The organism is Crossiella sp. SN42, from assembly GCF_023897065.1.
Classification (GTDB): domain Bacteria; phylum Actinomycetota; class Actinomycetes; order Mycobacteriales; family Pseudonocardiaceae; genus Crossiella.
In genome coordinates, this window is record NZ_JAMHIV010000021.1 from 1 (window position 1) to 55788 (window position 55788).

Genomic DNA, 55788 nt, shown 5'->3' on the forward strand with positions numbered 1-55788 from the left:
CGCCCGCCCTTCCCGCCCGCGCGCGACCGGGGGTCCCCCCAAATTCCATTCTTCCAGCCAGCGAAGACAATTCCGCCGCTCAGCGCCCCAGTGATCGCGAGTTATCCACATCGACCCCGGCTATCCACAGATCGTCCCGAGCGGTCATGTGGCAGTGCCAAACGCGAGCAAAGTGGGAGCTGCCGCACCAGCGGCGACCCCCGTCCACAGTGGACAAGTCACTCGGAGGCAAGCGTGCTACCTGAGACATTCCTGCTGCCCAAGCCATTCCCGCGCTTCTGTCAGGCCGACGACGGAACGGTCTCGGTTGAGTACGCGTTGATCATGACTGTCGCCGCGGTGGTCGCCGGGGCTCTGCTCTTCGTCATGAACCAAGAGTGGGTGCGCGATGCGTTCACCGACTTGGTTCGAGGATCGATGACGGTGGACAAGTGATCCGTCGGCGACTGAACGGCGATCGCGGATCGGTCACCATTGAGTCGGCTATCGCCATCGGGGCCGTCTTTCTGGTGGTTGGGCTTGCGATTGCCGGTTTCCAGGCGGTCCTGACGCAGCTGCGGTGTGTGGACGCGGCGCAGGAGGCGGCACGGCTGATCGCGCGCGGTGAACCGGAGCGCGCCGAGGAAGTGGTGCGGGCGATGGTGCCGAACGAGGTGCAGCTGTCCACGCGGTTCGAGGGCGATGCGGTCCGGGTGGAGGTTGTGGCGCGACCACTCGGCAAGCTGTTGTCGCTCCCGTTGCGGGGCACTGCTTTCGCGTTGCTGGAACAGCCAGCTGAGCAGACCGGTGACGAGATACCGGCGCGACGATTACCCGCCTCCGGTAGTGACCAGGGAGGCGACGCCTCGCCCGCTGGGACGCCCGCCCGGGTGTACCCGGGCATCGCGAACGCAGACGCACATGCGCTCATCTCTTCACGCAGAATCGCTCTCACTCATGCGGGCACCCTCGCGGACTCGCGGCCGCCCGCGCACGCGCACCCATCCGCGAGCCAGCGCGCGCACGCGAGCCTGCTCGCACGCGCCCACCCACTCGAAACAAGCTCCGCCCCAATCCGCCCGACCGCCAAGGCCCACCACACTCCAGCCAACAACCGCACCAGCCAACCAACGACGAACTGCTCCAGCACATCTCCGGACCCCGGCTCATCCGCTGCACCACCGCCACCCCCGACCCCCGGCTGGCCGCAGTGAGTGGTCGACCACACCGCTGGTCGGCCCGCTGCGGCGACCCACACGACCGCTGCGGAGGCCTCCAACCCCGCAGCGATGGCCAGCACATCCGCGGCAGCGACCAACACATCCGCGACGGCGGCGAACGCGCCCACGGTGGCCAACAAACCTGCGGCAGCGACGAACGCGCCAGCGGCGATCAGCACACCCGTGGCGGCGACCAAGGAGTCGCGACCGTACTTGCGGGGGCGTTGGTGGTGATGTTGCTGGCCGCGGCGGTGGTTGTGGTGCATCTCGGGGCGGTGGTGGTCGCTCGGCGGCGGGCGGAGGCGGCGGCTGATCTTGCTGCCCTTGGTGGCGCTGGGCAAGTGGTGGCGGGGCGGGGATGTGCGGCGGCGGGGCGGGTGGCGGGGGAGATGGGGGGTCGGTTGGCGGAGTGTGCGGTGGACGGATGGGTGGTGACGGTGCGGGTGGAGGTGGAGTTGCCTGGAGTTTTGTCGATGTTCGGCGCGACGAGCGCGCGGGCGCGGGCTGGTCCGGCCGAAGTGTGAACGGCGCCGGCTGCGATGAGCGGTCATCGAGCGGCGATGAGCGGGCAATTGGTGCCATTACACGGGTTTGTGGGTCGCGGTCAACGGTGAAGTGCGGGTTCCGTCCTGCTTGTGGTCTGCGTTACTCGCCGTGTCGTACCGACCGGTGGTCGACTTCGCGGTTACGTCCACTGGGGGTGGTGCCGTTTCTTGTAGGTGAAGGCTTTGGTTGCAGTAGGAGGCGACATGGACTGGTCGGATAGTTGGCGCAGCGCATTCCGGATCGAGTTGCGGGCGGAGGCCATCGGTCTCGCGTTCCGCGGCTGGCCGGTGCTGCCCGGCACCTATCCGGCGGGCTCGCAGTGGGCGGGCCGCGATGGTGTGCAGGCCGAGGGACCGGTGCCGGTGCACCGCGACTGGCAGGAGCGGATCGGCACCAAGGCCGACCAGGTTGCCTCGTGGTGGACCGGGCGTCCCTACTCGCTGCTGCTGGCCACGGGTGTCGTGCTGGACGCCATCGAGGTCGACGCGGAGCTGGGTCGCCGGGCGGCCACGGCGCTGCGAGTGGCCGGTGGACCGGTGCCGATCGCGGCCACGCCGACCGGGAAGTGGCTGTTCCTGACCACTGCCGGTGAGCCGCTGCGGGACGCGCTGGCCGAGCGGTCCGACATCGCGCTGCTCGGCAAGGGCAGCTGGATCCCGCTGCCGCCCTCGCCGTTCCAGCACGGCGTGGTGCACTGGCGGGTCAAGCCGCAGATCTGTAACTGGAACCTGCCCGAGTCTCACGTCGTGCAGGACGCCATCACCGAAGCCCTTCGTGACGACATGCTTGCCGGGGTCGCCGAGCTGGTCAGCTCGGAACGGTCTCACTGATTGGGGTGGCCGACGGGACGTCGTGGGGCAGCACTCCCAGTACGGCGTCCAGCACGGCCACCGCGCCCGCCTTGTCCAGCGGTTCATTACCGTTGCCGCACTTCGGCGACTGGACACAGGATGGGCAACCAGCCGGGCACTCGCAGGCAGCGATTGCCTCCCGCGTAGCGATCAACCACGGGACCACCGCGGCAAAGCCGCGATCGGCGAAACCGGCTCCTCCGGGATGCCCATCGTGCACGAACACCGTCGCCTCCCCGGTGTCAGCGTGCAAAGCGGTGGACACGCCGCCGATGTCCCAACGGTCACAGGTCGCGAACAGCGGTAGCAGGCCGATCGCAGCGTGCTCGGCTGCATGCAGCGCACCGGGGATGCGCGCCGGATCGAGACCGGCGCCCCCCGGTGCGCTGCTCCGAAGCAGCTCATCGGAGACCGTGTACCAGACCGCCCTGGTGGACAGGGACTGCGCGGGCAGGTCGAGGGGCACCCGGTCGATCACCTCGCCGGAAGGGCGGCGGCGCAGGTAGCCGACGACCTGGGCGGTGACCTCCACCTCGCCGAGGCAGACCCGCACGCCGCTCGCCGCGGCAGCGGAAGAGGCGGTCAGGCCGGGCTGGGCGGACGCCGAGGCACCCGTGACACCAGTGGATGCGGTGGCAGCGGTTGTCCTGCCAGCGGGCACGGAGGCGTTTGCGGGGGCAGGGAAGTGGTGCTGCTCCAAGGTGCGCACGACCCTGATGTCGACCGTCGTGCTCGCCATCGTGGTCCAGTCAGGGGACTCGGCGTGCACCAGCGCCAAGTGGTTGTCCAGGTCCAGCTCGTCGACCACGTAGGACTGGCCCTGGTGCAGGTACAGGGCGCCGGGGTGGACTACCGCGCAGGCGGAGTCCGGGTCGACGGTGCCGAGCAGGCGGCCGGAGTCGGCTTCCACCACCGAGATCTTGTCGCCGCCGGAGCCGCGGATGTCCACCTCGCTGTGCGGTGGGCGGACGTCGGCGTAGTACCAACCCGCCGGTCGGCGGCGGAGGTGGCCGTCGGCGACCAGGGAGTCGATCACCTGGCGGGCGGTTTCGCCGCCGAAGGCGGGCAGGCAGTCCTCGGTGAGGGGTTGTTCGGCGGCGGCGCAGACCAGTTGCGGGGCAAGGACGTACGGGTTCGCCGGGTCCAGGACCGTGGCCTCCACCGGGCGGGAGAGCATCGCTTCGGGGTGGTGCACCAGGTAGGTGTCCAGCGGGTCGTCGTTGGCGACGAAGACCACCAGCGCGCCCTGGCCGTCCCGGCCCGCGCGGCCCGCCTGCTGCCAGAACGAGGCCAGCGTGCCGGGGTAGCCCGCGATCAGCACCGCGTCCAGGCCCGCGATGTCCACGCCCAGCTCCAGGGCGTTGGTGGTGGCGACCGCGAGCAGGTCGCCGGTGCTCAGCGCGTTTTCCAGGGCCCGGCGTTCCTCCGGGAGGTAGCCGCCGCGGTAGGCGGCGACCCTGGCCGCGGAGTCCAGGTCGATGTCGGCGAGGTGGCGGCGGGCGGCCATCGCGGTCAGCTCGGCGCCCCGGCGGGACCGCACGAACGCCAGCGTGCGGGCGCCGGCCAGGACCAGGTCGGCCATGATCCGGGCCGACTCGGCGCCGGCCGAACGGCGGACCGGGGCCCCGTTCTCACCGGCCAGCTCGGGCAGCAGCGGGGGTTCCCACAGCGCGATCGTGCGCGGGCCCGCCGGGGAGGCGTCCTCGGTGACGCCGGCGCAGGGCAGGCCGGTGAGCCTGCCCGCCGAGGCGGCCGGGTCGGAGACCGTGGCCGAGGCCAGCACGAAGGTCGGGTTCGCGCCGTAGCGGGCCGCGATCCGGCGCAGGCGGCGCAGCAGCAGCGCCACGTGCGAGCCGAACAGGCCGCGGTAGCTGTGGCACTCGTCGATCACCACGAAGGACAGCCTGCGGAAGAACGCGCGCCAGCGCTGGTGCCCCGGCAGGATGCCGCGGTGGATCATGTCCGGGTTGGTGAAGATCCACCTGGCGTGTGCGCGGACCCAGTCCCGTTCGACCATCGGGGTGTCCCCGTCGAAGGAGGCCGGGCGCACCCCCGGCAGGTCCAGCTCCTTCACCGCACGTAACTGGTCCGCGCCCAGCGCCTTGGTCGGGGACAGGTACAACGCGGTCGCTTTCGGGTCCGCGAGCAACCGGGACAGCACCGGCAGCTGGTAGGCCAGCGACTTGCCGGAGGCGGTGCCGGTGGCGATCACCACATGCCTGCCCGACCACGCCAGCTCCGCCGCCTCCGCCTGGTGCGACCACGGCCGCGGCACCCCGCAGTCGGTCAGCTTCTCGATCAACGGCCGGGCCGCCCAGTCCGGCCAGTCCGTATGCGCGGCAACACGTTCCGGCAGTTCGGCCACATGGGTCAACGGCGAGGACTCCATCGGGAGGCCACCGGCCACCCGGTCCAGCAGTCCGCCGCCGCGACCGTGCCTCCGCTCGGTCTCCGCCGCCCGCTCCGTTCCCGCGCCCACCACAGCAGCCTGACACAGCACACCGTCGGTTCGCGCCGATGCCCGAACGGACCAAGATCCACAGCTCAGGCCACTTGAACGGTCTAGCGGCACCCCCGGCAAGTGACTCTAGGTATTTGACAAGGGACGCCCCGCAAGGCCCTGTGACCTTGCCAATAGACTCCGCCTCCGTCGCACCGCCGCGATGGTGGCGCGCGTGACTCACCACGCGTCAGAGCGGACGCACATGCCCGGCTCCTGGCGCAACGGACCACGGAGAAGCAGGAGGACGGATGTCCCCCCACAGCCTCGCCCAGGGCAACTGGGCGGCGGAGCTGGTGCTCACCGGGGGCGAACGCGGCATTGTCGCGATCGTCGCGGTAGTCGCCCTCGCCGCCCTAGTCATTGGGTACGTCCTGCTCCGCGAGGTCTTGGCCGCAGGCCAGGGCACCGTGAAGATGCAGGAGATCGCCAAAGCGGTGCAGGAAGGAGCAGCGGCCTACCTGAACCGGCAGTTCAGGACCCTCGGCATCTTTGTCGTCTTGGTGTTCTTGCTGCTGTTCGCGCTGCCCGCGGAGGACTGGACCGAGCGGTTCGGCCGCTCGTTGTTCTTCATCATCGGCGCGGTGTTCTCCGCGGCGATCGGCTACCTCGGCATGTGGTTGTCGACCCGCGCGAACGTCCGGGTCGCGGCCGCGGCCAACGAGGGCGCCGGTGGCCGGGAGAAGGCCACCAGGATCGCCTTCCGCACCGGCGGTGTGGTCGGCATGATCACCGTCGGCCTCGGCCTGTTCGGGGCCGCGCTGGTCGTGCTGGTGTACGTGGGCCAGGCCCCGAAGGTGTTGGAGGGCTTCGGGTTCGGCGCCGCGCTGCTGGCCATGTTCATGCGTGTCGGCGGCGGCATCTTCACCAAGGCCGCCGACGTCGGCGCCGACCTGGTCGGCAAGGTCGAGCAGAACATCCCCGAGGACGACCCGCGCAACGCCGCCACCATCGCGGACAACGTGGGCGACAACGTCGGTGACTGCGCCGGTATGGCCGCCGACCTGTTCGAGTCCTACGCGGTGACCCTGGTCGCCGCGCTGATCCTGGGCACCGCGGCCTTCGGCTCGCAGGGCCTGCTGTTCCCGCTGATCGTGCCCGCCATCGGCGTGCTCACCGCGGTGCTCGGCGTCTACATCACCAAGGCCAGGGCGGGGGAGAGCGGGCTGACCGCGATCAACCGGTCCTTCTACATCTCCGCGATCATCTCCGCGGTGCTGTGCACGATCGCGGCCTTCGCGTTCCTGCCGAGCAGCTTCACCGGCCTCACCGGCGTCTCCGCGGAGATCGCGGCCACCGCGGGCAACCCGGCCATGGTCGCGGCCATCGCGGTGATCATCGGCATCGTGCTCGCCGGGGTCATCCTGTGGCTGACCGGCTACTTCACCGGCACCGAGTACCGCCCGGTCAAGGACGTCGGCAAGACCTCGCTCACCGGCGCGGCCACCGTGATCCTGGCCGGCATCTCGGTCGGTTTCGAGTCCGCGGTCTACACCGCCATCGTCATCGGCGGCGCGGTCTACGGCGCGTTCCTGCTCTCCGGCTCGGTCACGGTCGCGCTGTTCGCGATCGCGCTGGCCGGATGTGGTCTGCTGACCACCGTCGGCGTCATCGTCGCGATGGACACCTTCGGCCCGGTCTCGGACAACGCGCAGGGCATCGCCGAGATGTCCGGCGACGTGCACGGCGAGGGCGCGCAGATCCTGACCGAGCTGGACGCGGTCGGCAACACCACCAAGGCGATCACCAAGGGCATCGCCATCGCGACCGCGGTACTCGCCGCGACCGCGCTGTTCGGCTCCTACACCGACGCGATCAAGCAGGCGCTGCTCGGCGCCGGGCAGGCCTTCGCGGACGCGGACTTCGTGGTCTTCGGCCCCGGCATCCTGGTCGGCCTGATCATCGGCGCGGCCGTGGTGTTCATGTTCTCCGGCCTGGCCGTCAACGCGGTCACCAGGGCCGCGGGCGCGATCGTGTTCGAGGTGCGCCGCCAGTTCCGGGAGAACCCCGGGATCATGGACGGCACCACCAAGCCGGAGTACGGCAAGGTCGTGGACATCTGCACCAAGGACTCGCTGCGTGAGCTGGCCACCCCCGGCCTGCTCGCGGTGCTGGCCCCGATCGCGGTCGGCTTCGGCCTCGGCGTCGGCCCGCTGGCCGGTTACCTGGCGGGCGCGATCGCCTCCGGCACGCTGATGGCGGTGTTCCTGGCCAACTCCGGTGGTGCCTGGGACAACGCGAAGAAGCTGGTCGAGGACGGCCACCACGGTGGCAAGGGCTCCGACGCGCACGCCGCGACGGTCATCGGCGACACCGTCGGCGACCCGTTCAAGGACACCGCGGGCCCGGCGATCAACCCGCTGATCAAGGTGATGAACCTGGTCGCGGTGCTCATCGCCCCGGCGATCATCACCCTGTCCGTCGGCGCGGACGCCTCCCCGGCCATCCGGGCGGCCATCGCGATCGTCGCGGTGCTCATCATCGTGGCCGCGGTGATCGTGTCCAAGCGGCGCGGCACCGCCATCGCCGAGGACAGCCCGGCCGACGGCGAGAAGGTCGCCAACGGCACCGCCTGACCAACGCGGTCTGCACGACAGCTAGAGAGATGCGGCCCGTCCCCGGTATCGGGGGCGGGCCGCACTTCGTTCTCACCGGGCGTCGCCTAACGTCGGCTGGCGACCCCAGCGAACAAGGAGTGCACATGGCCCGCCGTACCCCCACCGGCGTCCTGGCCGCGGCTGCCGGTCTCACCCTCGTCCTGGCCGCCTGTGGCTCCGGCGGCGACACGCCGGGTGCCCAGGGTGCCGACACGCCGTCCAGCGGCTCCAGCGCCACCTCAGCCCCGCAGAACAGCCCCAGCAGCAGCCCTGGTGCCGAGCCCGGCTCACCGGCGCCCGGCGGCACCGGTGGGTCCGGTGGTGCCACGGCTGACCCGGTGCGGTGGAACGACGCGCTCTGCAAGGGCCTGGGCGGCTCCATGCGGGCCATGCTCACCGCGCTCAAGAGCAGCGCGCCGGACCAGCAGCCGGAGGCTCGCAAACAGGCCACCGTCGGCTACCTCGACGCCACCGAGACCGCCCTCGGCACCGCACGGGCCGACCTGGAACGCCTCGGCCACCCGGCCGCGCTGCGCCAGGACACGCACGCCGAGGTGGTCGGCTACCTGGGCAAGGCCGTGGAGGTGGTGAAGCAGAAGAAGCCGGAGATCGCCGCGCTGGACGTCAAGGACCCGCGGTTCGAGGAGAAGCTCCAGCCCTTCGCCGCCGAGGAGCTGGACCCGGCCCGGCTGCTGGCCAAGTTCGAGGAGGTCCGCACCGCGCCCGGCATGGAGGAGGCCTACCGCAAGGCCCCCGAGTGCCAGCGCATGGTCAAGGACACCGAGGGCGCCTTCGGCGGCTGAGGCGGCGATGGGGCAGCCACCCGGTCAGCGCGCGCCGGGCTGTCCGGCCGGTGCCTGACGCCACTCAAAGTTCACACCATCGGGTGAAGTTGGGCGTCGCTCCAGTCGAACATGTGTTCTACGCTGCACCCGTGGGACAGCTGTCCTTCTACTCCGCGGAGGCCAGGCAACCCAGGGTTGCCGACCTGGCCGGGCTGCTGTGCGGGCCGGGACAGGCGGTCGGGTTCGGGCGTGGCGCCGCGGCCAAGGTGACCGTGGAGCTGGCCGAGTCCTGGCGGGCGCACGCGGTGGTGCTGGCCTGCGCCGAGCGCGGGGTGCAGGCCGAGGTCGGCGTCACCGAGGACGGGTGCAGGCAGCTGCGCACCGCCTTCCGCCGCGACCTCGCGCCGCTGGCCACCGCCTGGCTGCGCGGCGCGGAGAAGACCGTGCCCGAGGACCTGGAGCTGGACGGTCCGGCGCTGCGGCTCTGGGCGCTGACCGCGGGCCAGCCGGAGACCAGCGGCTACTCACTCGGCCTCGACCCGCTCGCCCCGCACACGTATCCGCAGCTCACCGCGGCCCTGCTGCGGCTGGGCCTGGCCGGCAGCCTGCTCGGCGCGAAGGCGGGCGGGCCCGCGCTGCGCTTCACCGGGCGACGGCGGCTGGCCCGCCTCGCCGAACTGGTCGGCCCCACGCCGGTGGCGGCCGAGCACAGCTACTGGCCGGCCGCCTGAGTGCCGGCCAGCGCGAAGGCGAAGGGGCCGTTCCGGGCACTCCCACCGTGCGGAACGGCCCCTTCGCCGCGATACCTCAGACGCGGCTCAGCGGCGCGGCTTGGGCAGCGTGCAGCCCGCCTTGTTCGGGTCGATGTTGTTGCCCGCGGTGACACAGGCGTTGACCTGGAAGGTCTGCTGCCCGTAGTTGATGCCGCGGCGCACCGTCACGTTGCCTGCCGCGTCCACCTCGCACGGGTTGTTCTGGGTGCACCGGCCGCCGTTCTCGTTGCCGGTGTTGTTCACCCCGACCACGCTGCCGTCCGCGGTGTCGATGATCGGCGAGCCCGAGGTGCCGCCGATGGTCTTGCACTCGGGCGTGTAGCGAATGGAGTCCTTCCAGGTCCAGTTCGCCTCCTTCACCTGGTGCACGAAGGCGTCGATCTTGCAGGAGTAGATCCGCTTCCAGTAGCCGGAGACCACTCTGATGTCCGCGCCCTGCTTGGGGTGCGCGGTGTTGAGGGTCAGCGCCTTGGTCCGGTACCGGCTCTCGATGTCGGCGTAGCTCTCCTTGAGCTGGTAGAGCGCCAGGTCGGTGTCGGTCATGGTCGCGTAGGCCAGCTTGGTCGCGGTCAGCGTGCCCAGGTTCTGCGCCGAGGGGTTCAGCAGGGTGAAGGTGCGCTGCGAGGGCTGGTTCACGATCACCTCGCCGGCGGCCATGAACTTCACGCAGTGCCCGTTGGTCAGCACCAGCGCCTTGTCCGTGTTCGCCACCCCGGCGGGCCGGACAAGTGAGCCGGAACAATTGTTCAACGCCACGATCGCGGTGTAGTCCACCGCGTTCACCGAGGCCGCCGCCGGCACGGCGGTGAGGGTTCCCATGATCGTCAACGCGGTCCCCGTGGCCGCGAGAAAACCGACAAAACGCCTGGTCATCCGGGTTCTCCTTCGAGCAGGGCGAAGCGGACTGTGCCGTTCGAGCACATCCTGTCCGACCGCTGGCCGCCACCCCCGGAAGTCGGCGGCGAAACACTGGAAGTGAACGGTCTTACCGGCTGTTGAACGGGGTGCCCGGAGCGCCCTGTGACCACATCGGCGTGGGAGACCGCTCGTGGCGGCTGTCATGATGGGTCATTGCACGGGGGTTCAAGCGGCAAGCTGGGGGGCCCGGCCGGGTGGACGGGCAGATCGGTCAGACAAGGAAGCAGGCGCGCGTGGCACGGTCGAAGAGCAGCGAAAACGGGGCGGGCGGTGGCTCCGGCAACCGACGACTGGTGATCGTCGAGTCGCCCGCGAAGGCCCGTAAGATCGCCTCCTACCTCGGGCGCAACTTCGTCGTGGAGTCCTCCAAGGGGCACATCCGCGACCTGCCCAAGGGCGCCTCGGACGTGCCTGCCAAGTACAAGGGCGAGGCCTGGGCCCGCCTCGGCGTGAACGTGGACAACGGCTTCGAACCGCTCTACGTGGTCTCGGTGGACAAGAAGACCACGGTCAGCGAGCTGAAGGAGGCGCTCAAGGGCGTCGACGAGCTCTACCTGGCCACAGACGGTGACCGCGAGGGCGAGGCCATCGCCTGGCACCTGCTGGAGACGCTCAAGCCCAAGGTGCCGGTGCGCCGGATGGTCTTCCACGAGATCACCGAGTCCGCCATCCAGGCCGCCGCGGCCAACCCGCGCGACCTCGACCACGACCTGGTCGACGCCCAGGAGACCCGCCGCATCCTGGACCGGCTCTACGGCTACGAGGTCAGCCCCGTGCTGTGGAAGAAGGTCATGCCGAAGCTCTCGGCGGGCCGGGTGCAGTCGGTGGCCACCCGCATCGTGGTCGAGCGCGAACGCGAGCGGATGCGCTTCACCCCCGCCGGGTACTGGGACATCTCCGCGGTGCTGGACGCGGGCGAGCGGGCCGAGCCGCGCACCTTCGGCGCCCGGCTGCTCACCGTGGACGGCGCCCGGCTGGCCACCGGCCGCGACTTCGGCCCCGACGGCCGCCTCAAGCAGGGCTCCGAGGTCAGGGTGCTGGTCGAGTCCGAGGCCCGCGCGCTGGCCGGCGCGCTGGCCGGGGTGGACTACGCGGTCACCTCGGTGGAGGAGAAGCCCTACACCCGCAAGCCCTACGCGCCGTTCATGACCTCCACCCTGCAGCAGGAGGCGGGACGCAAGCTGCGGTTCTCGGCCGAGCGGACCATGCGCACCGCGCAGCGGCTGTACGAGAACGGCTACATCACCTACATGCGTACCGACTCCACCACGCTGTCGGAGACCGCGATCGACGCGGCGCGCAGGCAGGCCACCCACCTCTACGGCGCGGAGTACGTCAGCAAGACCCCGCGCCAGTACACCCGCAAGGTCAAGAACGCCCAGGAGGCGCACGAGGCGATCCGGCCGGCCGGTGAGTCCTTCCAGACCCCCGGCCAGGTCGCCAACGAGCTGGAGTCCGACGAGTTCCGGCTCTACGAGCTGATCTGGCAGCGCACCATCGCCTCCCAGATGTCCGATGCCCGCGGCACCACCCTGAGCGTGCGCATCACCGGCACCGCGACCAGCGGCGAGGAGTGCGTCTTCAGCGCCTCCGGCCGCACCATCACCTTCGCCGGGTTCCTCAAGGCCTACGTGGAGGCGGTGGACTCCGAGGCCGGTGGCGAGTCCGACGACGCCGAGCGCAGGCTGCCGAACCTGGTCAAGGACCAGCCGATCACGGCCAGCGAGCTGTCCCCGGACGGCCACACCACCAGCCCGCCGCCGCGCTACAGCGAGGCCAGCCTGATCAAGGCGATGGAGGAGCTGGGCATCGGCCGCCCGTCCACCTACTCGCCCACCATCAGCACCATCCAGAACCGTGGCTACGTGTGGAAGAAGGGCTCCGCGCTGGTGCCCTCCTGGGTCGCCTTCGCCGTGGTCGGCCTGCTGGAGCAGCACTTCGGGCGGCTGGTCGACTACGACTTCACCGCCGCGCTGGAGGACGAGCTCGACGGCATCGCCGGCGGTCGGCAGGAGCGCACCGCCTGGCTGTCCGGGTTCTACTTCGGCGGCGAGATCGGGCCGGAGGGCTCGATCGGCCGCGCGGGCGGGCTGAAGAAGCTGGTCGGCTCCAGCGTCGAGCACATCGACGCCCGCGAGGTGAACTCGATCCCGCTGTTCTCCGACGAGGCCGGGCGCACCGTGGTGGTCCGGGTCGGTCGTTACGGCCCCTACCTGGAGCGGCCGGAGCTGGATGAGAGCGGCAACCCCACCGGTGAGTCGCAGCGGGCCAACCTGCCCGACGACCTGCCGCCGGACGAGCTGACCGCGGAGATCGCCGAGACCCTGTTCTCCACCCCGATGGAGGGCCGCACCCTCGGCACCGACCCGGTCTCCGGGCACGAGATCGTGGCCAAGGACGGCCGCTACGGCGCCTACGTCACCGAGGTCCTGCCCGAGGGCAGCAAGAACAAGCCGCGCACCGGCTCGCTGTTCAAGGACATGGACCTGGCCACGGTCACCTTGGAGGACGCGCTGCGGCTGCTGTCCCTGCCCAGGGTGGTCGGCACCGACCCGAACACCGGCGAGGAGATCACCGCGCAGAACGGCCGCTACGGCCCGTACCTCAAGCGCGGCACCGACTCCCGCTCCCTGGTCACCGAGGAGCAGCTGTTCACGGTGACCCTGGAGGAGGCGCTGGCGATCTACGCCGAGCCGAAGAAGCGCGGCCGCCAGGCCGCCGCCTCCGCGCCGCCGCTGAAGGAGCTGGGCAACGACCCGGTCTCCGGCAAGCCGATGGTGGTCAAGGACGGCCGGTTCGGCCCGTACGTCACCGACGGGGAGTACAACGCCTCGCTGCGCAAGAGCGACAGCGTGGAGACCCTCACCGACGAGCGCGCGGCCGAGCTGCTGGCGGAGAAGCGGGCCAAGGGCCCGGCGCCGAAGAAGAAGGCCGCGCCGAAGAAGGCCGCCGCGAAGAAGACCACCACCACCGCGGCCAAGAAGACCACGACGGCCAAGACCACCGCGGCCAAGACCACCAAGGCCGCCACCGCGAAGTCCGGCACCACCAAGGCCGCGGCCAAGCCCGCGGCGAGCAAGTCGAAGGCGGCCAGCAAGTCCTGATGATTCACCCGGCCACCTCCCGGAACCGGCGTTAACCTGGTTCCAGGAGGTGGCTCCCGTGGCCAAGGACGCGCTCTCCGGTGGTGACGGCACGCAGTCCCCGTCGCCCCTGCCGCCGATGTCCGACCCGCTGCTCCCGCCCCGCAACCCGCCGGGGGAGGAGCCGACGACCACCAGGCCCGAGGTGCCCGCCGCACCCGGCGACCCGGAACAGCTGCGCGCCGCGATCGAGGCCGCGCTGGCCGCCGAGGGGGCCGCCCGGCCGCCCGGCTACGCCCAGGCCACCCCGTTCCACCAGCAGGTCGATCCGCTGCCCCGCCGCCGGTTCGTGCCCAAGGCCCGGATCCCGCGGCCCCGCCTGCCGGACATGCGCCGGGCCATGCCCGCCGGCGGCATCACCCCGGCCACCCTCGGCTTCCTCGCGCTGATCCTGCTCACCCTGGTGCTGGTGTACGCGTTCCTGTCCAGCTTCATCAGCTGGTTCTCCGGCCTCTTCAGTTAGCTCCCGGCTACCCTGGGCCCCGTTCGGGGACGTGGAGGCCAGCGCGAGCGAGGTGAGCAGGATCCGGCAGGAACCAGCCGAGTCGTCGGCCTCGACCGTGCACCGGGTGCGCAGCGTGCTGGCCATCGGCCCGTTCCGCAGGCTCTGGGCGGTCAACTCGCTGTGCAGCGTCGGCGACTGGCTCGCCCTGCTGGCCACCACCGCGCTGGCCACCAACCTGACCACCGGCTACCAGGCGCAGAGCTTCGCCTTCGGCGGCGTGGTGGCGATCAAGCTGCTGCCCGCGCTGCTGCTGGCCCCGCTGGCCGGGGCGCTGGCCGACAAGTTCGACCGGCGCAGGCTGATGGTGGTCTGCGACGTGCTGCGCTGCCTGGTGCTGCTGAGCATCCCGCTGGCCGGCTCGCTGTGGTGGCTGTTCGTGGCCACCTTCCTGCTGGAGCTGTGCACGCTGTTCTGGGTGCCGGCCAAGGACGCCTCGATCCCCAACCTGCTGCGCCGTCCGGACCAGGTGGAGACGGCCAACCAGCTGTCCATGGTGATGACCTACGGCGTGTCCGTGGTGACCGCCTCGGGGCTGTTCACCGCGCTGACCGTGCTCGGCCCGACCCTGTTCCTGCCGCTGACCCCGACCCAGATCGTCTACTTCGCGCTGGTGCTCAACGGGCTGATCTACCTCTCCACCGCGATCACCGTGGCCACCCGCATCCCGGAGATCTCCGGCCGGGCAGGCCCCGGCGCGGAGCAGGCGCGCGGGGCCAGCGTGCTCGCCCTGGTCCGGGACGGCCTGCACTTCGTCGGCACCACCCCGCTGATCCGCGGCCTGGTGATCGGCATCGCCGGCGCCTTCACCGCCGGTGGCGCGGTGATCGCCTGCGCCAAGCTGTACGCGGTCAGCCTCAAGGGCGGCGACGCCAGCTACGGCCTGCTGTTCGTCTCGATCTTCCTCGGCCTGGGCAGCGGCATGGTCATCGCGCCCAAGCTGTCCCAGCGCATCCCGCACAACCGGCTCTTCGGCGCGGCCATCGTCGGCGCGGGCGCGGTGCTGCTGCTGGTCGCGCTGGCCCCGCACCTGTGGCTGGCGCTGCTCACCGTCCTCGGCGTCGGCGCCTCCGCCGGGGTGGCCTTCCTGACCGGCATGACCATCATCGGCGCCAAGGTCGAGGACGCCATCCGCGGCCGCACCGTGGCCTTCATGCAGTCCCTGGTCCGGCTGGTGCTGATGGGCTCGATGGCGCTGGTCCCGGTGCTGGTCGGCCTGCTGCCGCCGCGGACCTGGCACCTCTTCGGCGCGGAGCTGGCCGTGGACGGCACCCGGCCGATCCTCTTCGGCGCAGGCATCATCGCCGCGGTGCTCGGCGTGGTGGCCTACCGGCAGATGGACGACCGGCGCAGCGGGCCGATCCTGTCCGAGCTGATGTCCGTGCTGCGCCGCCGGCGCCGCAGCAGCGGGCTGCTGATCGCGGTGGAGGGCGACACCGTGGCCGACACCTCCGCCCAGTCCCAGCGGCTGGCCGAGTGGCTGCGCGCGGAGGGCCAGGAGGTGGTGCTGGCCGCCGATCCCGCGGTGGAGGAGCGGCGGCTGCTGGCCGAGGCCGGGCTGCACAGCCCCAGGGCGCACGTGCTGATGTCCGCCGCGGTCCGCGCCGACCTGGTGGAACAGGTGGTCAAGCCCGCGCTGGCGGCCGGCGCGGTGGTGGTGCTGGAGCGTTCGGTGCACGGCCCGCTGGCCGAGCTGGGCGCCAGCGCCGGGATGGACGCCGCCGAGTTGGAGAGCCTCGCCGAGTTCTCCACCGGCAGGCTGGCCGCCGACGTCACCGTGCTGCTGGACAAGGACCCGGCCACCCCCTCGGCGAACCTGGCCGAACAGCCGTGGCGGATGCACCGGCTGCTCACCGAGATGGCCGCCGCCGAACCCGACCGCTACGTGGTGGTGGAGGCCGGTGGCGGGGTCGAGGAGGTGGCCGAACGGGTGCGCGAGGCGGTCCGCCCGGTGCTGGCCAACCGCCAGCAGGGCACGCCGGAACCGGGATTGTCGGCCGCCGGGGCAGGATAGGACCCGTGACGCTGACCCGAGAGGACATCGAGCAGGCGCCGACCAGCGGGGTGTGGGGTGACGTGGTCGGCCAGCCCGGCGTGGCCCTGGTGCTGGCCACCGCCGCGCGCGCCGCCGCTGACCTGGTCGAAGGCCGTCCGATCCAGCCGGGCTCGATGACCCACGCCTGGCTGTTCACCGGCCCGCCCGGCTCCGGCCGCTCGGTGGCCGCCCGCGCCTTCGCCGCCGCCCTGCAGTGCGCGCAGCCCAGCGGTGACGGGATCTGGGGCTGTGGACAGTGCCGCCCCTGCCACACCGTGCTCACCGGCACGCACGCCGACGTGCGGGTGGTGGCGCCGGAGGGACTGTCCATCGCGGTGGCCGAGATGCGCGCGCTGGTGCAGATCGCCGCCCGCCGGCCCACCGCGGGCCGCTGGCAGGTGGTGATCATCGAGGACGCCGACCGGCTCACCGAGGGCGCGGCCAACGCGCTGCTCAAGGCGGTCGAGGAACCCCCGTCGCGGACGGTGTTCCTGCTCTGCGCGCCCTCGGACCACCCGGAGGACGTCTCGGTCACCATCCGCTCCCGCTGCCGGGTGCTGGCCCTGGGCACGCCGACGGTGGCCGCGATCGAGGACGTGCTGCGCCGCCGCGACGGCATCCCGGCGGACCTGGCCGCCTGGGCCGCCTCGGTCTGCGGCGGCCACGTCGGCCGGGCCCGCAGGCTGGCCACCGACCCGGAGGCACGCGCCCGCCGGGAGTCCGTGCTGCGCATCCCCACCGGCCTCCGCCGCCCCAACGACGTGTTCACCAGCGCCGACGACCTGGTCAAGGCGGCCGAGTCGGAGGCGGCCGCGGTCAGCGAGGCCAAGGACGGCGCCGAGCGGGACGCGCTGGAGACCGCGCTCGGCGGTGGCGGCACCGGCAAGGGCGTGGCCGCCGCGGCCCGCGGCGCCAAGTCCGCGCTCAAGGACCTGGAGAAGCGGCAGAAGTCCAGGGCCACCCGCACCCAGCGGGACGCCCTGGACCTGGCCCTGGTCGACCTGGCCGGGTTCTACCGGGACGTGCTCACCGCGCGGCTGGGCGCCGAGGTGCCGCTCAACCACCCCGACCGCGCCGCCGACATCCGCACCGCGGCCGCCAGCTGGACCCCGGAGGCCACCCTGCGGCGGCTGGAGGCGGTGCTGTCCTGCCGGGAGGCGCTGGGCCTCAACGTCAAGCCCCGGATCGCGATCGAGGCCATGGTGACCACGCTGTACCACGGCTGAGGCTCAGCCCGGCTCCGGAGCACCGAAGGCCGCGGAGACCGCCCTGGCCGCCCGCAGCACCCTCGGCGCGTGCGCCACCAGCTCGGCCAGCTCCACCTCGGGCAGCGCGGCCAGCACCGCCAGCGCCTTCTCCACCGCGCCGCCGGGTCCCTCGGTCACCGGCCCATCCAGCCGCCGTCGACCACCAGCACGTGCCCGTTGACGTAGTCGGAGGCAGGCGAGGCCAGGAACACCGCCGCGCCCACCAGGTCCTCCGGGTCGCCCCAGCGCCCGGCCGGGATGCGCGCCCGGATGGCCGGCTCGCGGGCCGGGTCCGCGCGCAGCGCCGCGGTGTTGCTGGTGCTGATGTAGCCCGGCGCGATCGCGTTGACCTGCACGCCGTGCGCGGCCCACTCGTTGGCCAGCGCCGAGGTCAGCCCGGCCACCGCGTGCTTGCTCGCGGTGTAGGCCGGCACCAGGATGCCGCCCTGGAAGCTGAGCAGCGAGGCGATGTTGACGATCTTGCCGGAGCCGCGCGCCACCATCTGCCGCCCGGCCAGCTGGCAGAGCGCGAACACCGAGTCCAGGTTGACGCTGACCACCCGCCGCCAGTCGGCCAGCGGCACGTCCACGGCGGCCTGGCGGTGGATGGTGCCCGCGTTGTTGACCAGGACGTCGATCTCCTGATCCGCCAGCAGCGCGCCGACCTCCCGCTGCACACCGTCCACATCGGACAGATCGACGAGCAGGCTGCGCGCGGACACCCCGTGCCCACGGATCTCCTCCGCCATCTCGGAAAGATCACCGCCGCGGCCCAGCAGCACCAGGTCGGCCCCGGCACTGGCCAGGCCGTTGGCGATGGCCCGGCCGATGCCGGTGCGCGCGCCGGTCACCAGCGCGGTCCGGCCGCGCAGCGAGAACAACCGCTGGACTGCCCCGTTCACCCTGTCTCCCCGTTCACCCTGTCTCCTCAGCGCAGCTCGGTCAGTGCGACCGGGTCCATGTCGTCGTAGGCCTGGTTCTCCCCGGCCATGGCCCAGACGAAGGAGTAGGCGTGCGTGCCCGCGCCGCTGTGCACCGACCAGCTCGGCGAGATCACCGCCTGCTCGTTGGCCACCACCAGGTTCCTGGTCGCGGCCGGCTCACCGAGCAGGTGGATCACTCGCTGGTCCTCGGGCAGGTCGAAGTAGAGGTAGCACTCGGTGCGCCGGTCGTGCGTGTGCGGCGGCATCGTGTTCCACACACTGCCCTCGGCGAGGGTGGTGATACCGAGTACCAACTGGCACGACTTGATTCCATTCACATGGATGAACTTTCGGATGGATCGGGCGTTCGCGGTCCGCTGCTCGCCCAATTCCAGAATGTCCACATCCGTGAACCGGGCCAATTCCGTCGGATGGCTGGTATGAGCTGGCGTGGAGAACAGGTAGAAATGCGGGGAGTCCGTCTCGTCCGAATCGAACACGACGTCGACCGCGCCGCGGCCGACGTAGAGGCAGTCCCGATGCGCCAGCCGATACGCCGTGCCGTCGACGGTCACGGTGCCGCCGCCGCGCACCGCCACCACCGCCATCTCCCGCCGGGCCAGGAAGTTCTCCGCGCGCAGCGGGTCGGCCGAGGGCAGCCGGAGCGGCTCGCCCGGCCTGGGCACGGCGCCGCCGAGCACGGTCCGGTCCTCGTGCGAGTACACCGTGTGCACCTGTCCCGGTTCGAAAAGATCCGCTACCAGGTAGTGCGCGCGGAGCTGCTCGGTGTCGAAACCGGCGACTTGCGCGGGATTTGTCGCGTGCCTTACCTGCATGAATTGCCTCCCCTGTGGGTCCATGCGCTGGATGGCCCTTTACGTTTCGGACTGGGCGGTGTCACGATGTGGCCGCTTGCCATGGAACACCGTTCTGACAAACGGGACAAGTCCGCGAAACAGGCGAGGAGGCAGCCCCCGTGTACCAGCAGGATCCGAATCCCACGGGGTCGCTGTTGCTCTCCGCGTTGCTCGCGCTGCTGCCGCTGGTGGTGCTGCTCGTGCTGCTCGGCGTCTTCCGCTGGCAGGCGCACTGGGCCGGGCTGACCACGCTGGCGCTCTCGCTGGCGATCGCGGTGCTCGGCTACTCGATGCCGCTGGGACTGGCGCTCAACTCCGCCGCCTACGGCGCGGGGCAGAGCGTGCTGGTGGTCCTGTGGATCACCTTCAACGCGATCTGGATCTACAACCTGACCGTGCACAGCGGCCACTTCGCGGTGCTGCGCCGGGCGTTCAGCTCGATCAGCGACGACCCGCGCACCCAGGCGATCGTCATCGCGTTCTCCTTCGGCGCGCTGCTGGAAGCGCTTGCCGGGGGCGGCGGGCCGGTGGCGATCTGCTCGGTGATGCTCATCGCGCTGGGCGTGCACCCGCTCAAGGCGGCCACGCTGGCCCTGGTCGCGGACACCGCGCCGGTGGCCTTCGGCGGCATGGGCAACCCGATCACCGTGCTCAGCTCGGTCACCGGCCTCTCCGCCGAGGCCTACGGCGCGATGGCCGGGCGGCAGGTCTCCATCCTGGCCGTGCTGATCCCGTTCCTGCTGGTCTTCATCGCCGACGGCAGGCGGGGGCTGCGCGAGGCCTGGCCGGTGGCGCTGGCCGCCGGGCTGTCCTTCGGCCTCGCCCAGTTCGTGGTCTCCAACTACATCTCCTACCGGCTCTGCGACATCATCGCCGCGATCGTCTCGGTCGGCGCGGTGCTGGTGGTGACCAAGCTCCGCACACCCCGGCCGGTCACCGTGCTCGCGCGCACCGGCGGCGCGGGTGAACCCGAGCCGCAACCGGACTCCCGCCGGGACACCGCGGTCGCCTTCGCCCCGTACGCGATCATCGTGGCGGTCTTCTCGCTGGCCCAGTTCGACGCGGTGAAGGCGCTGCTGAACCAGGCCACCTGGGTGTTCCAGTGGCCGGGCCTGCAGGTGGCCACGGCCAGTGGGAAAGCGGTCTCCACCAGCTACACCTTCAACATCGGCTCGGCCACCGGCACCCTGCTGCTGATCTCCGGCCTGCTGGTCCTGCCGGTGCTGCGGATCTCCCCGCTGACCGCGCTGCGCGTCTACGGCCGGACCATCCGCCAGTTCGGCTGGGCGATCCTGGCCATCCTCAGCGTGTTCGCGCTCTCCTACGTGATGAACCTGTCCGGCCAGATCATCACCCTCGGCGTGTGGCTGGCCGGCGCCGGCGCGTTCTTCGCCTTCCTGTCCCCGATCGTCGGCTGGTTCGGCGTCACCATCACCGGCACCGACGCGGGCGCCAACGCCCTCTTCGGCGGGTTGCAGACCACCGCGGCCCAGCAGGTCGGCGCCTCGCCGATCCTGTTCGGCGCGAGCAACTCCTCCGGCGGCGTGATGGCCAAGATGATCTCGCCGCAGAACCTGGCCATCGGCACCGCCGCGGTCGGCCTGGTGGGCAAGGAGGGCGACCTGTTCCGCCGGGTGTTCGGCTGGAGCCTGTCGCTGCTGCTGGCCATGTGCGTGCTCAGCTACCTGCAGTCGACCCCCGTGCTGGGCTGGATGGTCCCCAGCCCCTAAGACCCTGGGCGCCACCCCTTCCTGTGAGGCAACCCCGAGAGGAACAACGATGACAGCGCTATCCCGACGTGTGCTGCTCACCGGCGCGGCGGCGACCGCGGGCGCACTGGCCATGCCGCCAGGCGCGGCGCCGGCCGCCCCGGCAGAGGCGGCGTTCGCGCCGAACCCGGCCCGGCTGCGCCAGACCCTGGACTACGCGGTCGCCAAGCTGCGCACGACCGCGCCGACCGTGGCCACGTTCCCCGAGGAGACCAAGTTCGAGAAGTGGATCCCGGTCAACGACGGCGGCTGGGTCGGCGGCTTCTGGCCCGGCCTGCTCTGGCTGGGCTTCGTGGACAGCAAGGACCCGCGGTTCGAGAAGTGGGCCCGCGAGGCCGCGCTGCGACTGACCCCGCGCATCCCGGACACCGGCACCCACGACATGGGCTTCCTGTTCTACCCGTCCTGGGTCACCGCCTACCGGCTCACCGGGGAGACCTCCTGGCGGGACGGCGCGGTGCAGGCCGCGGAGTCGCTGAGCAAGCGGTACAACAGCGCGGGCAAGTTCATCAGGGCCTGGGGCTCGCTGGGTTCCACCGGCAACGCGGGCCGCACCATCATCGACACGATGATGAACCTGGACCTGCTGTACTGGGCCACCGAGGTCAGCGGGAACGGCAAGTACGCCGAGATCGCCTCCAGTCACGCCCGCACCACGAGCAAGCACTTCATCCGGCCGGACGGCTCCACCCCGCACGTGTTCGACTTCGACCCGGTCAGCGGCGCGCCGATCGGCCCGAACACGGTGCAGGGCTACAGCCCCACCTCCTGCTGGTCGCGCGGGCAGGCGTGGGGGATCTACGGCTTCACCACCACCTACCGGCGCACCAAGGACCGCGAGTTCCTCACCGCGGCGACCAGGATGGCCGATCACGTGCTGCCGTACCTGGCGGAGAGCCCGGTGCCGATCTGGGACTACCGCTCCCCGCTGGCGCCGCACGACATCAGGGACTCCTCGGCGGGCGCGATCACCGCCTGCGCGCTGCTGGACCTGGCCAAGATCACCGGCAACCCGCGCTACCAGAGCACGGCGCTGACCGTGCTGGACGCGCTGTCCCGCACCTGTCTGACCACCAGGTCGGAGCGGCACGACGCGGTGCTGGCCCGCGGCACCAAGAACCGTCGCGCGGAGAACGGCATCGAGGTGTCGCTGCCCTACGGCGACTACTACCTGATGGAGGCCATCCTCCGCGTGCTCAAGCCCAGGGAGATCGCCAAGGCCATCGGCCTCTGACGCCTGCCCGGTCGCGGTGCCCCGTCAGCCGGTCCGGCGGCGGCGGGGCAGCGCGGCGACCACGATCACCCCGCACAGCAACAGGATCATCCCGGTCCACAGCAACGGAACGGTGGAGTACGCCGCGTTGGTGTAGGCCAGCGGCGGCGGCGCGTCCTTGCCCCGAGCAGGCGGCGGCGCGGGCGCCGCTGCGGGCGAGCTCGTCGCCGGCGTCACCGCCTTGCACACGTACCCACCGGCCGGGGCCGCCGCCCGGACCACCTGCTCGCCCAACGAGATCTGCACCAGCGAACTCGGCAAACCGGACAGCTTCAACGCATCCGTGGGCAGCAGCGCGACGTCCAGCAGCCGCGCCACCGCGCCCACCGCCGCCCCGTCCCGCTTCTCGTTCACCTGCGCGATGGTCAGCCGCAGAATCCCGATGTCCAGCTGCCGCAACGCATCCCCACCCGGCAGCGGTCCGCTCACCGGCACGTCCAGCTTCGGCGCCGCCGCGTCCAGCTTGCCGATCTCCTTGCCACCACGGGAGATCCGCAACACCGGAGCCTCGTACTTCACCGTCGAGGTCTTGGCCTCACCGGTGGAGGTCGCCACCAGCTTCGGCGCGCTGACCACGTCGATCCGCACCTCACCCGGCGTGCCCGCCAGCAACTGGATGCTCGCCACCTGCACCGTCGAGGTCGCCTGCACCGCTTTCCCTTGCCGCCCAGGCACATCTACCAGCCGAACGGTGGACCGCGCACTCAACGTCTCCGGCAGCCGCAACAACGACCCACCCCCGGGCAACAGCCCCGGGATCGCCGGAATGACGTTCACCGCCGACAAGCTCGCCAGCGAGGTCCGGGCATCGGAGATCGGCTCCACACAGGGCCCGAGCTTCTCGTCCCACCGCGCGTGCACACTGCCCTCGAGCAGCCCCAGCTTCACCAGCGCGTCCAGCGGCGAGGCAGGCGGCGTCAGCCCACCGGTGAGCGGCTGCGGATTGTCCGGGATCGCCATCTGCGCCAACGCCCCCGGCAACCGGGGCGCCCGCCCGTTCACCGCGAACCCGGCAGGCGAGGACTCCGCGATGGCCCGCTCGAAGAACTGCACCGCCTGCGAGTTCACCTGCGCCGAAGCCAGCCCCAGCCCCAGCTCACCCACGGCCTGTTTGGGCAGCTTCTTCTCGTCCTCATCGGTCAGCCCAGGCGAGTTGGTCTGCACCGCCCCCGGCAACACCCGGATGATCCCCAGCCCCGTCCCCGCATCCGCCACCAGCGGCGGGAACTTGGGCGCGTTCGGATCGGTGAGCGGCGGCTGGTTCGGATCCACCGGCCCCGGCACCGGCGTGGTCGGCGGCGGCGCCGCCCCGGCCACCGGCCCCAGCGCGAGCAGCACGACAGCAGGCAGAGCACAGACAACGGATAGGCGGCGTGCACGCATCAGCCCGGGTCCTCCTCGCGGCAGCACGGGCGACGCGGTCGATGAGACCGACGTCACGCAAGGCCTAACGACGGGGGTACCAACGGGTAACGCAACCGACCGTGCGAGCTACGGAAAACCAGGTCTGAACTGGGAAGATCAGACCTGGCTTGGGCGTGCCGGACAGCTACCGCTAGACTCTGCTCGTCTCGCCGCCTTAGCTCAGTCGGCTAGAGCGACGCACTCGTAATGCGTAGGTCAAGGGTTCGACTCCCTTAGGCGGCTCAGCGAGATGACCAGGGCGTTTCCGTTCGCGGAGACGCCCTGGTCTGTTTCCCGGGTCGCGGCTCGCCCTGGCGCGTCTTGGGTCACCGGGCCGTCGTCGGCCGGTGCGTGTAGGTGAGGGTGTACCGCCAGAAGAGGCGTCTCCGGATGACGGCTCCAGGCAACAGGCGCTGCGCCTCGCGCTTGATCTCGGCGAGCGTCATCCGCGGCTGCGCCACCGGTGCCGTGTTGACCTGGGGAACGGGGCGCGTGCGGTGGCGGGCGATCGCTTTGACGGCCGCGTTCGCGGCGAGGTTGGCCGGGATCGCGATCAGGTCGGGCAGGTAGTCGGCCAGGGTCGCTTGCCGGTAACAGCCCACGATTGCCAGGACCCCGTCCGGCGCCAGGGCCTCGCGCAGTCTGGTGACCGTCGCGGCGAAGGGCATGTGGTGGATGCTGGCGATGCAGCAGATGTAGTCGTAGCTCTGCTCGCCCAGGTCGCAGTCAGCGAGGTCCGCCTGGAGGTAGTCGATGTTGGGCGTTCCTGCCGACAGGGCACGGGCGGTGGCGATGACCGCTGGGTCCTGGTCGATGCCCACGACCGCGTGGGCGCGTTGGGCCAGCCGCCTCGCGAACAGGCCGGTCCCGCAGCCGGCGTCGAGTGCCCGCCCGCAGCTGGGTGGGACTTGGCGGAGCAGGAACCGGTGGTAGAAGTCGTTGTGGTTGAACCCGGGGCTGGAACCGGTGCTGGTCATAGGGGCAGTGATCCTTGTCGTGGTGGCTCATGTCGATGTGCGGCAGGCAGGCCCGGTTCTGTCGGGGTGATCCGGAAGATGGCGGGGTGACTTCAGCGATGGCGCGATGCGAACGTTGTGACCTGCCCGTGGGCCAGTGTCCGCACACCCGGCGGCGGGTCGTGGTGCGCACCGAACCGGATCTCATCCTGGTCAGCCGGACCAACACCGCGCACCTGCCCGGCGCCTGCAACCACGACGCCCCGCCGGACTACCGGGGCTGGGGTGAGATCCGTGGGGTGCCGCGGGCGTGGGAGCGGCTGGGCAATGCCGAGGCCATTCCGGCGACCGGTGGGGACAATCCCGCGCGGGTGGCGGACAAGCGGTGCCGGCACTGCGCCGCGTCGTTCTGAGCCCGGTCAGCCCATCGACTTCTGGCCGTCCAGCGCCTCGCGGATGATGTCCGCGTGCCCGGCGTGCTGGGCGGTTTCGGCGATCAGGTGGGTGATCACCCGGCGGGCGGTCCACGAGCCCTTCTCGAACCAGGGGGCCTCGGGCAGGGGGTGGGCCACGTCCAGGCTGGGCAGGGTGGTGATCAGGTTGTCGGTGCGCTGGGCGGTTTCGGCGTAGCGGGCCAGCAGCACCGCCAGGGTCTCCCCGGGCTTGGGGGTGAAGGTGTCGGTCCAGGTTTCGCCGTTTTCCTCGTCCCAGGTCATCACCTCCTGGCCGTGCTGGATGAAGTGGGTCCAGCCCGCCTCGGCGCCGTCGACGTGCTTGATCAGGCCGGCCAGGGTGAGCTCGCTGGCGGTGGTGCGTTGCGTGGCCTGGGCATCGGTGAGGTTCTGGGTGGTCAGGCGGAGGAAGTTCCGGGCGTTGGCGAGCGCGTCGAGCAGGTCGGCGCGCTCGCCCGTCGGGGTGGTCATCCCGGGTCAGCCCATCGACTTCTGGCCGTCGAGGGACTCGCGGATGATGTCCGCGTGGCCCGCGTGCTGCGCGGTCTCGGCGATCAGGTGGGCGAAGACCCGGCGGGCGGACCAGGTGGTGCCCGGCTCGAACCAGGGGGCCTCGGGCAGCGGGTGGGCCAGGTCGAGGCTGGGCAGGCTGGCGATCAGCTCGTCGGTGCGCTCGGCGATCTCGGCGTAGCGGGCCAGCAGCACCTCCAGGGTCTCCGCCTCGCTGATGTGCCAGGCCTCGGCCCAGTCGGTCTCGTCGATCGCCATGGCCGAGGGGCCTTCCAGGATGAAGTCGACCCAGCCCTTCTCGGTGTTCGCCACGTGCTTGATCAGCTTGGCGATGGTCAGCTCGCTGACGGTGGTGTTCTTGTTCGCCTGCTCGTCGGTCAGCCCCTGCGCGGTGTGCCGGAGGAAGAACCGGGTCTTGCCCAGGGCCTCCAGCAGGTCGGCGCGCTCGCCGGTCAGAGTGGTGTCGGTGCTGATCGGTGCGGAGCTGGTCATCGGATCTGCCTTCCTCGTTTGGGCTGCTGAGGACTACGTTATGAGCCTTATAGGTCAGCTACGGTCCTAATTTGGAAACGAGTTTGGGCACGTTTTCCGGCGGGGCATGCTGGGGTGGTGACCACCGCCGCGGTGACCGAGCCGACCGGGCGCAGGCTGACCGTGGCCTGCCTGGCCGGGTTGCTGCCCGGACTGGTGATGTGGCTGGTCAACGCGCTGATCACCGGCCAGGTGCTGTGCACCAACCAGGGCTTCAACTGCCTCGGCGTGGCGCTGCTGGCCTTCCCGCTGGGCGTGGTGTTCGGCGCGGGGCTGGCCTGGCTGGCGCTGCACCTGGCCGGGGTCGGGCAGGCGTGGCGGATCGCGCTGCTCGGGCCGGCCGGGATCTGGGCGGTGGGCCGGGTGCTGACCGAGCTGTCCGTGCCGCTGCCGCAGCCGGTGTTGCTGCTGCTCTACGGGATGCTCGGCTACCTGGTCGCCGCCTTCGCCACCGCGTCCAGGGTGGCCTGGCCGTGGCGGCTCGGGGTGACGCTGCTGGTGCTCGTGCCCGCGCTGCTGCTGACCGCGGGCTGACCGCTCAGGGCAACAGGCGGAAGTGCAGGCAGACCACCTCGGTCTGGTCCCCGACCTCGGCGCCTGCCTCCGTCCAGAACTTGGCGTGCGCCTGCCGCCAGTGCTCGATCGAGGTGAAGCCCTCGCCCTCGGCCTGGGCGAACTCCCAGCTGACCTCGGCGAAGGGCACGACCTCGGCCTTGGTCACCTCGGCGGTGCCGATCCGCTTGCCCTCGCTGTCCACCAGCGCCAGCAGCTCGCCGATGTGCTCCACCGGCTCGCCCTCGGCCTGGTAGTCGGCCACCAGCAGTCCCGCGGTGGCCCGCTTGTCACCCTTGAGCACGCACTCGTTGAGCCAGTCCCGCATCTCGCCGGGCATGCCCAGCTCCAGCACCCGCAGGCCGTCCAACCGGTCCCAGGCCATCTCAGTTCTCCCCGCGCTTGGTCTTGGGGCGCAAGTGGACCTGGGTGATGGCGTGCCGGTCCACCGCTTTTACCTCGATGATCCACTCGGCCAGTTCCACCCGGTCGCCCGGCTGGTCGGGGATGCGGCGCAGCGCGATCAGCGCCAGGCCGGCGATGGTGGTGTAGTCGCCCTCCGGCGCGTCGGTCAGCTCGACGCCCAGGTCCTCCAGGTCGTGCACCGGGAAGGTGCCGGGCAGCAGCATGGAGCCGTCCGGCTCGGTGCGCACGGACAGGATGTCCCGGTCGGTCTCGTCGTAGATCTCGCCGACGATCTCCTCCAGCAGGTCCTCCAGCGTGACGATGCCGTCCACCGCGCCGCGCTCGTCGACCACCAGCGCGAACTGCTGGTGGCTGGCCTTGAACTGACGCAGGGCGTCGGAGACGCGCAGGCTGTCCGGGAAGATCGTGGCCGGACGGGCCGCGTCCAGCACGGTGCCGTCGTCGTCGAGCAGGTCGCGCAGATGCACGATGCCGGCCACGTCGTCCAGGTGGCCGGAGCGGACCACCGGCGCCCTGGAGTGCCCCGACTCCGCCAGCACCGACCTGGCCTGCGCCACGGTGGCATCGGCGGCCACGGTGACCACCGCGCGGCGCGGCACCAGCACGTGCCGGAGCAGCCGCTCGTGGATCTCCAGCGCGCCGGTGATGATCATCCGCTGCTCGGCGTTGAGGCCGCGGTGCCCGGCCACCAGGTCGCGCAGCTCCGCCGGGCTCAGCTGCTCGGACCCGGCGTCGGGGTTGCCGCCGAAGAGGCGCACCACCAGGTTCGTGGACCGGCTCAGCGCCCAGATCGCCGGGCGGGCGATGCTCGCGATCAGGTCCAGCGGCCGGGCCACCAGCATCGCCCAGCGGTGCGCGTACTGCATGGCCAGCCGCTTGGGCGCGAGCTCGCCGAAGACCAAGGTGAAGAAGGTCAGCACCAGCGTCACCAGCGCCACCGCCAGCGGACCGGCCGCGGTGCCCGCGAAGGACAGCGCCGGGATCAGCGGCTGGGCCAGGGTCACCGCGGCGGTGGCCGAGGCGAGCGCGCCGGAGAGGGTGATCGCCAGCTGGATCGCGGCCAGGAACCGGTTCGGGTCCCTGGTCAGCCGCAGCAGCACCGTGGCGGTCCGGCCGCCGCGGCGTTCCAGCTGCCGCAACTGCCCTTCCCGCAACGAGATCAGCGCGATCTCGCTGCCCGCGAACAGCGCGTTGACCAGGATCAGGAACGCGACGAGCGCGAGGTTGAGCCAGTAACCGTCCATGGTGCCGAACACAGTAGTGGCGCACTATGCGGGATATGCACCCGGAAGCCGACGAGCACGCGCGGGCCCGCGGCCAGGCCGTCGCGCTGCTGCTCGCCTTGCGGGCGCACGACCTGGAGCGGACCAGGCAGGTGCTGGCGGAGAACGCGCGGGCCGGCCGGGACCGGCTGGTCGAGCTGCTCTACGTGCTGGTGCGCGGGGCCACCGCGATGCTGCACGAGGTGGGCTGGGACATCGCGGGCACGCTGGACGTGCGGCTGGAGTCCCGGCCCGGCCCGGCCCCGGTGGACGCCGAGGTGGAGCGGGCGCGGGCGCTGGTGCTGGCCTCGGTGCAGCTGGAGGCCGACGGCGACGCGGCGGGGGCCGAGCTGGCCGTCGGGCAGGTGGTGGACGCCGAGCCGAGCGTGGTGCTGGTGTGGGGACTGGTCACCGCGGCCGAGCTGATCGAGCAGCTGCTGGTGGTCTGCCGGGACCGCGGCGTGCCGGTGCCGGCCTGGCTGGAACCGGTGCGATAACTGTGGGTAAGGCGCACTAAAGCGGAAGATTCACCTGGACAGCCGATGTACTTCCGTACTCTCCGCTGACCATAACGAACCCACAGTGTTCTGGATCACTCTCGTTATGTGGATCTCTCCTCGAGAGAGCGGTTCTGCGCTACGCTTTGCTAGTCGTAGTCAGCTTTGCCTTGAGCGCCCGTGGGGCTTATGACCACGGGTTTTCTTGTATGCCGAACCCTTCGGGGAATGGGCGGATCTGGACCGCGACCACGCCTCCAACCTGGGCGTGAGATCGGCCCTGCAAGGAGAGAAAAATGGCTTCTGGCACTGTCAAGTGGTTCAACAGCGAGAAGGGCTTCGGCTTCATCGCGCAGGACGACGGCGGACCGGACGTGTTCGTGCACTACTCGGCGATCGTCGCCAAGGGCTACCGCTCGCTGGAGGAGAACCAGCGGGTGGAGTTCGAGATCACCCAGGGTCCGAAGGGCCCGCAGGCTGACCAGGTTCGCGCAGTCTGATCTTCGCGGTTCTGATCTTCCTTAGTTCCACCTGGCGAATGGCCCGCATCACTCGGTGCGGGCCATTCGTGTCTCTATCAACTACCCACTGTATTGATTCCGTGCCCAAGATCACCCAAGCGAACCCTTGCGGTTAACCGTTTTCTTCCGCTAAGTGCACCCATTTGGGTGATGACGCAGCGCAGCTTCGGGGCGAAGACTCCCCGCATGCGTGCTGACCTCGAAGAACATCTAACGGCCGTACCGCGGCGCCTCCGTCTGCGTCACGGCGAGGCCACCCAACTGCTCGACGGACTACTCGGAGCGGGTGAACGGGTCCGTGCGGCGGTGGCCGGGATGCTCTCCGGGGTGGGGCCGGTGCTGGTGGTCGCGACCAACCGCCGGGTGCTGGCGGCCGGTCGCGACGGGTGGAACCTCGCCGTGCTCTACTCGCAGATCTCCAGCGTCGACTCCGGCGGCTGGCTGGGGCACACCGTGGTCATCCAGTCCGCGGGCACCGTCTACGCGGTGCGCGCCAGCCGGGCGACCCAGCTGTTCACCGCGACCGTGCAGGCCGGCATTCCCTCCGGTGCGCCCACCGCCAGGCTCGCCACCGCGATCTAGCGCCCGCCGGCTACGCGGGCAGCTCCCCGATCACGTGCGGCACCAGCCCGGCCAGTCGCCGGATCGAGTCGGTGTCCAGCGCGATCGGCTCGCTCTGCCCGGCCAGCCGGTGGTTGCCGTGGAAGTCGACGTCCTCTTCTGCCTGCAGGGCGACCAGCACACTTCCTGGCACGTACAGCCACTGCGACCCGGTCGCTTCATGCCGGATCAGCCGCGGGCCGCCCATGGGCCATCGACGCAGCTCGTCGATGGCTGTCTCTAATCGGATCAGCCGGTCCCGGTCGGACTGCTGGAACTGGTCCCCGGTGATCCACTGCGCGACTTCGGCCCGGAAGCCGGTCATGTCGCCGGGCCACCCGGCCGGATCGATCTTGCGCGAAGGAGCCCACTCCTTGTGCGCGATCGCCCGGTCGACGGCCAGTCGCAGGTGGCGGAGCAGCACGGCGACCCCTCGCGGGTAGACGTCGAGCTGCGCCTGCGTCCAGTCGCCGCGTCCGGTGGACTCGGCCTCGATGCCGATGATGTGGTTGTTGCCGTTGTCCCGGCCGCACCACGCGACGTAGCCCGCGCCCGCGTGGTACGAGCGGCCGGCCGCGATGACGTACCAGGTGCCGTCCCGGGCCAGGCCCAGGTTGGACAGCGGGCCGGCCAGGCCGGGCCTGCCGTTGACGACCACGTCCAGGGACGGGAAGTTCCCGATCGCCGGACCTGCCGTGTGGTGCATCATCACGCCGCGGATGTCCGAGACGTTGCCGTGGCCGCGGTCCTGCCAGCCGGCCACTTCCTGTACGGACAGCCCGGCTTGCCGGAGCACGGTGGCCATCCAGGTGAGTGCGTGAGCCATGGCGATCACCCCAAGCTCAACGAGAAGTGATAACTGAGAGTTACTAATTGGATGCGCTCGGTTATCTCTAGGGTGTGGTGAAAAAACCACCTGGTCTACCACCAAGTGGGTGAGTGTCCGGCTAGTCCAGCAATTCGACGGTGATCAGCTCGTCGGTGGGCGCCGCGACCACCTGCGCGCCGCCCCGGAAGCGCACCACCAGGTCGCCGGAGGCGGTGGCCGCGGTGCCGGAGACCTGGCCGACCGGGCCGAGGCTGCCGTAGAGCCGCGCCCACTGGCCGGGCCGCAGCACCGAGGCCAGCACGGCCGGGCCCGCGGTGAACCGGGAGGCCGGCTGCAACCAGGAGATCACCAGCTGCCAGCAGCCGAAACCGGCCACCAAGCCGATGGCGAGTCCGAGCCAGCCCAGCACCGGGGTGAGCACGGCCGCCCCGGCCAGCGCGGTCAGCGCGGGAGTGGGCACCGGGCGGCCGCCGATGATCAGCCAGCCGGTGGTGCGCACCAGGCCGTCGGCGGACAGTCCGCGCGGGGTGCGGCCGTCCGGCAGCAACGGTGGCTCCACCTCATCCGGCGGTCGCTCGCCGAGCACCTCGGTGACCAGCACCGGGTCCACCGGCAGGGTGTGCGCGCACTCCGGGCACACCAGCAGCAGGCCGGAGCCGTTGCGCTGGGGCGCCAGCTCACCGTGGCCGATCGGGCAGCCGTAGGCCCGGCCGGGCTCCCGCTGCCACTCGATCAACGCGGTGACCGCCGCGTCGTCGGACTGCTCACCGGTCACAGGCAACCCCGTCGCCGTCGGAGTCCAGCTCCGCCCGGTAGCCGGGCTGGTCGCGCAGCAGCGGCGCCTTGCCCGCCTTCCGGACCTGCGCGCAGTTCTTGTAGAACGGCTCAGCCGGGGTGGTCTTCTGCGGGTTCGTCTCAGTCGGCGGCGGCGGACCGGCGCTGGTCGGCGGAGGATCGGTGGTGGTCAGCACGTTGGGGGTGCTGGTGGCCGCGCTCCGCTGGCAGCCGGCCAGCCAGTCGGTGAGCAGCCGGGCGTACTCGTGGCCGTCGGTGAACAGCCTGGCCGCCCGCCCGGCCGCGTCCTCGCGCAGGTCCAGCAGGCCGACCTTCTTGCCCAGCAGCTCCTTCTCGGCGAACCGGGCCGCCTCCGCCGCCGAGCAACCGGGCTGCGCGCTCGGCTGCGGGGTGCCCACTACCTGCAGGGTCACCGGGTCGCCGCGCTCGTCGGTGCCGGTGATGGTGCGCGCGTCCACCACCTTGGTCACCGTCAGCACCCGGCTCGGCCAGGCCGGGGTGCGCCCGGCCACCGGCGGCGCGGTGATGCTCGGCGTGGTCGCGCTGGAGGTGCTCAGCGGCCGCACCACCTCGCCGCCACCGGCCAGCGGGGTGCCCTGGTCCGCAGGCAGCACCGGCAGCGAGCCGGCCGCGCTGATCATGGCCGCCACGGCCAGGGTGCCGCCGGTGGCGCTGAGCAGTCGCTGCCAGGTCGCGGCCCGCCACCACCAGCGGCGGAGCGCGGAGACCCTGGGCAACTCACTCATCGCTTCTCCTGGCGGACTCGACTCGGCTTCGGGCAGTTCACCACTGTTCACCAGCCGTGACAATCCTTGCACCGATGCCCACCCCGAACAGGGCACTCAGACACAAAAAGCCGGACCAGGACACGCAGCGCGTGCCAGGTCCGGCCCCGGAAGGGTGGTGGGCGCTACTTCGAGTGCGGCTTGAGCGTCCAGATGATGTCCAGCGCGCCGGTGACCACGCCCTCGGCGTTGGTGATCTCCACGTGCACCGGGATCTCCGGCCGGGTGCCCGACTCCAGCTCGGCCACCGCCTCGGCCGGCGGGCGGCCCAGCGTCGCGGTCGCGGTCAGCTGCCCGAGCGCGAGCTTGTAGAAGCCGATCTGGCCCTTGGTGGGCAGCGGGATCGCGATCGCCAGCTGCTCGGCGAAGGCGGCCAGCACCAGCGCGCCGGAGGCGGTCTCGGCCGCGCCGAACATCATCGCCGCGTGCGGTCCGCCGACGTGGTTGCGCAGCTCCTCGGCATCGCCAAGGGAGACCACCACGCGGTCGGGGCTGGTCTCGGTGAACTCGATGCCGACGGTGCGCACCCACGGCACGACCTGCTTCATCAGCTCGCCGACCTGGCTGGTGTCCACGCTCATGCCGGGCATGTTACTCACGAGTAACCGCATTTGGGAAGCGCTGTGACCGGACGTGCGCGCAGCGTGCGGCGAGCCAGCTCACACGAAAAATAGTTTGCGGAATAAGAGTTCTCGTCGCATGCTTGTATGCAGCAACTAATTGGATGATGCAAGCAACTAGAGGATCACATGGACGAGACCGGTCTGGCCCAGGCCAACGAGATCGGCATGGCCCTGGTCCGGCTCAACCGGGCAACGGCCTGCATGGCGGCACAGAGCACAAAACTGGGGATCGACAAGACTTCGTTCACTCTGCTCGCCACGCTGGCGCACACCGGGCCGCTGCGCTCCAGCGCGCTGGCCGAGGCCGTCCACTCCGATCCATCCACGATCAGCCGTCAGGTGGCCCAACTGGTCAAGGACGGCCTGGTCGAACGAACCGCCGACCCCGTCGATGGCCGGGCCACGCTGCTGGCCGCCACCGACTCCGGGCGCGAGCTGTTCCTCCGGCACCGCGACCGCCGCAACGAGATGATCGCCAGCATGGTGTCGGACTGGCCGCCGGAGGACCGGCGGCAGTTCGCCACCCTGCTGCATCGCTTCGTGGGCGCCTACGAGGAGCACATGCCCGGCCTGATCGCCGAACTGGTCGACTACGCCCGTTCGGGAGTGGAGAAGTAGATGTCAGACACCGCGACCGCGCCATCCGGCGTCGGCCTGAGCCACCGCCAGATCATGGCCATCATGACCGGTCTGATGATGGGCATGTTCCTGGCCGCCCTCGACCAGACCATCGTCTCGGCGGCCATGCGCACCATCGCCGACCAGCTGCACGGGCAGACCGTGCAGGCCTGGGCGACCACCGCCTACCTGATCACCGCCACCATCTCGACCCCGCTGTACGGCAAGCTGTCCGACATCTACGGCCGCAAGCCGATGTACCTGACCGCGATCTCGCTGTTCCTGATCGGCTCCGCGCTGTGCGGGGTGGCGAACTCGATGTACGAGCTGGCCGCCTTCCGCGCCGTGCAGGGCCTGGGCGCCGGTGGCCTGATGTCCCTGGCGCTGGCGATCATCGCCGACGTGCTGCCGCCCCGGGAACGGGCCCGCTACCAGGGCTTCTTCATGGCCGTCTTCGGCATCTCCAGCGTGGCCGGTCCGGTCGCCGGCGGCTTCTTCGCCGGGCTGGACAGCTTCATCGGCGTCGAGGGCTGGCGCTGGGTCTTCCTGGTCAACCTGCCGCTGGGCATCGCCGCGCTGGTCGTGGTCACCAAGGTGCTCAACATCCCGCACAAGCGGGTCGACCACCGCATCGACTTCCTCGGCGCGGCCGCGCTGACCGTCGGCCTGGTGCCGCTGCTGATCGTGGCCGAGCAGGGCCGCCAGTGGGGCTGGGGCGACCCGCTCACCCTGGGCCTGATCGGGCTGGGCGTGGCCGGGCTGGTGGCCTTCGTGCTCGCCGAGCGGCGGATGGGCGATGAGGCGCTGCTGCCGCTGCGGCTGTTCCGCAGCTCGGTGTTCAGCCTGGGCAACGGGCTCAACTTCATCATCGGCATCGGCATGTTCGGCGGCCTGCTGTCGCTGCCGTTGTACCTGCAGATCGTCAAGGGCATGAGCCCGACCGAGTCCGGCCTGATGATGCTGCCGCTGACCTTCGGCATCCTCTCCGCCAGCCTGTTCGCCGGCACCAGGACGGCCAAGACCGGGCGGTACAAGTCCTTCCCGATCGTCGGCATCGCGCTGATCGTGGCCTCGCTGCTGCTGTTCAGCACGATCGGCTTCAGCACCCCGCTGTGGCTGAGCGCGATCTACATGGTGCTGATGGGCTGGGGCCTCGGGGCCTGCATGCAGACCCTGGTGCTGGCCGTGCAGAACGACGTCTCGCCCTCGGACATGGGCGTGGCCACCGCCTCGGTGACCTTCTTCCGGCAGATGGGCGGCACCATCGGCGCCGCGGCCTTCCTGTCCATCCTGTTCGGGGTGGTCGGCGACCGCATCGCCAGTGCTCTCCGCTCGGCCGCGCTCACCCCGGAGTTCCTGGCCGCGGTGCGCGACCCGGCGGTGCTGGCCAACCCGGCCAACAAGCCGGTGCTGGACATGATGGCCAACGGTGGCGCAGGCGCGCCCTCGCTGGACGACACGTCCTTCCTGATCAACCTCGACCCCAGGCTGGCGCGGCCGTTCCAGGACGGCTTCTCCTCCGCGATGGACACCGTGTTCTTCACCGGCGCGATGGTGATGCTGGTGGCCTTCGTGCTGGTCTGGTTCCTCAAGGAGAAGCCGCTGTCCAACCAGTCCGGCATGCAGCGCCGGGCCCAGGAGGAGCACGCGGCGGCCGCACTGGCCGGCTGATCAGCTTCAGTACGACGACGGCCCCGGGCGCACTGCGCGCTCGGGGCCGTTGTGGTGCTTGGTGTGCTGGGCGTCAGTGCTGCCCGTCAGCGGTCTTGAGGCGCTCGTAGGAGCGGACGACCTCGGCCTCGGCCTCGGTGCGGCCGACCCAGGAGGCGCCCTCCACGCTCTTGCCCGGCTCCAGGTCCTTGTAGACCTCGAAGAAGTGCTGGATCTCCAGGCGGTGGTACTCCGCCAGGTGGTGGATGTCGCGCAGGTGCTCCGAACGCGGGTCCGCGGCCGGGACGCAGAGCAGCTTGTCGTCGCCGCCCTTCTCGTCGGTCATCCGGAACATGCCGATGGTGCGGCAGCGGATGAGGCAACCGGGGAAGGTCGGCTCCTGCACGAGCACCAGCGCGTCCAGCGGGTCGCCGTCCTCGCCGAGCGTGTTGTCCACGAAGCCGTAGTCCGCCGGGTACTGGGTGGCGGTGAACAGGGTGCGGTCCAGCCGGATGCGCCCCGTCTCGTGGTCCATCTCGTACTTGTTCCGCACACCCTTGGGGATCTCGATGGTGACGTCGAACTCCACGCGGTTCCTCGCTCGATTCTTCGGATCGGCACGGCTCCGGCTAGCAGGCGCAGCGAAGCTGTGTCTAGACCCGTCTAGTGTGGACCACGAGTCGCGCTGAAAGCCCGTTGAGCGGGTCTGGGTCGGTGTGACATTGACCGGGTTTCAGAAGTTCTTCCCCCATCCGCCGCAGGAGGACACGCGTGACCGGAGGCGAACAGCAGGGCTCATCACCGCAGGTCAACCCAGACCTGGACCAGGTGACGGTGCGACTGCCGGTGCCCGGCGCCCCTCCTGCGCAGCCGATGAGGGTCGGCCCGCCGCCGCCTGCGGCCACCGAGGCCGAAGCACCACCCAATCCGGGGAAACGTGGCAAGAAGCTGGTGGTGCTGGCGACCGTGCTGGTGCTGCTGGCCGCGCTCGGCGTGGGCGGCGTGCTCGGCGGCCCGTGGCTGGCCCAGCAGCTCGGCCTCAGCGGTGACGGCGGCCTCGGCACCCAGCCGCCGCCCGCGCCGCTGAACCCGCAGGCCGCGCTGCGCGCGCTGCCCCCGCAGGCGCCCACGCCCAGCGCGCAGGGCGTGGCCGCGGCGCTGGACCCGCTGGCAGGCAACGCCGCGCTCGGCGAGCTGACCGGCAGCGTGCTGGACGGGACCACCGGCAACGTGCTGTGGGAGCGCGGGGCGGGCACCGCGCGCACCCCGGCCTCCACCGGCAAGCTGGTCACCGCGGCCGCCGCGCTGCTCGCGCTGGACCACCAGACCAGGCTGAGCACCACCGTGGTGGCCGGCGCCGAACCGGGCACCGTGGTGCTGGTCGGCGGCGGCGACACCACGCTGTCCGGGCTGCCCGCGAACAAGCCCACCTACTTCTTCCCGGACGCCGCCCGGCTGGACGACCTCGTCGAGCAGGTCAAAGCCAAGGCAGGCGGCCCGGTCAACAAGATCATCATCGATGTCGGCCGGTTCGCCGGGCCGCCGATGGCCCCCGGCTGGCTGAACGTGGACGTGGCGGGCGGGCACATCGCGCCGCTGGTGCCGCTGATGCTGGACGCCGCCCGCCGCGACCCGCTCACCTCCACCACCCCGCGCTCGGACAAGCCGGCCCAGGCCGCGGCCCAGGAGCTGGCCAAGCGGCTCGGCGGCAACCCGGCGATCGAGGTCGGCTCCGCGCCAAAGGATGCCAAGGTGCTGGCCAAGGTCGACTCGCCGCCGCTGCCCCGGCTGGTCGCGTCCTTCCTGTCCACCTCGGACAACATCCTGGCCGAGGCGGTGGCCAGGGAGCTGGCCCGCGGCACCGGCAACGAGCCCTCCTTCGCCGGCGCCAGCAAGGCCACCCTGGACACGCTCTCCCGCAACGGGCTGGACATCACCGGGGTGAAGATGTCCGACGCCAGCGGCCTGTCCACCGAGGACCGGGTCTCCGCCAAGTTCCTCAGCTCCCTGCTGGCCGCCGCCTCGGGCAACGACGCGCGCGCGGCCAAGCTGCGCCCGATGCTCACCGGCCTGCCGGTGGCAGGCGGCACCGGCACCCTGGCCAAGCGCTACGACAAGGGCCAGGCCGCGGGCGGCCGCGGCTGGGTGCGGGCCAAGACCGGCACCCTGGACGGGGTGAACAGCCTGGCCGGGATCGTCACCACCAACGACGGCAGGCTGCTGGTCTTCTCCTTCATGGCCACCGGCGCGGCCAGCGACCCGGCCCGCGACGCGCTCGACACCCTGGCCTCCGCGCTGCGGCGCTGCGGCTGCGGCTAGAACGTGACCACGCTGTTCACCGGCTGGCCGATGACGATCACGGGGGTCGGCGGGTAGCGTCCCAGGGGTGAACGCGGGATCGGCCGCACGGCCACTGGATCCGGCCGAGGGGCCGGGGCCTGTCGACTGGGGTGTCGCCACGGCGACCGCCCATCGGCTGCTCCGCCCTGGGCCCGTCATCGCCCGCGACGCCGCCCAGGCGGCCGTGCGCGGGATGCGGGAGCTCTCCGTCGCCGCGGAGGGACACGTCCGCCAGATCACCGGCCTCGGCCTGGAGCTGCCGCTGCTGCCCGGCGAGGTCGTGGACCGACCGGCCTGGGTGCGCGGCGCGGTGGACGGCCTGGCCGCGCTCACCGACCACGCGCTGCCCCGCGGCGCGGGCGGCTGGCGCGGTGGCGTGCTGGCCGGGACCGCGGGGGTGCAGGCCGGGATGGTGCTGGCCTACCTGAGCACCAGGGTGCTCGGGCAGTACGACCCCTTCGGCGGGCCGGACGGCGAGGGCAGGCTGCTGCTGGTCGCGCCGAACATCGTGGCCGCGCAACAGGCCCTGCGGGTGCCCGAAGAGGACTTCTGGATGTGGGTCTGCCTGCACGAGTCCACCCACCGGCTCCAGTTCACCGCGGTGCCCTGGTTGCGCGCGCACTTCGCCGCCCAGGTCGGCACCCTGCTCTCCAGCATGGACGACGCCACCGCCGGACTGCTCTCCCGGGTCGGCGAGGCGCTGCGCTCGGCCCGCCGCAAGGACGGCGAGGAGAACCAGGTCGCGCTGGTCGAGCTGTTGCAGTCGCCGAGGCAGCGGGCCGTGCTGGACCGGATCATCGCGCTGTCCACCCTGCTGGAGGGGCACGCCGACCACGTGATGGACGCCGCCGGGCCGGCCGTGGTGCCCAGCGTGGCCACCATCCGCTCCCGGTTCACCGTGCGCCGCAACCCGCGCGGGGTGGCCGACCGGGTGCTGCGCGCACTGCTCGGCGTGGACGCCAAGATCCGCCAGTACGCCCAGGGCTCGGCCTTCACCGGGCACGTGGTGGACCGGGTCGGCATGGCCGCGTTCAACCAGGTCTGGCAGTCGCCGGAGACCCTGCCCACCCGGGCCGAGATCGCCGATCCGGACGCCTGGATCCGCCGCGTGCTCGGCTGAGTCGTTGGCCGCGCCCGACCCCGCGGTGGCCGCGGTCCGCACCGCGGTCCGCCGGTTCCTGGACCGCCACCCGGTCACCGGATCGGTGGCGGTGGCCTGCTCCGGCGGCGCGGACTCACTGGCGCTGGCCGCCGCGACTGTCCACTGTGGACGAAAGCGCGGGCTGGCCGTGCACGGCCTGGTGGTCGACCACCAGCTCCAGCCCGGCTCGGCCGGGGTGGCCGCCAGGGCCGCCGACCAGCTGCGCGAGCTCGGCGTGCGGGCCAGCGTGCTCACCGTCGAGGTCACCGGCCCCGGCGGTCCGGAGGCCGCCGCCCGCCGCGCCCGCTACGCCGCGCTGCGCGCCGCCCGGCCGGAGCACGCGCTGGTGCTGCTCGGGCACACCGAGGACGACCAGGCCGAGACCGTGCTGCTGGGCCTGGGCCGCGGCTCGGGCCCGCGCTCGATCGCCGGGATGGCCGAGCTGGACCCGCCGTGGGGCCGCCCGCTGCTCGGCCTGTCCAGGGCGACCACCGCGGCCGCCTGCGCCGCGCTCGGCCTGGACACCTGGACCGACCCGCACAACCTGGACCCGGCCTACACCAGGGTCCGGCTGCGCCAGGAGGTGCTGCCGCTGCTGGAGGACGTGCTGCGGGGCGGGGTGGCCGCCGCGCTGGCCCGCACCGCCGCCCAGCTCCGCGAGGACAGCCAGGCCCTGGACCAGCTGGCCGCCGACCTGCTTGGCCAGGCCCGCGACGGCGACGGACTGGCGGTCGGCGCGCTCAAGGCCGCACCCGCCGCCCTGCGCCGCCGGGTGCTGCGCAGCTGGCTGCTCGGCGCGGGTGTGAGCGAACTCACCGACGCCCATTTGCGCTCCGTGGACGCCCTGGTGGCTGATTGGCGTGGTCAAGGGGGCGTCGCGGTGCCCGGCGGGTTGGTGGCCGGGCGCGCGCATGACAGGCTGGTCCTCGACCGTTCTTTGTGACTGAGGGGAAGCCGCGGTGTACGAGGGCGACATTGCCTCCGTGCTCGTTTCCGAGCAGCAGATCCAGGAGAAGACCGCCGAGCTGGCGACGAAGATCGCCGCCGACTACCCGACTGACGGACGCTCCTCGGACCTGCTGATGGTCGGCGTCCTCAAGGGCGCGGTGATGTTCATGGCGGATGTGGCCAGGGCGCTGCCCGTGCCGGTCCAGCTGGACTTCATGGCCGTCAGCTCCTACGGCTCCGCCACCTCCTCCTCGGGGGTGGTGCGCATCCTCAAGGACCTGGACCGGGACATCGCAGGCCGGGACGTGCTGATCGTCGAGGACATCATCGACTCCGGCCTGACCCTGTCCTGGCTGCTGAAGAACCTGGCCTCGCGCCGCCCGGCCTCGCTGGAGGTCTGCACGCTGCTGCGCAAGCCGGACGCGGTCAAGGTGGACGTGCCGGTCAAGTACGTCGGCTTCGACATCCCGAACGAGTTCGTGGTCGGCTACGGCCTGGACTACGCCGAGCGCTACCGCGACCTGCCCTACATCGGCACGCTCGACCCGAAGGTCTACACCACCTGATCAGCAGTTAGGCCTACAGCGGCGCTGGATCAGCGCGTCCATCAGCACCGAGCGGATGTCCGTCGCCTCCCGCGCCGCGTAGGCCTTGCCGCCGGTCACCTTCGCGACCTGCTGCAACGCGTTGAGGTCGGCATCGGGCCCGAGTCCGATGCCGATCACCGGCACTGGCTGGGCCGGGTCGGCCTCCGCGGTCAGCGTCTGCACCAGGCCGTTGAGGTCCAGGCCGGAGCGGTTGTCGTTGGCGCCGTCGGTGATCAGCACCACCGAGTTGACCCGCTTGTTGTCGAAGTCCTTCTTCACCGTGCGCACCGCGGCCAGCAGCGTGTCGTAGAGCGCGGTGTTGCCCTTGACTTTGCCGGGCAGGGTGGCCGCGGCGGCGCCCAGTGCGGCCCGCCGGTTCATCCCGGCCATCGGCTCGGCCAGCGCGCCCAGGCTGACCAGCTCGCTCCAGTGCCGGTTCGGCGCGTGGTCGGTGGAGAAGGCCCACAGGCCGATGTGCGTGGTGTCCGGCAGCAGGCCCAGCGCGGTGCCCGCGGCGTCGCGGGCCAGCTCGATCCGGGACTGGCCGTTGCCCGCCTTGGCCGCCATCGAGCCGGAGACGTCGATCACCGCCAGCATCCGGGCGTCCAGGGTCACCGCGCTGTAGGTGCGCAACACCTCGGCGGCCTGGTCCGGGGTGGGCAGCGGCAGCAGCGAGGGCGGGTTGGTGCTCACCCCGGCATCGGCCCAGGCCTGGTCCGCGCGGCCGCCGGAGTCGCGGAAACCGGCGTCCCGGAACCGCTTGCCGGTGCTCTCGTTGCGCAGGAACCGGCCGAAGGACTCGGCCGCCTCCCCAGTGCCCGGCGCCTCCTCCCGGCTGGCCACCCTGGTCAGCGGGTAGTCGAAGGCGATGGTGCCCTCCTCCGGGTAGAACGCGGTGGCCTTCGCGCCGACCCCGCGCCGGTTGTGCGCGATCACCGACTGCTCGGTGGCGGAGAAGGCGGGCGCGGTCTCCGGCTCGCCGGCCAGCTTGTCGAAGCCGTCCCGGACCAGCGGCATGGTGTTGCGGCCCACCCGCAGCAGCGCGGCCACCAGCTCCGGCCGGGGGCTGCCGTCGGCGTTGCCCAGCAGCGAGCGGATCAGCATCAGCGTGGCCAGGCCCTCGGTGGTGCCCGCCGGGTCGCCGATCGAGGTGGCCACGCCGCCGTCGACCACCTTCCGCCAGGACACCGCGCCACCCAGCTTCTCGCCGGTGCCCGGCCCGGCCACCACCACCAGCGGTGAGCTGGCCAGCGACTGGCCCGGTTCGATCGAGGCCACCGAGCTGGGCGCGGCCGAGGAGCCGACCTGCTGCTTGCCGCGCTGGGCCCACAGCGCGGAGTCCGGGATCCACAGCGCGGGCACCTTCTGACCTGGGATGGTCGGGCCGGTGATCTCGGCGGCCACGTCCGCGGAGTTCAGCGGGCGCACCTCCACCTTGACGCACTTGCCGTTCACCGCGGGCCTGCCCTGGTGGAACTCATCCGCCGCGGCCTTGACCACCGGCTCCACCGCGGCGGCCGCGGTCACGTACAGCGGAAGCTCGCCCGCGCAGCCGCCTGCCGGGTCCCACAGCCGCAGCGCGACCACGGTGGCCCCGGCCGCGACGACAACACCCAGCAGCGCGCCGAGGGGGAGTGCGGCCCTCTTCAGACCGGCGCTGGGCCTGGACAGCTGGTGACGACCAGACATGGCCCTTCGAGACCCTTCCGTATAGAAAATCCTGCACTAACTTCCACCTGATATGGTGGAGAATTTTTCGCACCCCGACTTCTGCGATCACGGAGAATGACACGTTCACCCCTCCGTGGAAAGCCGCCGCCTTCGCCCTCACTCGTACGGATCAGTGGCCTCCAGCGTTCAGCGACCGGGCTTGAACCGAACGGGCCAGCTCGCAGTGGTGGGGGTCACACCGGCGAGACCTGGGTCACCTGGGGAACCAGAGCGGGCACTCGGCCGTTGGCAAGGCGAAACAGTCCGTGGGCGGCCGGTCCGCTCACCGAGCCGCTACACCATGGGCGGTACGCTGGTCGGACGATGGTTTCCCGCTTCGCGTCAGCGGCGGGTGCTCCGTTGCCCGGCACGCAAGTCAGGGAGGGTGGAGGCCGCCCCGCGGCCGCACGTTAATGGACCGCAAGCGCCTGCTCCGCAACCCGCTGATCTGGATCGTCGCGGCGTTGCTGCTCTACTACGCGTTCAGCGTCCTGCTCGATGACGCACGTGGCTTCTCCCAAGTAACCACGTCCAAGGTCATCGAGCAGCTGAAGAACGGCAACGTCAAGGAAGCGGTCCTCGAGGACAAGGAGCAACGGCTCCGCGTCAGCCTGACCAACCCGGTCGACGGCAAGGACAAGCTGATCACCTACTTCCCCGCGCAGAGCGCGGACGACATCCTGGGCCAGCTGGAGAACGCCAAGGGCGTCACCGGCGGCTGGGACGTCAAGGTCACCCAGGAGTCCGTGCTCCTGCAGGCCCTCTTCTACCTGATACCGGCCGGTCTGCTGCTGCTGTTGTTCCTCTGGATGATGAACAACGCCCAGGGCGGCGGGAACCGGGTGCTCAACTTCGGCAAGTCCAAGGCCAAACAGCTGTCCAAGGACATGCCCAAGACCACCTTCTCCGACGTCGCGGGCGCCGACGAGGCGGTGGAAGAGCTCTACGAGATCAAGGACTTCCTGCAGAACCCCGGCCGCTACCAGGCGCTCGGCGCGAAGATCCCCAAGGGCGTGCTGCTCTACGGGCCGCCCGGCACCGGCAAGACGCTGCTGGCCCGCGCGGTCGCCGGTGAGGCGGGCGTGCCGTTCTACTCGATCTCCGGTTCGGACTTCGTGGAGATGTTCGTCGGCGTCGGCGCCTCCCGGGTGCGCGACCTGTTCGAGCAGGCCAAGCAGAACGCGCCCTGCATCATCTTCGTCGACGAGATCGACGCGGTCGGCCGCCACCGCGGCGCCGGCCTCGGCGGCGGGCACGACGAGCGCGAGCAGACGCTGAACCAGCTGCTGGTGGAGATGGACGGCTTCGACTCCCGCGGCGGGATCATCCTGATCGCGGCGACCAACCGGCCGGACATCCTGGACCCCGCGCTGCTGCGTCCCGGCCGGTTCGACCGGCAGATCCCGGTGGCCGCACCCGACATGCGCGGCCGTCGGCAGATCCTGCACGTGCACTCCAAGGGCAAGCCGCTGGACCCCGACGTGGACATGGACTCGCTGGCCAAGCGCACCGTGGGCTTCTCCGGCGCCGACCTGGCCAACGTGATCAACGAGGCCGCGCTGCTCACCGCCCGCCAGAACGGCACCCTGATCAACGCCGCCGCGCTGGAGGAGTCGGTGGACCGCGTGGTGGGCGGTCCGGCCCGCAAGAGCCGGATCATCTCCGAACGCGAGAAGAAGATCGCCGCCTACCACGAGGCAGGGCACGCGCTGGCCGCGTGGGCCATGCCCGACCTGGAGCCGGTCTACAAGGTCACCATCCTGCCCCGCGGTCGCACCGGCGGGCACGCGCTGGTCGTGCCCGAGGACGACAAGGAGCTGATGACCCGCTCGGAGATGATCGCCAGGCTGGTCTTCGCCCTCGGCGGCCGCGCGGCGGAGGAGCTCGTCTTCCACGAGCCCACCACCGGGGCCTCCAGCGACATCGAGCAGGCGACCAAGATCGCCCGCGCGATGGTCACCGAGTACGGCATGAGCTCCCGGCTGGGCGCGGTGAAGTACGGCAAGAACGAGGGCGAGCCGTTCCTCGGCCGCTCCATGGGCCACCAGGCCGACTACTCCCTCGAGGTCGCGCACGAGATCGACGAGGAGGTGCGCAAGCTCATCGAGGCCGCGCACGACGAGGCCTGGGACGTGCTCAACACCTACCGGGACGTCCTGGACGACCTGACCCGCGAGCTGATCGAGCGGGAGACCCTCCAGCGCAAGGACCTGGAGCGGATCTTCGAGTCGGTGGCGAAGCGCCCGCGGATCACCCTGTTCAACGACTTCGGCGACCGCACCCCCTCGGACCGCCCGCCGATCAAGACCCCCGGCGAGCTGGCCAAGGAGCGCGGCGAGCCGTGGCCCCCGGTCCAGGAGGAGGCGCCCACCCCGGTCGCCACCGTCCCCGGCGGTGGCGACCTGCCCGGCGGCCCGCCCTACCCGCAGCCGGAACCGGGTCCCAACGGCGCGCCCGCGCCGAACCCGAACCCGTACCCGCCGCAGCCGCCCACCGGCTGGTCGGCCCAGCCGACCCAGCCGGTCCCCTCGGCGGGCCCGCCCTACTACGGCGCGCCCCCCGGCTGGACCCCGGCCACGGTGCCCGGCGGCCAGCAGTGGCCGACCCAGCAGCCGCAGCCGGGCAGCCAGCCCGCCGAGCAGCCGCAGAACAAGCCGACGGACAACCGGGACGCCAGCACCACCCGGCCGATCGACTCCGAACCGCCGGACGGCAACCGCTGAACACGGACAAGCTCCAAGGACGGCCCGCCTTCGACCACACCCGCGCGGAGGCGGCCGTCCGCGAACTGCTCCTGGCCTGTGGCGAGGACCCGGACCGGGATGGCCTCAAGGACACCCCGGCCCGGGTCGCCCGCGCCTACCGCGAGATGTTCGCGGGCCTGTACACCGAACCCGACTCGGTGCTGAACAAGACCTTCGACGAGTCCCACGAGGAGCTCGTGCTGGTCAAGGACATCCCGATGTACTCGACCTGCGTGCCGAGCAAGCAGACGGTCAACGCCGTCGGCGGCCGCAAGGCGGCCAGGGACGTCCGCATCGGCGACCGGTTGTGGACGCTGGCCGACGGCAGGGTGCGGCAGACCGAGGTCACCGAGGTCACCGCGCGCCCCGCCCGTGAGCTGGTCGAGGTGACGACCGAGGAAGGGCGCTTCGTCCTGACCCCGGACCACCCACTGGCGACCCCGGAGGGCTGGCAGGAGGCCAAGGACGTCGGCGGCAGCTACATCGAGTGGACGGCCGCTCGCAGCCTCAACCGCACTCGTTGGCCGGTGACGTCCGGATACGACTTCGGCTACGTCGTCGGCGCCGTGTGCGCCGACGGCTCGGTCGGCGCCCGGTCGGTGTCGCTGGTGGTCAACGACGAGGAGTACGCGAAGAAGTTCGCCGAGGCCCTCTGGTACGCCTTCCGGATCGACGCCCGGATCGAGCCGGTGGAGCGTCCGTCCGGCTATCTGCAGCGGATGGTCGGCGGCTACCGGGTCCGGGTCGTCTCCTCGTACCTGGCCGATCTGATGCGCCAGTACGTCGGCGGTGACGCGCATCACCAGCGGCAGCGTTTCCCGCGGGTGGTGCTCAACGACCACGGCACCTTCGCGGGCTTCCTCGACGGCTACGTGGACGGGGACGGCTGCCGGTCGAAGTACAGCAACGGCCGGACGGCGGTCAGCGCGAACGTGCCCTTCCTGGAGGACCTGGCTCAGATCATCGGCGCGCGGTTCTCACCGAAGGCCGACCGGGCTTCGCAGCTGTACATCGCGGACAGTTGGCTGAGCAGGCACGGCTTTCCCCAGGAGTCGCATCGGACCGACCTGGTCGAGTCGCGCTGGGTGAAGGTGGAGTCGGTCCGGCGGATCGAGGCGAGCGGGGCGAAGCCGTACACCGTGTACAGCTTCACCTGCGACCCGCATCCGACCTTCCTGGTGGCCGGGCACCTGACACACAACTGTGAGCACCACCTGGTGCCCTTCCACGGGGTCGCGCACGTCGGGTACATCCCGAACGCCCACGGCCGGGTCACCGGCCTGTCCAAGATCGCGCGGCTGGTCGACCTGTACGCCAAGCGGCCGCAGGTGCAGGAACGGCTGACCTCGCAGGTGGCCGACGCGGTGGTGCGCAAGCTTGATCCGCGCGGGGTGATCGTGGTGATGGAGGCCGAACACCTCTGCATGGCGATGCGCGGGATCCGGAAACCGGGGTCGCGCACCGTCACGTCAGCCGTTCGTGGTCTGCTGAAGACCTCGGCCTCCTCTCGGGCCGAGGCGCTGGAGCTGATCAAGGGACGGTGAACGTGATGGGAGCGGCGCTGCATCGGCTGCTGCCCGACCCCGGCCGGTGTGTCGTCATGGGCGTGGTCAACGTGACCCCGGACTCCTTCTCCGACGGTGGCCGCTACCTGGACACCGCGGACGCGGTGGCCCACGGCATCGAGATGCACCGCAGGGGAGCGGACCTCGTCGACGTCGGCGGGGAGTCCACCCGGCCGGGTGCGGAGCGGGTGGCGCCGGAGGTCGAGGCGGCCAGGGTGGTGCCGGTGATCCGGGAGTTGGCCGCCGAGGGTGTGCTGGTCAGTGTGGACACCATGCGCGCCGAGGTGGCGCTGGCCGCGCTGGCGGCGGGGGCGAGCATCGTCAACGACGTATCCGGCGGGCTGGCCGACGAGCGGATGGCCTCGGTGGTCGCCGAGGCCGGCGTGCCGTGGATCCTGATGCACTGGCGCGGGCACAGCGCGGGCATGGACCTGCTGGCCAGCTACCGGGACGTGGTCGCCGACGTGCGCGCCGAGCTCTCCGCCAGGGTGGACGCGGCGCTGGCCGCCGGGGTGGCCCCGGAGGCGCTGGTGATCGACCCCGGGCTGGGCTTCGCCAAGACCGACCGGCACAACTGGGCCCTGCTGCAACACCTGGACCAGCTCATCGACCTGGGCTTCCCGGTGCTGGTCGGCGCTTCCCGCAAGCGGTTCCTGGGTAGCCTGCTGGCCGGGCCCGGCGGTTCGCCGCGCAGCCCGGACGGCCGCGAGGCGGCCACCTCCGCGGTCTCCGCGCTGGCCGCCGCGGCCGGGGCGTGGGGGGTGCGGGTGCACGACGTGCACGGATCACTGGACGCGGTCGCGGTGGCCTCGGCCTGGGCTCGTGGCGGCGTGCGCGCGCCGGTCACGGCGGAGAAGGGGGATCGGTGACCGACCGGATCACGCTGACCGGCCTGCGGGTGCGCGGGCACCACGGCGTCTTCGAGCACGAGAAGCGGGACGGCCAGGACTTCCTCATCGACATCACGGTGTGGCTGGACCTGGACGTGGCGGCCGAGACCGACGACCTGGCCGACACCCTGGACTACGGCGCGCTGGCCCAGCGGGCCGCCGCGATCGTCGGCGGCGAGCCGTGCGACCTGATCGAGACGGTGGCCGCGCGGGTGGTCGACGAGGTGATGACCGACCGGCGGGCGCACGCCGCCGAGGTCACCGTGCACAAGCCGTCCGCGCCGATCCCGCTGACCTTCGCCGATGTCGCGGTCACCGCCCGGCGGTCCCGCCGGGCCCGCGGCAAAACGGCCATGGACTTCTGAGCCGATGACCGCCGCGGTGCTCTCCCTCGGCTCGAACCTGGGGGACCGGCTCGGTCACCTCCAGTTCGCCGTGGACGGCTTCGGCGCGGCGGTGCGGGCGGTGTCGCCGGTCTATGAGACCGCCCCGTGGGGCGTGACCGACCAGGACGACTTCCTCAACGCGGTGCTGCTGGTCGAAGATCCGGACACCGACGAGTGGGGGTGGTTGCGCCGTGGTCAGGAACTGGAGAATGCGGCCGGCCGGGTCCGGACCCTGCGGTGGGGGCCGCGGACCCTGGACGTCGACGTGGTGACCGTCCACGGGGTGCGCTCCGAGCACCCCGACCTGCTGCTGCCGCATCCGGGCACCCCGGAGCGGGCCACCGTGCTCGCGCCCTGGCTGGACGTCGAGCCCGCCGCGGTCCTGCCCGGCCACGGCCCGGTCGCCGCGCTGCTGGCCGCGCTGTCGCTGGACGGGGTGCGCAGGCGGGACGATCTTCCGCTCACGCTCCCGCGGGTGTAGGAGGCCGAGGTGACGCACCATCGCCCCGGTGAGGCCGTGCTGCTCGCGGAGTCCGCGCTGCGGTCCGCGCGGTCGCTGGCCGAGCGGGGCAGGGACGCCGAGGCCGAGGCGGTGTGCCGGGAGGGCCTGACCGAGCTGCCCGGCCGGCTCTCCGAGGAGACCGACCGGCTGCGGGTCGAGCTGCTCGAACTGCTCCTGCTGCTCACCGAACCGCGCTGGAGCCGCAGCCCGGAGTACCGCGCGGCCAACCCGGTGGAGCGCTGGGCCGCCGACGCCGAGGCCGCCGCGGCCCGGATCGGCGACCTCCAGCTGCGGATCAGGGCGGCCTCGGTGGCCGGCCGGGTGCTGCACCGCACCCAGGGCGTGGAGGCGGCGCTGGCCGTGCAGCGGCGGGCGGTGGAGCTGGCCAGCCAGAGCGGGGACGCGGTGGTGCAGTTCCTCACCCTGTCCGCCTACGGCCGGGAGCTGACCAAGCAGGACCTGCGGGCCGGGCTGGCGGTGCTGCTGGAGGCGGAGAAGCGGGCCAAGGCCAGCCCGGAGATCACCGGCAGCCGGTCCTCGGTGCTGCGCGGGGCGTTCCGGCGGACCGAGCTGGAGATCGGCGTCGGCGAGTTCGACGCCGGCTACCTGGGCATCGCCAAGACCAGGCTGGAGTTCGTCGCGGCCCGGCTGCGCGCCGAGCCGGAGTCGGCCTCGCTGCTGCCCATGGCGCTGAATCACCTGGCCAAGGCGCAGCTGGCGATCGGGCTGTGGGACCCGGCCGCGGACACCCTGACCGAGGCGGTCGGGCTGGGTGACGGCGCGCCGGATCCCTGGCACGCCTACAACCTGGCGCTGTTCGGCCGGTTGCGGGTGGAGCTGGGCGACCTGGCCGCCGGGGTGCACGTGCTGGAGTCGGCGTGGGCGGAGACGAACCGCACGCCCTCGATGACCGTGGCCACCCTGGTGTGCAACCTCTACGCCGAGGGCCTGCTGCTCACCGCGGGCCGCCGGGCGGACGTGCTGGGCGCGGTGGAGGAGCTGCTGGCGGCCAACCTGGAGCGCTGCCAGCGGGTGTCCATGGTGCGCAGCGAGGTGCAGGCGCACTCACTGCTGGCCCGGCTGCACCTGGGCATGGACGAGCTGCCGCAGGCGCACGCGGCCAGCGCGGCCGCGGTCGAGCTCTACGCCAGGCGCGGCCCGCTGCCCACGGTGCGCGGCGAGGAGATCCTGTACTGGCACGCGGAGACGCAGCGGCGGTCCGGGCGCGCCGACGCCGCGGTGGAGACCCTGGCCCGCGCCCGGCAGCTGGTGCGGGCCAAGGCGAACTCGCTGGATCCAGAGCTGCGCGAGTTTTTCCTGGCGGTGCCGCTGAACCAGCGCATCGCCGAGCCGATGGCCGGGGTGGCCGAGGGAATGGGGAGCATATGAGGTTCACCAGGGCCCGCGACCTCGTCGTGCCGGGGCTGGTGCTGGCGGTTGTGTCTTATCTCGCACTGCGCCTGGCCTATGGCTATGTGCCCAGGGTGCCGGTGCTGGCCGGGGTGACCCTGCTGCCGGTCGCGCTCGGCGAGCTCTGGTGGGGGTTCGTGCTGCGCGGCCGGATCCAGCGCCGTCCGCACGCCCGCGTGCTGGAGCCGTTGGTGGCCGCCCGCTCGGTCGCGCTGGCCAAGGCGTCCTCGCTGGCGGGGGCGGTGCTGCTCGGGGTGTGGCTGGGCATGATCGCCTATGTGCTGCCGTTGCAGGGGCAACTGGCCGCGGCCGAGAACGACCTGGTGCCCGCGATGCTGGGCGCGGTCAGCGCGGCCGCGTTGATCGCCGCCGGGCTGTGGCTGGAGCACTGCTGCCGCACGCCGGACCTGCCGGAAGACCGGGACGCACCGTGATGGCAAGATCGCTGTCCGTTGATTTTTTCGTCCCCGGAACGACTTCATTACCAATCCGGAACCTGGTGGACAGGTCTCGAACGGATAACTCCCGGGTACCGTAGGGGGCATGAACGGCCGCAGCGACTCGACCGCCGAGCCTCGCAGCATGGCCCGCGGTAACGGAATCCTGCTGCTCGGAGCGGTTTTGCTCCTGGCGGCGACCGCCGCGGCTGTGCTCGTGGTCAGCGACGATGCCCGATGGTTGCGGCTGGGCGTGGTCGCGGCCCTGTGGGCGGCCCTGGTCGGCGCCTTCGCCGCCGCGCGGTACCGCAAGCAGGCAGGCGAGCGGGCTCAGCGCGCCGAGGAGCTGCACCGGGTCTACGAGCTGGAGCTGGAGTGCGAGGTCGCCGCCCGGCGCGAGTACGAGCTCGACTTCGAGGCCAAGACCAGGGAGCGGATCGAGGCGGAGTCCCGCAGCGACCTGGACGACCTGCGCAAGGAGCTGCGCGCGCTGCGGGAGAACCTGGAAGCGCTGCTGGGCGGTGAGGTGCTGGTCGAACGCGTGGCCTTACGCGCCGAGTCGACCCGTATGCGTTCCCTGCCCGACCAGTCTCGCCGCCTGGCCATCTCCGACCGCTCCGACCGGGTCATCGCCTCCGCCGAGGAGCGCATCCGCAAGATCACCGCGGGCACGGTGGAGCCGGTGCGCGCGCAGGCCACCCGGCAGGAGGAGAGCACCCAGCTGATCCCCGCGGTGCGCCCCGAGCGCAAGGAGCAGCCGCCCGCCGCGGAAGTCCGCGCCGACGCCGCCCGCACCGCCTTCGTCTCCAAGGAGGCCGTGCGCGCCGAGGCGCAGCGCCGGGAGAACCGCCCGCCCGCCCCGCAGCGCCAGCACGTGCCGCCGCGCAAGCAGACCACCCCCGAACCCAGCCGTCCCGACGTGCAGCGGGACCGGCAGCAGCCGCGCCGCGAACCCGAGCGCAGGGAGCCGGAGCGCCGCGAGCCGGAACCGGCCTTCGCCGAGACCGCCCGGCTGACCAGGCAGGCCCAGCCGCAGCCGCCTGCCAAGCCGCAGCCGGCGCAGCGTCCGGAGTTCCGCCGCCCGGAACCGGCCAGCGCCTCCATCGTGGCCGAGTTGGACGGCGGCGCGTCCACCTGGACCGAGACCCCGCCCGCCCGGCCGTCCCGCCCGGAACCCGCGGTGACCCGCGGTGAGGTGATCGGCAGTGGCCAGGTGCAGCGCCCTGCCCAGCCCGCGCGCCCGGCCGAGCGCCCGGAGGTGCTGCCCACCGTCGGTGATCGTCACCCCGGGACCGGTCAGCCCTCGGTGATCGACCAGACTGAGGCGGTGGCCCGTCGCTACCGTCCCGACCCGGAACCCAACGAGCCCGCCGCGACCCCGTCCTGGGCGTTCGACGCCGGCTCCCCGTCGACCGGCTCCTCCTGGGACGCCGAGTCCACCGGCCGCCGTCGCAAGCCCGAGGGCGAGGAACCCCAGGGCCGCAGGCGCAAACCCGAGTACGAGGAGCCCCCGGCCACCGCCGCGGGCCGCCGCCGCAAGCCAGAGCCGGAACCCGAGCCCGAGGACGCCGGTGGCGGTCGCCGCCGCAAGCCGGAGAGCTCCTGGGACGCCATGGGCGGCTGGAACCCCGAACTCTCCGACGACGCGGGCCGCGCCAAGGTGGACCCGGACACCGGCGCGCACGGCGGTGGCGGCAAGTCCGTCAGCGAGCTGCTGGCCGCGCACGGCAACACCGAGCCGCCGCGCCGCCGCCGTCGCAAGGACTAGCTCTCCGGGCTCAGCGCCGCCGCGCAGGCGGCGAGATCACCGTGCAGCCGCCGCTGTTCCGCGCTCGTCAGTGGCGTGAGCATCCGCCGCTCGACCGCGCGCACCGCCACGCTGGCCGGCCGGGTGACCAGGCCGCGCTCCGGCAGGCCGCGCAGCACCCCGTTCATGGACTGGCGGGTGACGAACGCGCCGCGGGCCAGCTCGGCGTTGGACAGCCCGGGTCGCTGACCAAGCAGTTCGAGGCAGGCGTACTGCGGCACGGCGAGCTCCAGCGGCCGCAACGCGGCGTCCATCCCGGCGCGCAGCGCGGCGGCGGCCTGCTTGAGCGCGTAGCCCGCCGGCCGCGGTGGTGTTCGACACCAGCCCGATCCCGTTCGCGGTGCGCGAACCGCTGCCCGGTGTCGACCTGGACGCGGCCACCCCGCGGCCGGGCGTCGGGGTGGCCCTGTGGCTGCACGCCGAGAACGCCCAGGCCCTGCACGACGAGCTGGCCGCCGCGGGGGTGCCGATCCCGGTCGCGCCGGCGGACGGACCGTTCGGGCGCACGTTCACCTTCACCGACCCCGACGGGTACGCCGACACCATCCACGACCGGGCCTGAGGCGGCTACTTGTCCACGTCGCCGACGATCACGGCGAAGGAACCCAGCACCGCGGGCAGCGCGGCGACCGGGGTGCCCGGCAGCAGGGCGGCCAGAGCCTGGATGTTGTTGAAGGAGGGGGTGCGCAGCTTGAGCCGCCACGGCGTCTTCTCGCCACGGGAGCTCAGGTGCACGCCGGAGACGCCCAGCGGCGCCTCGCCCCAGGTGTAGACCGAGCCCTCCGGGGCCTTGACCGCCTTGGGCAGGCGCAGGTTCACCGGGCCGCTGGGCAGGCTGGTCAGGCACTGTCGGGCCAGGCGCACCGACTGCGCGACCTCGCCGGTCAGGCAGCGCACCCTGGCCAGCGCGTCGCCCTCGGTGGCCAGCACCGGGGTGACCTCCAGCTCCGGGTAGGCCGAGGTGGGGGAGTCCCGGCGCAGGTCGAAGTCCAGCCCGCTGGCCCTCCCGGCCGGGCCGGTGACGCCGAGGGCCATCGCGTCGGCCGCGCTGAGCACGCCGACCCCTTGGTGCGCCTGGACGAACTCCGATGAGTCCACAGTGGACTGAATCGCGGCCAGTGCGGTGTCCACAATGGACAGTGCGGCGGTCGCGTGCCCGGTCCAGCCCGCGGGCACGTCCTCGCGCAGGCCGCCGATGCGGCTGGCCATGAAGTGGATCCGGCCGCCGGATGCCTCCTCCATCACCGCCTGCACCGCCTGGGTCCCGGCCTGCGCGGCGGCGGTGGCCGCGGTGGTGGCGCCGTCGGCGGTACGGGTCAGCGGGGTCAGGAAGATCAGGTGGGCGAGCAGGCGGTTCAGCTCGCACAGCAGGGTGCGCAGCCACAGTGCGCGGGCCGGCACGTCCATCCCGGTCATCCGCTCCACCGCCTGGGCCACCACCACCTCGTTGCAGAACGCGGCCAGCCAGTCGTGCCGGTTGGCCAGCGTCAGCACCTGCCGGTAGTCGCGCACCTCGAACAGCTTCTCCGCGCCCCGGTGCAGGTGGCCGACCAGCGGCTCGGCCGAGGTGATCAGGTGCGACTCGTCCAGGGTGAGCCGCAGCCGGTAGGCCCCGTGCGCCGAGGGGTGCAGCGGGCCGAGGTCGACCACCCGGTCCACCCCGAGATGGGCCGCGCCCGCGCCGACTCCGACGATCTCCTGCCTGCTCACGCCGGTCATGCTCGCACGAGCTCCGGCGCGGGCGTGCCCTCGGTGCTGTGCAGCAGCCAGTGGAAGCCGCCGAGCCCGGCCGGGTCCAGCAGCTCCCGCGCCCGGCCCGCGGCGGCGGTCGCGGCCAGCCAGGCGGCCGGGTCGGTGGCGGCCAGCCCGGACGGCGGAGCGGTCGCGCTGACGCCGAGCGCGCGCAGGGCCTCGGCCTGGCCGATCAGCGCGGTGGGCAGGTCGAGCGCGGCGGCGCAGGCGTCCACCGCCACGTGCGCGGTGAGGTCGCAGGAGCCGTCCGGCACCGGCGCGACCTGCCGTCCGGCCCGGTACCCGGTCAGCGTGCCGTGCTCGGGCCGCGCGCCGGCCAGGTGCCCGTAGTCCACCGCCAGCGCCGCCCCGCGCACCCGGCGCACCGCCTCCGCCCAGGCCGCGTCCCTGGTGCTGCCGACCTCCGCGCGGGCGCCGCCCGGCCACCACCGGCGCAGCCAGTCCAGCTCCGCCGGACCGGCCAGCGGACCCAGGTGCTCGGTGCCCTCCTCGTCCACCAGCAGCCGGTGCCACAGTCCATTGTGGACAGTGACCACCGGGCACGGGACCGCGTCCAGCCACTCGTGCCCGACCAGCAGCCCGACCACTTCCCCAGGCAACTCACGGGTCCACTGGACGCCAGGTGTCTCGCGACCGGGTCCCAGTTCCACCGCCGTCACCCGCAACCGCCTGGCCAGCGCGGACGGGGCCAGCCGGGCCACCGCCTCGGCCAGCTCACCGCCACCGGCCCCGACATCGGTAAAGTCCACAGTGGACGGTCGGCCGAGGCCGTGGTCCACCCGGTCCAGCAGGCACAACAGGGCCTCGGCCAGCTCAGGGCCGACCAGTGGCGCGGTGCGGAAGTGCCCGCTCGGGCGCTCACCCCGGGTAAAGAACCCCCCATCGGAGTACAACGCATTCCACCAGGCGTCCTGCCAGTCCCGCATGTGCTGACCGTAAAGTCTTGATCGTGACCGCGCCTGAAGCCCCCGTCTCGCCTCGGCTCGACCAGTTCGCCCGGCGCCGCCGGGCCGTGCTGGGCTCGGTGCTCGGCCTGATCGTGCTGGGGGTGTCCGGCCTGGTGCTGCTGGGCGTGGCCACCTCGCGGGTCGGGTTCGAGGCCGTGCTGGTCGGCGCGCTGGCCGCGCTGCTGCCGGTGATCCCGGTGGTCGGCGCCTTCCTCTGGGTGGACCGCTGGGAGCCCGAACCGGCCAAGCTGCTGGTGGCGGCCTTCCTCTGGGGCGCCTGCGGGGCCACCGCGAGTGCGCTGCTGGTCAACGACACCGCCCAGCACCTCGGCGAGATCCTGCTCGGCCAGGACCAGGGCGACCTGATCACCTCGGTCATCTCCGCGCCGCTGGTGGAGGAGGCGGGCAAGGGCCTGTTCGTGGTGGCGCTGCTGTGGCGGCGGCGGCACGAGTTCGACGGGATCGTGGACGGCATCGTCTACTCCGGCCTGGTCGCGGCCGGGTTCGCCTTCACCGAGAACATCTTCTACTTCGGCCGCGCCTTCGCCGAGTACGGCCTCGGCGGCATCAGCAGCGGCGTGATCGCGGTGTTCATCCTGCGCGGCCTGCTCTCCCCGTTCGCGCACCCGCTGTTCACCGTGATGCTGGGCATCGGCGCCGGCATCGCGGCCTCCACCGGCAACCGGGCGGTCAAGGTGCTGGCCCCGCTGGGCGGCTTCCTGCTCGCGGTCACCCTGCACGCGCTGTGGAACGGCGCGGCCACCTTCGGCGGCGGACTCGGCTTCATCAACACCTACTTCGCCATCATGGTGCCGATCTTCCTGGCCACCGTGGCGCTGGTGGTCTGGCAGCGCCGCCGCGAACAGCGGGTGGTGACCGGCGAGCTGCCGGAGATGGCCAGGCTGGGCTGGATCGCGCCCAGCGAGGTCAAGCTGCTCGCCACCCTGCCCGGCCGCCGCTGGTGGCGCAGCGCCGTGCACAAGCGCTCCGGCGAGCGCGCCGCCCGCGCGGTGGCCGAGTACCAGGTCGCGGTCACCGAGCTCGCCTTCCTCCGGCACCGCATCGGCCCCGGCCCGGCCCCGCGCGAGCTGGCCGACCGGCACGCCGAGCTCCTGGTCGCCCTGACCCGCGCCCGAGAGATCGCCAGCGGATCGCCCGGCTGAGCGCGACTGGTCACAATCAGCTGCCTGACGGCGGGCACGGGGTTACCGTGCCCTCGCCGTCCGGTACCCGCACAGGAGCGGGACTGGAACGCTGGAAGAGGACACCATGACCGACCGACCAGCCCGACTCGCCGTTGGCGTTGTCTCCGCGGGCCGGGTCGGCGCCGTGCTCGGCGCGGCGCTGGCCAGGGCCGGACACCACGTGGTCGCGGCCTCGGCCGTCTCCGCCGCCTCCCAGCGCCGGGCCGAGGTGCTGCTGCCCGAGGCGGCCGTGCTGCCCCCGGACGAGGTGGCCGGACGGGCCGACCTGGTCCTGCTCGCGGTGCCGGATGACGAGCTGTCCGGACTGGTCCGCGGCCTGATCGCGACCGGCTCGCTGCGCGGCGGCCAGATCGTGGCGCACACCTCCGGCGCGCACGGCACCGGCCCGCTGGCCCCGGCCGCCGAGCTGGGCGCGCTGCCGCTGGCCCTGCACCCCGCGATGACCTTCACCGGCCGCCCGGAAGACCTGCAACGCCTGGTGGCCTGCC

The 55788-nt window shown here is 71.8% G+C and carries 53 protein-coding genes, 1 tRNA gene and 3 pseudogenes (1 of these 57 only partly in view); 37 read left to right on the forward strand and 20 right to left on the reverse strand.

Features of this window, described 5'->3' with window-relative positions; translation table 11 throughout:
- Positions 1-234 precede the first annotated feature (234 nt).
- The 4 genes from M8C13_RS24550 (at position 235) to M8C13_RS24560 (ending at position 2575) form a co-directional block, all read left to right on the forward strand.
- Positions 235-435 (forward strand): DUF4244 domain-containing protein, encoded by a 201-nt coding sequence (locus tag M8C13_RS24550; protein ID WP_252483044.1) that lies wholly within the window; start codon positions 235-237, stop codon positions 433-435.
- On the forward strand, positions 432-1193 hold the full coding sequence (locus M8C13_RS24555; protein WP_252483045.1) for a TadE family type IV pilus minor pilin: 762 nt from the start codon (positions 432-434) through the stop codon (positions 1191-1193). The genes M8C13_RS24550 and M8C13_RS24555 overlap by 4 nt, the downstream gene beginning before the upstream one ends.
- On the forward strand, positions 1190-1723 hold the full coding sequence (locus M8C13_RS45530) for an Rv3654c family TadE-like protein (RefSeq protein WP_308202857.1): 534 nt from the start codon (positions 1190-1192) through the stop codon (positions 1721-1723). Before M8C13_RS24555 ends, M8C13_RS45530 begins: the two co-directional genes overlap by 4 nt.
- A 225-nt stretch (positions 1724-1948) precedes the next feature.
- Entirely contained in the window at positions 1949-2575 is a 627-nt protein-coding gene (locus M8C13_RS24560) for a bifunctional DNA primase/polymerase (protein WP_252483046.1), read from the forward strand.
- Here the strand turns inward: M8C13_RS24560 and M8C13_RS24565 are convergent.
- A complete protein-coding gene (locus M8C13_RS24565) occupies positions 2553-4985 on the reverse strand; it encodes a DEAD/DEAH box helicase (protein ID WP_252483203.1) in 2433 nt (810 codons plus the stop codon). The genes M8C13_RS24560 and M8C13_RS24565 overlap by 23 nt on opposite strands.
- Before the next feature lie 362 nt (positions 4986-5347).
- Here M8C13_RS24565 and M8C13_RS24570 point away from each other — a divergent pair, with 362 nt between their 5' ends.
- The 3 genes from M8C13_RS24570 (at position 5348) to M8C13_RS24580 (ending at position 9209) form a co-directional block, all read left to right on the forward strand.
- Positions 5348-7672 (forward strand): sodium-translocating pyrophosphatase, encoded by a 2325-nt coding sequence (locus tag M8C13_RS24570; protein ID WP_252483047.1) that lies wholly within the window; start codon positions 5348-5350, stop codon positions 7670-7672.
- A 125-nt stretch (positions 7673-7797) separates the two neighbouring features.
- Positions 7798-8496 carry a hypothetical protein gene (locus M8C13_RS24575; protein ID WP_252483048.1) on the forward strand — a complete coding sequence of 233 codons (699 nt, stop codon included), beginning with the start codon at positions 7798-7800 and terminating at the stop codon, positions 8494-8496.
- 131 nt (positions 8497-8627) lie between these two features.
- On the forward strand, positions 8628-9209 hold the full coding sequence (locus tag M8C13_RS24580; RefSeq protein WP_252483049.1) for a hypothetical protein: 582 nt from the start codon (positions 8628-8630) through the stop codon (positions 9207-9209).
- 87 nt (positions 9210-9296) lie between these two features.
- Here M8C13_RS24580 and M8C13_RS24585 read toward each other — a convergent pair whose 3' ends face one another.
- Complete coding sequence (locus M8C13_RS24585) at positions 9297-10124, reverse strand: serine protease (protein ID WP_252483050.1); 828 nt, start codon at positions 10122-10124, stop codon at positions 9297-9299.
- Between the two features lie 278 nt (positions 10125-10402).
- Here M8C13_RS24585 and topA point away from each other — a divergent pair, with 278 nt between their 5' ends.
- The 4 genes from topA to M8C13_RS24605 are packed head-to-tail and all read left to right on the forward strand — an operon-like array spanning position 10403 to position 17075.
- Positions 10403-13273, forward strand: a complete 2871-nt coding sequence (topA, locus tag M8C13_RS24590) for a type I DNA topoisomerase (protein WP_252483051.1) — start codon at positions 10403-10405, stop codon at positions 13271-13273.
- A 58-nt stretch (positions 13274-13331) separates the two neighbouring features.
- Complete coding sequence (locus M8C13_RS24595) at positions 13332-13775, forward strand: hypothetical protein (RefSeq protein WP_252483052.1); 444 nt, start codon at positions 13332-13334, stop codon at positions 13773-13775.
- Between the two features lie 52 nt (positions 13776-13827).
- Positions 13828-15828 carry an MFS transporter gene (locus M8C13_RS24600; RefSeq protein ID WP_252483053.1) on the forward strand — a complete coding sequence of 667 codons (2001 nt, stop codon included), beginning with the start codon at positions 13828-13830 and terminating at the stop codon, positions 15826-15828.
- 5 nt (positions 15829-15833) lie between these two features.
- Positions 15834-17075 carry a DNA polymerase III subunit delta' gene (locus M8C13_RS24605; protein ID WP_374213135.1) on the forward strand — a complete coding sequence of 414 codons (1242 nt, stop codon included), beginning with the start codon at positions 15834-15836 and terminating at the stop codon, positions 17073-17075.
- 3 nt (positions 17076-17078) lie between these two features.
- Here M8C13_RS24605 and M8C13_RS24610 read toward each other — a convergent pair whose 3' ends face one another.
- The 3 genes from M8C13_RS24610 to kduI are packed head-to-tail and all read right to left on the reverse strand — an operon-like array spanning position 17079 to position 18855.
- Entirely contained in the window at positions 17079-17234 is a 156-nt protein-coding gene (locus tag M8C13_RS24610) for a hypothetical protein (protein ID WP_252483054.1), read from the reverse strand.
- Positions 17231-17998 carry an SDR family oxidoreductase gene (locus M8C13_RS24615; RefSeq protein WP_252483055.1) on the reverse strand — a complete coding sequence of 256 codons (768 nt, stop codon included), beginning with the start codon at positions 17996-17998 and terminating at the stop codon, positions 17231-17233. Before M8C13_RS24615 ends, M8C13_RS24610 begins: the two co-directional genes overlap by 4 nt.
- Before the next feature lie 26 nt (positions 17999-18024).
- Complete coding sequence (gene kduI, locus M8C13_RS24620) at positions 18025-18855, reverse strand: 5-dehydro-4-deoxy-D-glucuronate isomerase (RefSeq protein WP_252483056.1); 831 nt, start codon at positions 18853-18855, stop codon at positions 18025-18027.
- A gap of 140 nt (positions 18856-18995) precedes the next feature.
- Between kduI and M8C13_RS24625 the strand changes: the two genes are divergently transcribed.
- Both M8C13_RS24625 and M8C13_RS24630 read left to right on the forward strand, forming a co-directional pair.
- A complete protein-coding gene (locus M8C13_RS24625) occupies positions 18996-20606 on the forward strand; it encodes an L-lactate permease (protein WP_252483057.1) in 1611 nt (536 codons plus the stop codon).
- Between the two features lie 49 nt (positions 20607-20655).
- Positions 20656-21879 carry a glycoside hydrolase family 88 protein gene (locus M8C13_RS24630; protein WP_252483058.1) on the forward strand — a complete coding sequence of 408 codons (1224 nt, stop codon included), beginning with the start codon at positions 20656-20658 and terminating at the stop codon, positions 21877-21879.
- A gap of 24 nt (positions 21880-21903) precedes the next feature.
- Here the strand turns inward: M8C13_RS24630 and M8C13_RS45125 are convergent, their stop codons facing one another.
- Entirely contained in the window at positions 21904-23256 is a 1353-nt protein-coding gene (locus M8C13_RS45125; protein WP_308202858.1) for a hypothetical protein, read from the reverse strand.
- A gap of 235 nt (positions 23257-23491) precedes the next feature.
- Here M8C13_RS45125 and M8C13_RS24640 point away from each other — a divergent pair.
- Positions 23492-23565, forward strand: a tRNA-Thr gene (locus tag M8C13_RS24640).
- Between the two features lie 83 nt (positions 23566-23648).
- On the opposite strand, the gene M8C13_RS24645 is transcribed toward M8C13_RS24640, so the two are convergent.
- The gene (locus M8C13_RS24645) at positions 23649-24299 is read right to left on the reverse strand and encodes a bifunctional 2-polyprenyl-6-hydroxyphenol methylase/3-demethylubiquinol 3-O-methyltransferase UbiG (RefSeq protein ID WP_252483059.1); all 651 of its coding nucleotides are present in this window, start codon (positions 24297-24299) and stop codon (positions 23649-23651) included.
- A gap of 98 nt (positions 24300-24397) precedes the next feature.
- On the opposite strand from M8C13_RS24645, the gene M8C13_RS24650 reads away from it, so the two are divergent.
- On the forward strand, positions 24398-24691 hold the full coding sequence (locus M8C13_RS24650) for a hypothetical protein (RefSeq protein WP_252483060.1): 294 nt from the start codon (positions 24398-24400) through the stop codon (positions 24689-24691).
- Between the two features lie 6 nt (positions 24692-24697).
- Here M8C13_RS24650 and M8C13_RS24655 read toward each other — a convergent pair whose 3' ends face one another.
- A complete protein-coding gene (locus M8C13_RS24655; protein ID WP_252483061.1) occupies positions 24698-25201 on the reverse strand; it encodes a DinB family protein in 504 nt (167 codons plus the stop codon).
- 6 nt (positions 25202-25207) lie between these two features.
- Positions 25208-25732, reverse strand: a complete 525-nt coding sequence (locus tag M8C13_RS24660; RefSeq protein WP_252483062.1) for a DinB family protein — start codon at positions 25730-25732, stop codon at positions 25208-25210.
- A 117-nt stretch (positions 25733-25849) separates the two neighbouring features.
- Between M8C13_RS24660 and M8C13_RS24665 the strand changes: the two genes are divergently transcribed.
- On the forward strand, positions 25850-26305 hold the full coding sequence (locus tag M8C13_RS24665) for a hypothetical protein (protein WP_252483063.1): 456 nt from the start codon (positions 25850-25852) through the stop codon (positions 26303-26305).
- Positions 26306-26309: 4 nt separating this feature from the next.
- On the opposite strand, the gene M8C13_RS24670 is transcribed toward M8C13_RS24665, so the two are convergent.
- Positions 26310-26708, reverse strand: a complete 399-nt coding sequence (locus tag M8C13_RS24670) for an ASCH domain-containing protein (RefSeq protein WP_252483064.1) — start codon at positions 26706-26708, stop codon at positions 26310-26312.
- Position 26709: 1 nt separating this feature from the next.
- Positions 26710-27993, reverse strand: a complete 1284-nt coding sequence (locus M8C13_RS24675; protein ID WP_252483065.1) for a hemolysin family protein — start codon at positions 27991-27993, stop codon at positions 26710-26712.
- 35 nt (positions 27994-28028) lie between these two features.
- Between M8C13_RS24675 and M8C13_RS24680 the strand changes: the two genes are divergently transcribed.
- The 3 genes from M8C13_RS24680 (at position 28029) to M8C13_RS24690 (ending at position 29611) form a co-directional block, all read left to right on the forward strand.
- Positions 28029-28508 carry a hypothetical protein gene (locus M8C13_RS24680; protein ID WP_252483066.1) on the forward strand — a complete coding sequence of 160 codons (480 nt, stop codon included), beginning with the start codon at positions 28029-28031 and terminating at the stop codon, positions 28506-28508.
- A gap of 296 nt (positions 28509-28804) precedes the next feature.
- Positions 28805-29008: a cold-shock protein gene (locus M8C13_RS24685; RefSeq protein WP_252483067.1), complete on the forward strand. Its 204-nt coding sequence runs from the start codon at positions 28805-28807 to the stop codon at positions 29006-29008.
- Between the two features lie 336 nt (positions 29009-29344).
- Entirely contained in the window at positions 29345-29611 is a 267-nt protein-coding gene (locus tag M8C13_RS24690) for a hypothetical protein (RefSeq protein ID WP_252483068.1), read from the forward strand.
- Positions 29612-29621: 10 nt separating this feature from the next.
- On the opposite strand, the gene M8C13_RS24695 is transcribed toward M8C13_RS24690, so the two are convergent.
- The 4 genes from M8C13_RS24695 to M8C13_RS24710 all read right to left on the reverse strand — a co-directional run bounded on the left by M8C13_RS24695 (position 29622) and on the right by M8C13_RS24710 (position 32619).
- Positions 29622-30455 carry an N-acetylmuramoyl-L-alanine amidase gene (locus M8C13_RS24695; protein ID WP_252483069.1) on the reverse strand — a complete coding sequence of 278 codons (834 nt, stop codon included), beginning with the start codon at positions 30453-30455 and terminating at the stop codon, positions 29622-29624.
- A 121-nt stretch (positions 30456-30576) separates the two neighbouring features.
- A complete protein-coding gene (locus M8C13_RS24700; RefSeq protein WP_252483070.1) occupies positions 30577-31233 on the reverse strand; it encodes a hypothetical protein in 657 nt (218 codons plus the stop codon).
- Positions 31223-31999: an excalibur calcium-binding domain-containing protein gene (locus tag M8C13_RS24705; protein WP_252483071.1), complete on the reverse strand. Its 777-nt coding sequence runs from the start codon at positions 31997-31999 to the stop codon at positions 31223-31225. The genes M8C13_RS24700 and M8C13_RS24705 overlap by 11 nt, the downstream gene beginning before the upstream one ends.
- A 164-nt stretch (positions 32000-32163) precedes the next feature.
- Positions 32164-32619, reverse strand: a complete 456-nt coding sequence (locus tag M8C13_RS24710) for a DUF4442 domain-containing protein (protein ID WP_252483072.1) — start codon at positions 32617-32619, stop codon at positions 32164-32166.
- Between the two features lie 168 nt (positions 32620-32787).
- Here M8C13_RS24710 and M8C13_RS24715 point away from each other — a divergent pair, with 168 nt between their 5' ends.
- A complete protein-coding gene (locus M8C13_RS24715) occupies positions 32788-33279 on the forward strand; it encodes a MarR family winged helix-turn-helix transcriptional regulator (protein WP_252483073.1) in 492 nt (163 codons plus the stop codon).
- Positions 33280-34950 carry an MDR family MFS transporter gene (locus tag M8C13_RS24720; protein ID WP_252483074.1) on the forward strand — a complete coding sequence of 557 codons (1671 nt, stop codon included), beginning with the start codon at positions 33280-33282 and terminating at the stop codon, positions 34948-34950. It begins immediately after the preceding gene.
- A gap of 73 nt (positions 34951-35023) precedes the next feature.
- Here the strand turns inward: M8C13_RS24720 and M8C13_RS24725 are convergent, their stop codons facing one another.
- Positions 35024-35518, reverse strand: a complete 495-nt coding sequence (locus tag M8C13_RS24725) for an inorganic diphosphatase (protein ID WP_252483075.1) — start codon at positions 35516-35518, stop codon at positions 35024-35026.
- Positions 35519-35700: 182 nt separating this feature from the next.
- Here M8C13_RS24725 and dacB point away from each other — a divergent pair, with 182 nt between their 5' ends.
- The 4 genes from dacB (at position 35701) to hpt (ending at position 39924) form a co-directional block, all read left to right on the forward strand.
- Complete coding sequence (gene dacB, locus M8C13_RS24730) at positions 35701-37248, forward strand: D-alanyl-D-alanine carboxypeptidase/D-alanyl-D-alanine-endopeptidase (protein ID WP_252483076.1); 1548 nt, start codon at positions 35701-35703, stop codon at positions 37246-37248.
- Positions 37249-37315: 67 nt separating this feature from the next.
- Positions 37316-38389, forward strand: a complete 1074-nt coding sequence (locus M8C13_RS24735; RefSeq protein WP_252483077.1) for a zinc-dependent metalloprotease — start codon at positions 37316-37318, stop codon at positions 38387-38389.
- 4 nt (positions 38390-38393) lie between these two features.
- Positions 38394-39353, forward strand: coding sequence for a tRNA lysidine(34) synthetase TilS (tilS, locus tag M8C13_RS24740; RefSeq protein ID WP_252483078.1), 960 nt, complete (start codon positions 38394-38396; stop codon positions 39351-39353).
- Between the two features lie 16 nt (positions 39354-39369).
- A complete protein-coding gene (hpt, locus tag M8C13_RS24745) occupies positions 39370-39924 on the forward strand; it encodes a hypoxanthine phosphoribosyltransferase (RefSeq protein ID WP_252483079.1) in 555 nt (184 codons plus the stop codon).
- Here hpt and M8C13_RS24750 read toward each other — a convergent pair whose 3' ends face one another.
- Positions 39925-41634: a substrate-binding domain-containing protein gene (locus tag M8C13_RS24750; RefSeq protein ID WP_252483080.1), complete on the reverse strand. Its 1710-nt coding sequence runs from the start codon at positions 41632-41634 to the stop codon at positions 39925-39927.
- Positions 41635-42068: 434 nt separating this feature from the next.
- Between M8C13_RS24750 and ftsH the strand changes: the two genes are divergently transcribed.
- The 9 genes and pseudogenes from ftsH (at position 42069) to M8C13_RS24795 (ending at position 51357) form a co-directional block, all read left to right on the forward strand.
- Positions 42069-44378, forward strand: coding sequence for an ATP-dependent zinc metalloprotease FtsH (gene ftsH / locus M8C13_RS24755; RefSeq protein ID WP_252483081.1), 2310 nt, complete (start codon positions 42069-42071; stop codon positions 44376-44378).
- Positions 44375-44627: pseudogene (locus M8C13_RS24760) on the forward strand (GTP cyclohydrolase I); the annotation flags it as partial. The gene ftsH and the pseudogene M8C13_RS24760, both read left to right, overlap by 4 nt.
- A gap of 974 nt (positions 44628-45601) precedes the next feature.
- Positions 45602-45943: pseudogene (gene folE, locus M8C13_RS24765) on the forward strand (GTP cyclohydrolase I); the annotation flags it as partial.
- Positions 45944-45948: 5 nt separating this feature from the next.
- Positions 45949-46833, forward strand: coding sequence for a dihydropteroate synthase (gene folP, locus M8C13_RS24770; RefSeq protein WP_252483082.1), 885 nt, complete (start codon positions 45949-45951; stop codon positions 46831-46833).
- Positions 46830-47219 carry a dihydroneopterin aldolase gene (folB, locus tag M8C13_RS24775; RefSeq protein WP_252483083.1) on the forward strand — a complete coding sequence of 130 codons (390 nt, stop codon included), beginning with the start codon at positions 46830-46832 and terminating at the stop codon, positions 47217-47219. The genes folP and folB overlap by 4 nt, the downstream gene beginning before the upstream one ends.
- Before the next feature lie 4 nt (positions 47220-47223).
- Complete coding sequence (gene folK / locus M8C13_RS24780; protein WP_252483084.1) at positions 47224-47721, forward strand: 2-amino-4-hydroxy-6-hydroxymethyldihydropteridine diphosphokinase; 498 nt, start codon at positions 47224-47226, stop codon at positions 47719-47721.
- 9 nt (positions 47722-47730) lie between these two features.
- Positions 47731-49131: a hypothetical protein gene (locus M8C13_RS45130; protein WP_305883993.1), complete on the forward strand. Its 1401-nt coding sequence runs from the start codon at positions 47731-47733 to the stop codon at positions 49129-49131.
- Complete coding sequence (locus M8C13_RS24790; protein ID WP_252483085.1) at positions 49128-49586, forward strand: DUF3180 domain-containing protein; 459 nt, start codon at positions 49128-49130, stop codon at positions 49584-49586. The genes M8C13_RS45130 and M8C13_RS24790 overlap by 4 nt, the downstream gene beginning before the upstream one ends.
- A gap of 109 nt (positions 49587-49695) precedes the next feature.
- Entirely contained in the window at positions 49696-51357 is a 1662-nt protein-coding gene (locus tag M8C13_RS24795; RefSeq protein ID WP_252483086.1) for a DUF6779 domain-containing protein, read from the forward strand.
- On the opposite strand, the gene M8C13_RS24800 is transcribed toward M8C13_RS24795, so the two are convergent.
- Positions 51354-51650, reverse strand: coding sequence for a MarR family transcriptional regulator (locus tag M8C13_RS24800; RefSeq protein ID WP_252483087.1), 297 nt, complete (start codon positions 51648-51650; stop codon positions 51354-51356). The two genes, M8C13_RS24795 and M8C13_RS24800, sit on opposite strands and share 4 nt — an antisense overlap.
- Before the next feature lie 41 nt (positions 51651-51691).
- On the opposite strand from M8C13_RS24800, the pseudogene M8C13_RS24805 reads away from it, so the two are divergent.
- Positions 51692-51958: pseudogene (locus M8C13_RS24805) on the forward strand (VOC family protein); the annotation flags it as partial.
- 5 nt (positions 51959-51963) lie between these two features.
- Here M8C13_RS24805 and M8C13_RS24810 read toward each other — a convergent pair.
- Entirely contained in the window at positions 51964-53106 is a 1143-nt protein-coding gene (locus tag M8C13_RS24810; RefSeq protein WP_252483088.1) for an NADH-quinone oxidoreductase subunit D, read from the reverse strand.
- A gap of 5 nt (positions 53107-53111) precedes the next feature.
- The gene (locus M8C13_RS24815; RefSeq protein ID WP_252483089.1) at positions 53112-54074 is read right to left on the reverse strand and encodes an SAM-dependent methyltransferase; all 963 of its coding nucleotides are present in this window, start codon (positions 54072-54074) and stop codon (positions 53112-53114) included.
- Between the two features lie 23 nt (positions 54075-54097).
- Here M8C13_RS24815 and M8C13_RS24820 point away from each other — a divergent pair, with 23 nt between their 5' ends.
- Together M8C13_RS24820 and M8C13_RS24825 are read left to right on the forward strand one after the other, a co-directional pair.
- Positions 54098-55258 (forward strand): PrsW family intramembrane metalloprotease, encoded by a 1161-nt coding sequence (locus M8C13_RS24820; RefSeq protein WP_252483090.1) that lies wholly within the window; start codon positions 54098-54100, stop codon positions 55256-55258.
- Positions 55259-55364: 106 nt separating this feature from the next.
- A protein-coding gene (locus M8C13_RS24825; protein WP_252483091.1) for a Rossmann-like and DUF2520 domain-containing protein crosses the window boundary here: on the forward strand, positions 55365-55788 show its 5' portion. The gene runs 470 nt beyond the window's last position; 424 of the gene's 894 nt are visible here — the first part of the coding sequence; the start codon lies at positions 55365-55367; the stop codon falls past the right edge of the window.

What these genes read in the sequence shown, in the direction of transcription:
- M8C13_RS24560 (WP_252483046.1), top strand. Translation starts at nt 1,949, where the DNA reads ATGGACTGGTCGGATAGTTGGCGCAGCGCATTCCGGATCGAGTTGCGG.
- M8C13_RS24565 (WP_252483203.1), bottom strand. Translation starts at nt 4,985, where the DNA reads ATGGAGTCCTCGCCGTTGACCCATGTGGCCGAACTGCCGGAACGTGTT.
- M8C13_RS24570 (WP_252483047.1), top strand. Translation starts at nt 5,348, where the DNA reads ATGTCCCCCCACAGCCTCGCCCAGGGCAACTGGGCGGCGGAGCTGGTG.
- M8C13_RS24575 (WP_252483048.1), top strand. Translation starts at nt 7,798, where the DNA reads ATGGCCCGCCGTACCCCCACCGGCGTCCTGGCCGCGGCTGCCGGTCTC.
- M8C13_RS24585 (WP_252483050.1), bottom strand. Translation starts at nt 10,124, where the DNA reads ATGACCAGGCGTTTTGTCGGTTTTCTCGCGGCCACGGGGACCGCGTTG.
- kduI (WP_252483056.1), bottom strand. Translation starts at nt 18,855, where the DNA reads ATGCAGGTAAGGCACGCGACAAATCCCGCGCAAGTCGCCGGTTTCGAC.
- M8C13_RS24630 (WP_252483058.1), top strand. Translation starts at nt 20,656, where the DNA reads ATGACAGCGCTATCCCGACGTGTGCTGCTCACCGGCGCGGCGGCGACC.
- M8C13_RS24645 (WP_252483059.1), bottom strand. Translation starts at nt 24,299, where the DNA reads ATGACCAGCACCGGTTCCAGCCCCGGGTTCAACCACAACGACTTCTAC.
- M8C13_RS24650 (WP_252483060.1), top strand. Translation starts at nt 24,398, where the DNA reads ATGGCGCGATGCGAACGTTGTGACCTGCCCGTGGGCCAGTGTCCGCAC.
- M8C13_RS24655 (WP_252483061.1), bottom strand. Translation starts at nt 25,201, where the DNA reads ATGACCACCCCGACGGGCGAGCGCGCCGACCTGCTCGACGCGCTCGCC.
- M8C13_RS24660 (WP_252483062.1), bottom strand. Translation starts at nt 25,732, where the DNA reads ATGACCAGCTCCGCACCGATCAGCACCGACACCACTCTGACCGGCGAG.
- M8C13_RS24670 (WP_252483064.1), bottom strand. Translation starts at nt 26,708, where the DNA reads ATGGCCTGGGACCGGTTGGACGGCCTGCGGGTGCTGGAGCTGGGCATG.
- M8C13_RS24675 (WP_252483065.1), bottom strand. Translation starts at nt 27,993, where the DNA reads ATGGACGGTTACTGGCTCAACCTCGCGCTCGTCGCGTTCCTGATCCTG.
- M8C13_RS24680 (WP_252483066.1), top strand. Translation starts at nt 28,029, where the DNA reads ATGCACCCGGAAGCCGACGAGCACGCGCGGGCCCGCGGCCAGGCCGTC.
- M8C13_RS24685 (WP_252483067.1), top strand. Translation starts at nt 28,805, where the DNA reads ATGGCTTCTGGCACTGTCAAGTGGTTCAACAGCGAGAAGGGCTTCGGC.
- M8C13_RS24690 (WP_252483068.1), top strand. Translation starts at nt 29,345, where the DNA reads ATGCTCTCCGGGGTGGGGCCGGTGCTGGTGGTCGCGACCAACCGCCGG.
- M8C13_RS24695 (WP_252483069.1), bottom strand. Translation starts at nt 30,455, where the DNA reads ATGGCTCACGCACTCACCTGGATGGCCACCGTGCTCCGGCAAGCCGGG.
- M8C13_RS24705 (WP_252483071.1), bottom strand. Translation starts at nt 31,999, where the DNA reads ATGAGTGAGTTGCCCAGGGTCTCCGCGCTCCGCCGCTGGTGGTGGCGG.
- M8C13_RS24710 (WP_252483072.1), bottom strand. Translation starts at nt 32,619, where the DNA reads ATGAGCGTGGACACCAGCCAGGTCGGCGAGCTGATGAAGCAGGTCGTG.
- M8C13_RS24715 (WP_252483073.1), top strand. Translation starts at nt 32,788, where the DNA reads ATGGACGAGACCGGTCTGGCCCAGGCCAACGAGATCGGCATGGCCCTG.
- M8C13_RS24720 (WP_252483074.1), top strand. Translation starts at nt 33,280, where the DNA reads ATGTCAGACACCGCGACCGCGCCATCCGGCGTCGGCCTGAGCCACCGC.
- M8C13_RS24750 (WP_252483080.1), bottom strand. Translation starts at nt 41,634, where the DNA reads ATGTCTGGTCGTCACCAGCTGTCCAGGCCCAGCGCCGGTCTGAAGAGG.
- ftsH (WP_252483081.1), top strand. Translation starts at nt 42,069, where the DNA reads ATGGACCGCAAGCGCCTGCTCCGCAACCCGCTGATCTGGATCGTCGCG.
- folP (WP_252483082.1), top strand. Translation starts at nt 45,949, where the DNA reads ATGGGAGCGGCGCTGCATCGGCTGCTGCCCGACCCCGGCCGGTGTGTC.
- folK (WP_252483084.1), top strand. Translation starts at nt 47,224, where the DNA reads ATGACCGCCGCGGTGCTCTCCCTCGGCTCGAACCTGGGGGACCGGCTC.
- M8C13_RS24790 (WP_252483085.1), top strand. Translation starts at nt 49,128, where the DNA reads ATGAGGTTCACCAGGGCCCGCGACCTCGTCGTGCCGGGGCTGGTGCTG.
- M8C13_RS24795 (WP_252483086.1), top strand. Translation starts at nt 49,696, where the DNA reads ATGAACGGCCGCAGCGACTCGACCGCCGAGCCTCGCAGCATGGCCCGC.
- M8C13_RS24800 (WP_252483087.1), bottom strand. Translation starts at nt 51,650, where the DNA reads ATGGACGCCGCGTTGCGGCCGCTGGAGCTCGCCGTGCCGCAGTACGCC.
- M8C13_RS24815 (WP_252483089.1), bottom strand. Translation starts at nt 54,074, where the DNA reads ATGCGGGACTGGCAGGACGCCTGGTGGAATGCGTTGTACTCCGATGGG.